Below are 56509 nucleotides of genomic sequence, written 5' to 3' on the forward strand. Positions count from 1 at the left end.
GTCAATGACACCGGAACCGGCAATACGCTCGCCTGCGAACATCCGGTCGTCCGGGAAATGGTCCTCGACACGCTTCGCCACTTTGTCCAGCGCGCCGGTGTCGACGGATTCCGCTTCGACCTGGCGCCGATCCTCGGCCGCGTCGACGGCGTTTTCGACGCCGATGCGCCGCTGCTGAACGCCATTCGCAAAGATCCTGTTCTTGGCGACCGGGTGCTGATCGCCGAGCCTTGGGATATCGGACCGGATGGCTATCAGCTCGGCAATTTTCCGCCACCCTTCCTCGAATGGAACGACAAATGCCGTGACGATATCCGCCGTTTCTGGCGCGGCGACGGCGGCATTATCGGTGCCTTGGCGACGCGGCTTGCCGGTTCGTCCGATGTCTTTGCCAAACCAGGCCAGACAACGAGCCGCAGCATCAACTTCATCGCCGCGCATGACGGCATGACGCTGGCCGATATCGTTGCCTATGAGCACAAGCACAATGAGGCCAATGGCGAACAGAACCGCGATGGCCACGACGACAACCTGTCCTGGAACAATGGCCTCGAGGGCGAGACCGGCGACCAGTCAATCGTTACGGCCCGTTTCGATGACCAGTGCGCGCTGCTGGCGACGCTCTTTGCCTCGCGCGGCACGATCATGCTGACGGCCGGCGACGAGTTCGGCCGCACGCAGCGCGGCAACAACAACGCCTACGCGCAGGACAATGACATCACCTGGCTCGACTGGGCCGGGCGCGACCGGGCGCTGGAGCTGTACACGGTTCTGCTCGCCAAGATGCGTCGTGCCGTGCCGGCGCTTTTGGACACAACATTCCTGACCGGAGAACCGCCTGCGGGCTCGGAAATCCCAGACGTAGCCTGGCTGACGGAAACCGGCATGCCGCTCGACGAGGCCGCCTGGCACGATGCCAGGCGGCACCGGCTGGTCATGGTTCTCGGGAGCGGTGAGAACAGTCGCCTTGCGGTGGTCATCAATGGCGACCGCCGGGCCTGCATGTTCACGCTGCCGGAACGGGCGGGTTTTCATTGGCGCCCTGCCATCGAAACGGATACTGGCGACATCTCACGGCCGGTGCCTGGGCGAACGGTCATGTTCATGATCGAACGCGGGGCCGCGCGGGTGGGCGCAGGGGAGAGCCACGATGGCTGACAATGCCGAATGGTGGCGCGGCTGCGTCATCTACCAGATCTACCCGCGCTCCTACCAGGACACGACAGGCGACGGCAGCGGCGATCTCAGCGGCGTCACCTCGAGGCTGGCCCATGTCGCATCGCTGGGTGTCGACGCGGTTTGGCTGTCGCCTTTCTTCAAGTCGCCAATGGCGGATATGGGTTACGACGTTTCGGATTACTGCGCCGTCGATCCGATGTTCGGCACATCAGAGGATTTCGACGCGCTGGTTGCCGAGGCACACCGGCTCGGCCTGAAGGTGATCATCGATCAGGTCTTGTCGCATTCGTCGGATCGGCACGAATGGTTCGTCGAAAGCCGCACGAGCCGCGACAACCCCAAGGCCGACTGGTACGTCTGGGCCGATGCGAATCCCAACGGCACCGCCCCCAACAACTGGCTGTCGCTTTTCGGCGGCCCGGCCTGGGAATGGGACGCAACGCGCAGGCAATATTACCTGCACAATTTCCTTGGCTCGCAGCCGGACCTGAATTTCCACAACCCGCAGGTGCAGGACGCCTTGCTGGAAACGGTGCGGTTCTGGCTCGAGCGTGGCGTCGACGGTTTCCGGCTGGATACGGTCAACTATTATGTCCACGACCGCTGGCTGCGCAGCAACCCGCCTTTGGCGGAAAGCGTCGCCGGCACCAATACGGCAACCAGCCCCTATCTCTATCAGGAGCATCTGTTCGACAAGAGCCAGCCGGAAAACCTTGCTTTCCTCAGGCGCTTCCGGGCCTTGCTTGACGAATATGAAGGCCGCGTCGCTGTCGGCGAGATTGGCGACGAAACGCGTTCCTTGCAGACACTCGCCGCCTATACCGGCGGTGGCGACAAGCTCCAAATGTCCTACACGTTCGACCTGCTCGGCCCGCAATTCTCGGCGTCGCATGTGCGTGGCTGTGTTGAGGCCTTCGAGAGTACGGTGTTCGACGGCTGGGTTTGCTGGGCGTTCTCCAACCACGATGTCGTGCGCCATGTCAGTCGATGGACAAGGCCGGGCGGCGATCCGGACAGGGTGGCGAAATTCTCGATCGTGCTGCTTTCCTGCCTGCGCGGATCGATCTGCCTCTACCAGGGCGAAGAACTCGGGCTGGAGGAGGCCGAACTGGCGTTCGAGGATTTGCGCGATCCCTTCGGCATCCGCTTCTGGCCGGCAATCAAGGGACGGGATGGGTGCCGAACGCCGATGGTCTGGGAGGCTGGCGCCGACAATGCCGGCTTTTCGACCGGCAAGCCGTGGCTTCCGGTCCCGGCAAGCCATCGCGCCCAGGCGGTCGACGTCCAGGACGGCGAGCAAACCTCCGTCCTGGCGAGCTACCGGGCGATGCTGGCCTTGCGCAAGCAGCATCCGGCGCTGGTTCGAGGCTCGATCCGGTTCCTCGATGCCGAAGGCGACGTCCTTGCTTTCATTCGCGAAGGCGGTGACGAAAAGCTGCTCTGTGTCTTCAATTTCGCCGACGAGCCGGCCGGCTGGCAATTGCCACCGGATCTGGAAGCGATAGAGCCGATAGACCTTGGCGGTGCTGCCGGCGTCTTGCAGGAAAGAACTCTGTCGCTGCCGCCGCTGGGCTGCTTCCTCGGCCGGATCGGCTGAGCTCTATTTCATTATCTCATTGAACGAGCACGGAGCGCCCGCAAGTCGCGCCGACAACCCGCACATCGGCCTCGCCGACATGCACGCCGACAGCTGCAAGCACGTTATAGACCAGTTCGTCGACCGGCGCCGTCACGCCGTTCAGAACCGTTACCACCGCCGGCTTAACCGTTCCGAGCAGGGCCGTCACGTCCAGCCCGAGGCCCAGTGCATTGACCGAGAGCGAGAGGCCGCTGACCAGCGATGTCGTGAGTGATTGCGTCAGGTTTTTTGTGGCGACAGTTTTTATCGTCTTGTTGGCGATATCGGTGCTGTCGAACGTCAATGCGGTCGGATCGTTGTTGGTGATGGCAAGTGATGACGAACCCTTCACATCGAGCAGATTGAGGGTGAGTAGCAGAAGCTTTACGCTTACCTGTGCAATCGTGGCATCGGAGAACGATTGCGGATTGCTGAAATCGGCGAAGGCCGATGGGTTGTTGTCGGCGTCGCTGGTGGCAAGGTGCAGCGAGGCCACGCCAGGCTGCGCGGCGATCGAGACCTTGATGCTATCCGGCCGGCCCGTCGGGCAGCTGATGTCGGTTAGCTTGGCTTCCGCATAGGCGACTTCGACATGCAGAGGCAGGTTGACGGACAGCAGACTGATGCCGCCGCCGAGATTGGAATTGCCGATGCCAACTGTGGTGACCAGCTTGATGCGCGTCTGCGCGGTGCGCACCACGGTGCCTTTTTCCCCGACGGCCAGCCAGGGTGAATATTGCATTGGCTCACCGATGGCGATGGCGAGCGTGGTGGCGGTAAGTCCCGGAATAGTGGCGCCGAGATCGACCTGGACCTGGTTTGAGCCATTGGCCAGCGAGGCGGCGGCACCCAGCATGCCCATCGCGCTTGCGTCGACGGAAAAGCCGGGAGACTTTTGTCCGAGGCCGAGCTTACCGATCGAGCCAAGATCGATAAGATGACTGAGGGGTATCTTGACTGTGTTGGTGGCCCTCGACGCGATCGTCTGCAGCACAAGTTTGCTGGCGCTGCCCGACCCGGACGCATTGGCCATGGCGGTCGCGATCTGGCCTACCGTCGCTTTTGACGCCAGCACGTCGGAATAGCTGACACCTGTCAGTTGCAACTGTACGGCAAGGGCATCGACGAACGAAAGCACGTTTACATCGGCCGAGATCAGCGCGTTGTAGTCCATGACGCTGAGCGAAATGTTGGCGCCCAGCAACTTGCTGAGAAGCGCGTTGAGGATGCCGCCATTGACGCTGAGGAGCCTGGACCCGACCGAGAACATCGCTTGCGGGGTCACACTGGCAATGGCTTCGGTGCCGACAACCGGAGTAGGGATGAGCGAACTGGCGAAATACCGGGCGGGGATTTTTTGCAGAGTGACGCGAACGGCGTTGTAAGGCGCTTTACCGGCTTCGAAGCGCTTGTCGACGCCAATGGAGGACGCCGCTGAGTATCGGCCGCCGGTCACCGACACGACGGTTTTGCCAACCGTGGGAACGATTGTCTGACCTGGCTTTTGAACAATGATGCCGGGCATTCGGTTGTCACTGAGCGTGGTTACCGCCGCGGCTTCCATATCTTTGATGTTCGACGCCGCGGTGATCGCCGCCAGGTCGGTCATCGCCTGGGCCTCCCTGCGCTCCGTGTAGATCGAACCTTCGTCGACAGCGAAGGCCGCCAGCCCCAGCGCGAATGGCGCTGTCAGCGCCGTCATGACGGCAAAGTTCGCCTTCTTGTCGCCAACCATCGAGCGAGCGATCCGCCCGATGCTCCTCAGCAAGAACTGCGACATTTCAAATGCCTCCAATCCTGATGGTAGATCTGCGCGAGATCGTGGTTTGCGGCATCGCAAGGCTTGGTAACAGGTTCCAGATCGGCAGGTTGCTGGCATCGTACTGGATTGACACGACAAACTGATTTCCGTCGGCCGTGCTGTCCGTCGCCTGGTAGGTCAGCTTGCCGGAATCGACGAACGGGTATCCAGTGGCATTGTTTTTGACGAAACTCGCCACCAGCGCCTGGCGCTCGGTTTGATTCAATCCGGCAATTGCGGTGCGGGCGGCATCGGCGGCGATTTGCTGCAAGGAGTTGCTTGCACCAAAATAGATACCATATGCAACCATTCCGAGCACGAGCAGGATAAAGATCGGCGAAAGCAGGGCAAATTCGACCGCGGAAGTTCCGGACTCATCTCCAATTTTGCGTAGATTCGCCCGTATTTGGCGCAATATTTTACGCTTTAATGCGACAGTGTTACTGTCTATCTTGTTCATTGCCCTTGCCCGTTGGAACTCAAGGTCGATGTGCCGATCCCATTGAAATTTGTAACCCTTGGTTGCTAAGAACCAATTAATACATTCCGGTAAACTGAAATGATCGGCCAGATTATTTCCCAGATCGGCGTTCTGGCCAGGAAACCCAGTCAAACTCATGGCTTTGACCATTGATTGGCCGCTCGCAAGGCGACTGTCCCGGCCCCTTACTTTGCGTGACCCCGAGAGTCTGTTGAAATAAAAAATCTCCACGTTACTGTTTGGCCACCAGCTGCCGGAAAGGGAACCGGCTGCGCGCTCGAAAGGAACCAACCAATCGGTTTCGGGGGCGTCAACACTTAGAGACGTGGCCGAAGGGCGACGTCATTAGGGAGAACTCCATGCTGAAACATGTGCTGAAGGCGACGGTACTCGCCACGACCATGGTCTTGGCCGCCGGTACGTTCTACACGCCGGCTTTCGCCGAGACCGTCTACAACCGCGGAGCCGCCGCCGAAGCGGAGACGCTCGACCCGCACAAGACCTCGACGGTCTACGAAGCCGATATCATACGCGACCTGTTCCAGGGCCTCGTCATGCATGACCAGAAGACGAATCTCATTCCGGGCGCCGCCGAAAGCTGGACGGTGTCCGACGACGGCACTGTCTACACCTTCAAGCTGCGCAAGGACGGCCTCTGGTCGGATGGCAGCCCGGTGACGGCGGACGACTTCGTTTATTCGTTCCGTCGGCTGGAAGATCCGGCCACCGCTGCCGAATACGCTTCCATGCTCTATCCAGTGAAGGGTGCCGAGGAAGTCAACACCAAGAAGGGCAAGCCGGAGGATATGGGGGTCAAGGCGATTGACGCAAATACCCTGGAAGTCACGCTCAAGGCGCCAACGCCTTACTTCCTGGAGATGCTGACCCATCAGGCGACCTATCCGGTCAACAAGGCGTCGATCGAAAAGCTTGGCGCCGACTGGATCAAGGCAGGCAAGCTGGTCTCCAACGGGGCCTTTACAGCGGCAGAGTGGGTTCCCAACGACCATCTGAAGCTGGTCAAGAATCCGAAATTCTGGGATGCCGCGAGCGTCAAGTTCGACGTGGTCAACTACATCCCGACCGAGGATCGTTCGTCGGCGATGAAGCGCTTCGAGGCTGGCGAACTCGACAGCTACGGTGACCTGCCGACGGAACAGCTCGGCGACCTCAAGGCCAAATTCGGCGACCAGGTCCGTGTCGGGCCATATCTCGGCACCTACTATTATGCGATCAAGACCGATAAGGCGCCGTGGGACAATGTCGAACTGCGCAACGCCATCTCGATGGCGATCGATCGCGACTTCCTCGCCGAAAAAGTCTGGCAGAATTCGATGCTGCCCGGCTATTCGATGGTGCCTCCGGGGATCGAGGGCTACACGCCGGCACTGGCCAAATACGCCGACATGCCGCAGATCGACCGGGAAGATGAAGCCAAGAAAATCCTGGAGAAGCTCGGCTATACGCCCGAGCATCCGTTGAAGATGGAAATCCGCTACAACACCTCGGAAAACCACAAGAACACCGCTGTCGCCATCCAGGAACAGCTGAAGCCGCTTGGCGTCGAGGTCACGTTGCTCAACACCGATACCAAGACTCACTACTCTTTCCTCGAGCAGAAGGGCGACTATGATGTCGCGCGTGCCGCCTGGATTGCGGATTACAAGGATCCGGAAACTTTCCTTGGGATCTCCCGCAAGGCTAGTGGCAATAACTATTCGAACTACAACAGCCCGAAATACGAAGAGGCCATGGACAAGGCCGCCGCCGCCGGCGGCAAGCCCGAAGAGCGCATGAAGGAACTCGCCAAGGCCGAGCGCATCCTCGTCGATGAGGTCGGCAACATTCCGATCCTCTACTATAGCTACCACGACATCGTTTCCTCGAAGCTGCATGGCTTCGACGACAATGTGATGGATATCCATCCGTCCCGCTTCATCAGCAAGGACTGATCCCTTAGCCAGGCCGCGGCGCAACTCAATGCGCGGCGGCTCTGGTTTGCCATCGCATCGGCCCGGGAACCGGATTCGATTTTCGACAATGTCGGTGCGAAGATTTGAAGGCTAGAGCGCAATCGTCCAGCCGGACGCGCGCTGCTCTGGATCAAGCGGGGCATCGATGCTGCGTTACGTATTCCGGCGGCTGTTGACCGCCATCCCGACGCTGTTCGTCATCGTGACCATGGCGTTCTTCCTGATACGCGTCGCACCGGGCGGACCGTTCAACCAGGAGCGGGGCCTGAGCCCCGAGATCAGAGCCAATCTCGAAACCCAGTTCGGCCTCAACGACCCGCTCTGGCTGCAGTACCTCCATTATCTAGGCAATCTTCTGCGCGGCAACTTCGGTCCCAGCTACAACATGCCGGATTTCACCGTCGGCGAGCTGTTCAGGGAAGGCCTGCCGATCTCGATCCAACTCGGCGCTTCGGCGCTCGTTCTGGCGCTGCTCCTGGGCACCGTGCTCGGCACTGTTGGCGCGCTCAACCAGAACAAGCTTGCCGACTATTCGGTGATCGCGCTGGCGACCGCCGGCAGCACCATACCGACCTTTGTCATCGCCCCAGTAATCCAGCTTGTATTCGGATTGACCTGGAAGCTGCTGCCGATCGGTGGCTGGGGCGATGGAGCCCTCATCAATAAGGTCGGCCCGGTGCTGACGCTCGCTCTGCCGCAGATCGCCATCGTTGCCCGCCTGATGCGCGGCTCGATGATCGAATCGCTGCACTCGCATCACATCCGCACCGCGCGCGCTCTCGGCCTGTCCGACTGGTCAGTCGTCGTCAAGCATGCACTGCGCGGCGCCATCCTGCCGATCGTCTCCTTCACCGGTCCGGCAGCTGCAGCCCTTCTCACCGGCTCGATCATCGTCGAGACCATCTTCTCTATCCCGGGCATCGGCCGCCATTTTGTCGTTGCCGCGCTCAACCGCGACTACACACTGGTGATGGGGACGGTGGTGGTCATCGCGCTCTTCACCATCGTTTTCAACCTGATCGTCGACGTCCTCTATGGGGTCGTCGATCCGAGGGTGCGCTATGACTGATATCGCAGTTGCCGCACCGGTCGTCGGCCGGTCCCTGTGGGGTGACGCCTGGGCGCGCCTCAAGGCCAATCGCGCGGCCATGTTCAGCCTCTATTATCTTGCCTTCATCGCCGTCATCAGCGTGTTTGGGCCCTATTTCGTGCCGCACCAATACACCACCATCTATGCCGACTATGTCCGTACGCCGCCGAGCTTCTCGGCCTATCCGAAGGCCGACATGATCGAAGGCGCCCTCGATGAGGCGATCAGGCGTATGCGCGTCGACATCAAGGAGTGGCGGCAGGAGGACAGCCGTGTGTTCGTTACCGTCAAATCGTCCAAGCCGATCGATGACCGCAACATTCGCTACCTTGATCGTTCCGATACTTTTGATGACACAAAGATCGAGAGCAAATCGCCGGACGGTCTCGAAATGGTGATGAGTGCCTCGATCAAGCAGCAATATTTCCTGTTCGGCACCGACAATACCGGCCGCGATCTCCTGTCCAGAACGCTGATGGCCGGGCGCATATCGCTAGCCATCGGCCTGCTTGCCGGCATTGTGGCCGTGCTCATCGGCGTGCTCTACGGCGCCACCGCCGGCCTTGCCGGCGGCAGGGTCGACGAGGTGATGATGCGTGTCGTCGACGTGCTTTATTCTTTGCCGTTCATCTTCTTCGTTATCATGCTGGTGGTGTTCTTCGGCAGGAACTTCGTGCTGATGTTCCTGGCGGTCGGAGCGGTGCTGTGGCTCGACATGGCGCGCATCGTGCGCGGACAAGCGCTGTCGATCCGCCGGCAGGAATATGTCCAGGCGGCGGAGGCGATGGGCGTCGGCCAGCGCGGCATTCTGCTGCGCCATGTGATCCCCAATTTGCTCGGGCCGGTTGTGATCTACATGACGCTGCTGGTGCCGCAGGTCATTATCCTGGAGAGTTTTTTGTCGTTCCTCGGGCTCGGTGTCCAGGAGCCGATGACCAGCTGGGGCGTGCTGATCTCGGTCGGCGCCCAGAACATCGGCTCGGCCAACTGGCTGCTTCTGTTCCCGGCCTTCTTTCTCGTCTCCACGCTGTTCGCGCTGAATTTCGTCGGCGATGGGCTGCGCGATGCGCTCGACCCGAAGGATCGTTGAGATGGCCGCTTCCGAAACCATCCTCAGCGTCAAGGACCTTCGGGTCCGCTTCCGCACCCTCGACGGTGTGGTGGAGGCGGTGAAGGGCATCAATATCCACGTCAAATCAGGCGAGACCGTCGCCGTCGTCGGCGAATCCGGTTCCGGCAAGAGCCAGACGATGATGGCGGCGATGAGCCTGCTCGCCTCGAACGGCGAAGCCACCGGCACAGTCGATTATCGCGGCCGCAATCTTTTGACCTTGAGCAAACCCGAGCTCAACAAGATCCGCGGCCGCAAGATCAGCATGATCTTCCAGGAGCCGATGACGTCGCTAGACCCGCTCTATTCGATCGGCAACCAGCTGATCGAGCCGATCCGCAAGCATCGCGGACTTGGCGCCGCCGCGGCGCGCGAGGAGGCGCTCAAGCTGCTGCGGCTGGTCCATATTCCCGATCCGGAGCGGCGGATGAAATCCTATCCGCACGAGTTGTCGGGCGGTCAGCGCCAGCGCGTCATGATCGCCATGGCGCTGGCCAACGACCCCGACATACTGATCGCCGACGAGCCGACGACCGCGCTCGACGTCACCATCCAGGCGCAGATTCTCATGCTGCTCGCCGAATTGCAGCGCAAGCTCGGCATGGCGATCGTCTTCATCACCCACGATCTCGGCATCGTCCGGCGCTTTGCCGACCGGGTCTATGTGATGCGCTACGGCGAGGTGGTGGAGGAGGGCGAGGCGGAAGCGATCTTCGCCAACCCGCAGCACGGCTACACCAAGATGCTACTTGCCGCCGAACCGACCGGCACCAAGGCGCCGCCGCCTCCGAATGCCCCTGTCCTGCTTGAAGGCAGGAACGTCGAGGTGACCTTCAAGATCGGCGGCGGATTTCTTGGCGGCGAGCCGCTGCTGCTGCGCGCCGTCGATCGCATTTCGATACGGCTGAAGCGCAACCAGACGATCGGCATCGTCGGCGAATCCGGCTCGGGAAAATCGACGCTCGGCCGCGCCTTGCTGCGGCTCCTGCCCAGCGACGGTATCATCCGGCTTGGTGACCGCGACATTTCCCACGCTGACCGCCAGGCGATGCGGCCGCTGCGGCGCGAATTACAGCTGGTCTTCCAGGATCCATTCGGCTCGCTGTCGCCACGCATGACCGTCGGCCAGATAATCACCGAGGGGCTTCTGGTCCACGAGCCCAATCTGTCGGGCAGGCAGCGCGATCTCCGCGCGGTCGATGCCTTGCTCGAAGTCGGGCTCGATCCGAACACGCGCAACCGCTATCCGCACGAATTCTCCGGCGGCCAGCGGCAGCGCATCGCCATTGCGCGCGCCATGATCCTCAAGCCGAAAGTGGTGGTGCTGGACGAGCCGACCTCGGCGCTGGACCGCTCGGTGCAGAAGCAGATCGTCGAATTGCTGCGCAAGCTGCAGGCCGACCACGAACTGTCCTATCTGTTCATCAGCCACGATCTCACCGTTGTGCGCGCCATGGCCGACTACATCATCGTCATGAAACAGGGCAAGATCGTCGAGGAGGGGCCGGCCGAGGCGATCTTCAGCAACCCGCAGGCAACCTACACACAGACACTGATGGCCGCGGCCATCGATGTCACGCGATTTCGCCTGAGCGCATAGCCTTGCTGGCGATCCGCCACATGTCGACGTCGCACAGCACAGGCCACATGGCGCGGGTGTAGCGAAGCACATTCGGGGTGACATCGTCGCCGAGCCCGGCTTCCACGCGGCAGGTGCGGAACGCCTTCTCGATGCGCTTTGTCGGTTCGCCCAGGCTGTCATGGACGACCGGCCCGCAGTCGCAATCGATACGCTTCCAGCGGCGCATATGGGCGATCAGCCGTGACGGCAGTCGCGCCGGCGGACGCCATTTCTTGCTTTTTTTCGCGTGCTGATCTTTGCAATAGAGCACGCCGCGGCCTAGGTCCGGCCAAGCTTGTGCGGCCTCGCCATCCCAATTGAGTTGCAGGATTGAACGATGTCGGCAGCCAGTGTAGAGCCCCACAATGATAAAGCGGCAGAGATGAGCGTACTGACCGTGCTTCCGGCGCAGCCGCAATGCCGCGCGCAGCAGTCCCGCTGCTTCCTCGCGCGTCAGCCAGCGCTCGCGCGCTGCTGGTTTGTCTGGCAAGGTGACGGACGGCTTCGGATCGAGACCGTATTCCTTGGCCCAAAAGTTGATCGCCGAGCGGAGGTCCTCAAGATCGCGACGCGGGCCTGATGTAAAGTCCTTGTCTCGCCACGCCGGGAGTAACGCACGGCGGGTCTCCATCGCCGCGGCGTTGAGCTTGGCGATTCGCTCACGCTCTACCCGATTGCGCTCGCGCGAACGGTGCTCGACATAGGCGCGGCAGCGATCTCCATTGATGCTGGCGACCGGCTCGGTGCCGAAGAATTCGTTCAGAAAACGCATCCTGGCGAGAAATTCCTTGCGACCGGCAATCTTGGCCTGGCGTCCTTCGGTATAGGCGGCGAGGATGTCACCGACAGTCAGGCGGCGGGCATCTGCCCTGGAGATCGGGGGCTGATATTTGCCGGCGGCGGCAGGCCCGAGTTGAGGGCGCAGCATACCTGAAGCGCTAGACACCGCTGCCGTGCGGGCATGATGATGGGTCGTCACAATGGTCCCCTTTTTTTTGCTCCGAAGTTGTTCGTCCTGCGGACGGGGATCACTAGAAGAGGCAACAAGACCGGCTCTGCAACAAGCAAAATGGGCGATAGTGCCGTGAGATGCAAAGACTTGCGAAAGGCGGCGCAGAATCGCGCCGGCTTGGCTTTCCCGCCGGACGACGAGTCTTGGTGCATTCCCGGAGGGTAGCTGACAGCCGCATCAAAATGGTGGCTCGGGCTATCCCATGTTGCGGTTACAACTGAGGTGTAAATCTCACGCCGGCCTTCACGGGACGATTTGGCATTCCGAAGCGGGGGAGGTTTCGGGTGCCTTGGAAAGTCGCTTTTTGTCGGTGACGAACATCCGCTCGCGTCGGCATTAGCCGCGATCCGATGCCCCTGCGGGCACCGCTTAGCCTCTCCTCGGCCAGACCTGCCTTCTTGTCCGAATGTATCAGGGCAATTTGGAAAGAGCGCCTACGGGCTCTGAACCGGGATGGACGTATTTTTTCTGGTCGGAGTGGCAGGATTTGAACCTGCGACCCCATCGTCCCGAACGATGTGCGCTACCAGGCTGCGCTACACTCCGTGACCAGACCGCGGGCTTATAGCCGCCGCATTTGGTTACTGCAAGCGCCAATGGCAGCGCTTCTGTCGCATTTCTTTCGCTTTCGCCGCCACGTCATACAGGTTTCAGTTTCCTGTCGCACAAACACGGCTTAAAGGGCTTCTGGATAACCGTCCACTTGCCTCGAAGCACCTGATTCAGCCACCTGGAGTTTGCAGCTTTGTCGATGAAGATCGTTAGCGATGTCAGACCAAACACATTCGAGTTTGAAACCTCTGCGTTGATCAAGCCGTCCGGGTTTCGCGAATATGATGCGCGCTGGTGGTTCGGCCATCCCGGCTCGAACGAAACGCCGGAACTCAATCTGATCGGCGTCCAGGCGCTCGGCATGGGGCTCGGCACGCTTATCCGCCGTCTGGGTGCCGGACCCGACATCGTCACCGGTCACGATTTCCGCTCCTATTCGCTTGCCATAAAGCTGGCGCTGGTTTCCGGGCTGATGGCGGCCGGCGCACGGGTCAAGGATGTCGGGCTGGCCCTGTCGCCGATGGCTTATTTCGCCCAGTTCGCGCTCAACACGCCGTCCGTTGCCATGGTCACTGCCTCGCACAACGAGAATGGCTGGACCGGCGTCAAGATGGGCGCGGCGCGCCCGCTGACTTTTGGTCCGGAGGAGATGAGTGCGTTGAAGGCGATCGTGCTGTCCGGCGATTTCGATCTTGTCGGTGGCGGCTCCTATGACTTCGTTGCGGACTTCCGCAAAACCTACCTTGACGATCTGACAGCGGGAAAGCGTATCTCGAGGAAGCTCAAGGTGGTGGCCGCCTGCGGCAACGGCACCGCCGGGGCTTTCGCTCCCGAAGCACTGGAAAGGATCGGCTGCGAGGTGATCCCGCTCGACGTCGAGCTCGATCATACGTTTCCCAATTACAATCCCAACCCCGAAGACATGCAGATGCTGCACGCCATTCGCGACAAGGTGCTGGAAACGGGCGCCGATGTCGGGCTTGGCTTCGACGGCGACGGCGATCGCTGCGGCGTGGTCGACAATGAAGGCAGCGAGATTTTCGCCGACAAGGTCGGCGTCATGCTGGCGCGCGACATTTCGCACCTTTATCCCGGCTCGACTTTCGTTGTCGACGTCAAGTCGACCGGATTGTTCATGACTGACAAGGTGTTGCGGGAAAATGGCGCGGTCACCGACTATTGGAAAACCGGACACTCCCATATCAAGCGGCGGGTGGCCGAACTCGGCGCCGTTGCCGGTTTTGAGAAATCGGGCCATTTCTTCTTCAATCCTCCGATCGGCCGCGGCTATGACGATGGCCTGGTCACGGCAATCGCCATCTGCCAGATGCTGGATCGCAGCCCGCAAAGCAGCATGGCCGACCTCTATCGCGATCTGCCGCTGACCTTCGGCACGCCGACCATGTCGCCACACTGCGCCGACGAGCTCAAATACGGCGTCGTCGAGCGCGTCGTAGGCGACTTTCGCAAGATGAAGGACGAGGGCACGGTCTTCGCCGGCCAGAGGATTGCCGAACTGATCACCGTCAACGGCGTCAGGGTCGTGGCGGAGGATGGTACCTGGGGGTTGGTGCGCGCATCATCGAACAAGCCGGAGCTTGTGGTGGTGGTGGAGAGCCCGGTATCGTCCGAGCGGCGCCGGCAGATGTTCGAAGCCGTCGATGCGGTGCTGCGCCGCAGCCCCGAAGTCGGCGCCTACAATCAGACCTTTTGAGCACGAGGCTTGTTTTCATGACCGAACGGATCGTCAGTTTTGTGATGAGCGGCGGCGTCGGCTCGCGGCTGTGGCCGTTGTCGCGCGAGGACAATCCCAAGCAGTTCCATGATTTCTCCGGCGACGGCTCAATGCTGGCCAAGACGCTGCGCCGGCTCACTGCGCGGCCGGAAGGCGAAACGCCGGTTTTCCTGATTGCCTCGGAAAGGCATGCCGACCGCGTCCATGCCGACATTGCCGGTCACGAGCTTTCCGGCGGCGGCCCGCTGTTCGAGCCGACCGGACGCAACACCGCCGCGGCCGTCGCCTTGGCAAGCCTGCGCACGCTGTCGGAATTCGGCGACAGCCTGGTGCTGGTGGTGCCGTCCGATCATGAGATCGCGACCCCACAGCAATTCTGGCGGAGCATCGAGGCCGGCACGGCGGCCGCGCGCCAAGGCAGGCTGGTGGTGTTCGGCATCAAGCCCGCCCAACCCGAGACCGGTTACGGCTACATCGAGGTGGCCGGCGAGCGCGATGGCATCTGCGATGTCTCGCGTTTCGTCGAAAAACCCGATCTCGCCACGGCGCAGAGCTATCTCGAGGCCGGCAATTTCTACTGGAACACCGGCATCTTCCTGTTTCGCGCCAGTGCCATGCGCGACGCGTTCATGGCCTTCCAGCCCGACATCTGGAGCGCCACAGAGGCTGCCTACCAGGCTGCGACATCGGATCTTTCCGGCCTCTACATGCCTCTGGAGCTCTATGCCGCCATCCCATCGACATCGATCGACTATGCGATCATGGAGCGCGCCAGCGGCATCGCCATGGTGCCGGCCAGCTTTCGCTGGAACGATCTCGGCTCCTGGCAATCGCTGCTCGACGTCGGCCCCTCCGACACGCAGGGCAATGTCATCGTCGGCGATGTCGTCGCCATCGATTGCGAGAACTCCTATATCCGCAGCGACGGCCGCCTGCTGTCGGCTATAGGCCTGAAGGACGTCGCCATCGTGTCGACCGCCGACGCCACTTTCGTCGCCCCGGTCAGCCACAGCCAGAACGTCAAGAAGATCGTCGAGCAGCTCGAAAAAAGCGGCCGCCTTGAGACCAGGTTCACGCCTGCCGACGACCGCGTCATCGAAAGCGGCGCCTGGCAGCGCCGCGTGCACCATTGGCTGTTCGAGGAGACGGTGCCGTTGTGGTCGACGGTCGGCGTCGATGAGCGCCACGGCGGGTTCCACGAGGCGCTCGGCTTCGATGCCGCCCCGCTGATGAAACCCAAGCGCATGCGCACGCAGGCCAGGCAGATCTACGCCTTCGCCGTCGCCAAGGCGCGCGGCTGGAACGGCCCGGCCGATCGGCTGATCAGCCACGGCCTCGAATTCATGGCCAGGCACGGACGTACCGACAATGGCGGCTGGGTACGCACGCTCAACGTCGACGGCACCGTCGCCGACGCTGCCGAGGATGCCTATGACCATTCCTGCGTGCTCCTGGCGCTGGCGCATGCCCATATGTGCGGCAATCCCGATGCGTTGCGGCTTGGCCAGGAGACCTTTGCGTTCATCGACGCGCATCTCGAGGACGAACGCCTGACCGGCTTCCGCGAGACCTCGAGCGGCGAGGGCGAGCGCCGCTCCAACCCGCACATGCATCTGCTCGAGGCATTCCTGGCCTGGCATCAGGCGACCGGCGAGCGCGCCTATCTTCGCCGCGCCGCGCGCATCGTCGATCTGTTTCGCAGCCATTTCTTCGACCCGGAAAGCTGGACGCTGGGTGAGTATTTCGACCATGAATGGCGGCCGGCCCCTGGCGAGAAGGGCACGTGGACCGAACCCGGCCATCATTTCGAATGGGCCTCGCTGCTGGTCGACTTCGCCGGCCGCAGCGGCCAGAGCGGCTTGACCGGCCTTGCCCGGAAGCTTTACGCGTCGGCGATTGCCAATGGCCTGAACCGCGCCACGGGCCTCGCCTACGGCGCCGTCTCGCGGCAAGGACTGCCGCTCGACCGCGTCTCGCGCAGCTGGCCGCAGGCCGAAGCGATCAAGGCGGCGATCGCGCTGGACGGTTCGGGCGGTCCCGACCTGAAGCCGGAGATCGAAGCACGGGTCGGCCGGCTGTTCCGCTGGCACATCAATCCGGCACCGCTCGGCCTGTGGATCGACCGCATCGACGAGCGTGGCCGCTCCTTGGCGAGCGAGGTGCCGGCCAGCATCTTCTATCATCTCGTCTGCGCGCTGACGCAGTATCTGGACGGCACGGCGCCCAAGGATCAGTACGGGCTGGCGACATCCCCGGTCTCGACATAGACCGACTTCAGCTGCGAATAGAGCGCCAGTGCCGCGAGCGAATTCTCGCGTCCGATGCCGGACTGCTTGAAGCCGCCGAAGGGGATTTCGACCGGCGTCAGATTGTAGGCGTTGATCCAGCAGGTGCCGGCCTGCAGTTCGGCGATGACACGATGGGCGCGCGCCAGGTCGCGGGTGAACACGCCGGCGGCGAGGCCGAATTCGGTGTCGTTGGCGCGCTCGATCACCTCGTCCTCGCTGTCGAATTTCAGCACGCTCATGACCGGCCCGAAAATCTCCTCGCGGGCGATGCGCATCGTGTCGACGACACCGGTGAACACCGTCGGCTCGACGAAGAAGCCGCCCTGAAAACCCTGCAGCGAAGGCACGTTGCCGCCGCAGGCGAGCACCGCGCCATCCTGCTTGCCGGCCTCGATGTAAGAGACCACCTTGTCGTGCTGCGCCTTTGAGACCAGCGGCCCCATCTGCGTGTCCGGATCGAGTGGATCGCCGATGCGGATTTTCTTCGTCCGTTCGGTCAGCCTCTCGACGAAATGGTCATGGATGCCGCTCTGCACGAAGACCCGCGTGCCGTTGGAGCAGATCTGGCCGGTCGAATAGAAATTGCCGAGCATCGCGCCGCCGATGGCATTTTCGAGGTTGGCGTCTTCGAAGACGATCAGCGGCGACTTGCCGCCGAGCTCCATCGTTGCGTGCTTCATCTTCGAGCCGGCGAGCGACAGCACTTTGCGGCCTGTCGGCACCGAGCCGGTCACCGAGACCTTTGCGACAACATCATGGCCGACAAGGCCGGCGCCGACATCGCCAAAACCCTGCACGACGTTGAACAGCCCGTCGGGCAGCCCGGCCTCGGTGTAGATTTCGGCGAGCGCCAGCGCTGAAAGCGGCGTGTTTTCCGATGGTTTGAAAACCATCGCATTGCCCATGGCGAGGGCGGGTGCGGATTTCCAGCCGGCGATCTGGATCGGATAGTTCCAGGCGCCGATGCCGACGCACACGCCGAGCGCCTCGCGCCTGGTATAGGCAAAGGGTCCGCCGAGATCGACGGCCTCGCCATTAAAGGTGGTGACGGCACCGCCGAAATATTCGAGGCAGTCGGCCGCCGACGGGGCGTCCGCAACCAGCGTCTCCTGGATCGGCTTACCGGTATCCAGCGTCTCGATGCGCGCCAGATCGGCATTGCGCGCGCGCAAAATGTCGGCGGCACGGCGCAGGATGCGGCCGCGCTCGACCGGCTTCAGCCGAGCCCAGGCCGGCTGTGCCGCACGCGCGGCCTCGATCGCGAGTTCCAGCACGTTCGGCGTCGCCGAGCGCAGCATGGCGATGGTCTCGCCGGTTGCCGGATAGATAACCGGCAGCGCTGCGCCGCGCTCGTCGTCGATATAGCGGCCGTTGACATAATGCGATGCCGTTGGCTGGGCGCGCATGACTGTTCTCCAAATCGTCTTGTCGCGGCATGCGGAATATGCGTCCGCCGGATCATGGCCTATCTGTCCGACACCTGCCAGCGCGGATTGATCCATGGTTCCTGGTTGGACGGTGGCAGCGGCGTACGCCCGAGAATGTGGTCGGCGGCCTTCTCGCCGGTCATGATCGACGGCGCGTTGAGATTGCCGTTGGTGACGCGTGGAAAGATCGAGGAATCGGCGACCCGAAGCCCTTCGACGCCAATGACGCGGCATTCCGGATCGACGACGCTCATCGCATCATCGGCACGGCCCAACTTGCAGGTGCCGCAAGGGTGGTAGGCGCTTTCGGCGTGGTCGCGAATGAAGGCGTCGAGCTCTTCATCCGATTGTACATGCGAGCCCGGCGACAGTTCCTTGCCTCGGTACGGATCGAAGGCCGCTTGCCCGAAGATCTCGCGGGTCAGCCGGATGCAGTGGCGGAACTCCGTCCAGTCGTCCGGATGCGACATGTAGTTGAAGCGGATCACCGGCTTCGATTTGGGATCGGGCGAGCGCAGCGTGACCGAACCGCGCGACTTCGACCGCATCGGCCCGACATGCGCCTGGAAACCATGCGCCTTGGCCGCCGCCTTGCCGTCATAGCGGACCGCGGCCGGGATGAAGTGATACTGGATATCCGGATAGTCGACGCCGGCGCGCGAGCGTACGAAGGCGGCCGCCTCGAAATGATTGGTGGCGCCGAGGCCGGACTTGAAGAACAGCCATTGTGCCCCGATCAGCGCCTTCGAGAACGGGTTCAGCACCGAGTTCAGCGTGATCTGCTTCGTCGATTCCTGCTGGATGTAGAGTTCCATATGGTCCTGCAGATTGCGACCGACGCCGGGCCGGTCGACAATCACCGGAATGCCGTTCTCCCTAAGGTGCTGGCCGGGGCCGATGCCGGACAGCATCAGGATCTTGGGTGAGTTGATCGAGGACGCGGCAACGATCACCTCGCGCCGCGCTCTGATCACCTGAATTCGTTTGCGCACTTCGATCTCGACGCCGGTGGCGCGTTGATTCTCGATGATTACCCGCCGGGCGAAACCCTTGACCAGGCTGACATTTTTCCGCCTCAGCGCCGGCCTCAGATAGGCGCTCGCTGCGGACCAGCGACGGCCGCCGCGGATGGTCTGCTCCATCGGCCCAAAGCCTTCCTGCTTCGCGCCGTTATAGTCGTCGGTCAGCTCGAAACCGGCCTGACGGCCTGCCTTGACGAAGGCGCCGTAGAGTGGGTTCGTCCTCGAGCCGCGCTGCACAGTCAGCGGGCCGCCGTGGCCGCGCCAGCCATTCTCGCCGCCATTGCTGTCCTCCATGCGCTTGAAGTACGGGAGCACATCGGCAAAGCCCCAGCCGGTCGCGCCCTGTTCGGCCCAATGGTCGAAGTCGCGGGCATGGCCGCGCACATAGACCATGCCGTTGATCGACGACGAGCCGCCGATGACCTTGCCGCGCGGCGTCGCCAGCACGCGGCCGCCGAGGTGCGGCTCCGGCTCGCTGGCAAAGCCCCAGTCATAGAGGCTCATATTGAGCGGGATCGACAGTGCCGACGGCATCTGGATCAGCGGGCCGATATCGCTGCCGCCATATTCGATGACGATCACCGAATGCTTGCCGTCCTCCGACAGCCGGTAGGCCATGGCCGAACCGGCCGAGCCGGAGCCGATGATGACGAAATCCGCTTCAAGCATGGTTCATGCGCGCCCGTGGTTCATATGCGCAATGAAATCGGCCAGCGAGACGTTGCCGCCGGTTGCCATTACGAGAACGGTCTTGCCGGTGACGTCGACCTTGCCGCCGAGCAACGCCGCCAGCGAAGCAGCGCCGGATGGCTCGAGCACCAGCTTCAGCCGCTCGAAGGCGAGGCGCATGGCGCGCCGCACCGAAGCATCGTCGACGGTGACGCCGCGAACGCCGGCGGCCTTCACCGCTGCGAACGGCGCGTCGCCGGGCCGCCGCGACATCAGCCCGTCGCAAATCGATTTCGGCCCGATCGGCATGGTTTCGATGGCGCCATGCGCCAGCGACGAGCCCATGCCGTCAAAACCTTCCGGCTCGACACCGATGATCTTCGTGGCTGGCGACAGGTAGTGAAAGGCCAGTGAAACACCGCCGATCAGGCCGCCGCCGCCGACCGAGCAGAACAAGAGATCGGCCTCCGCTTGCCTGGCGGCGATCTGGTCGAGTGCCTCCAGCCCGGCACCGGCTTGGCCGGCGACGATCTCCGGATCGTCGAACGGGTGTAGCAGCGCCAGGCCTTCGCTCGCAGCGATCTCGCGCGCCTTGGCGGCGGCGACTTCCTCACGCGCGCGCTCGCCATGGTCAGTCAGCACCACGCGCGCGCCGTAACCCAATGTGGCGTCGCGCTTGGCGGCCGGCGCGTCGATCGGCATGACGATGGTGACGGGAATGCCAAGCGCTTGGCCAGCCGCCGCTAGCCCCTGCGCAAAATTGCCGGAGGAGTAGGCGACGACGCCCTTTTTGGCTTCGTCAGGCGAGAGCTTCTTCAGCCGCCAGTAGGCGCCGCGCACCTTGAACGATCCTGCCCATTGCAGCGATTCGGCCTTGACGAAGACGCGGGCGGCGCCGGTCTCGCGCGCGAGTGCCGCCGATTCCAGCAGCGGCGTGACCTGCGTCGCCTTGGAGGTGACGGCATAGGCCTGCCTGAGATGGTCGAGCGAGGGGACGAGACTATCTGCCATCATTCGCCTCGCGGAAAGCGCTTCTGCTCTTCGAGCAGGTCGAGGTTCATGTGGTTGCGCATGTAGCGCTCCGATGCCTTCTGCAGCGGCTGGAATTCCCAGGGATAATGGGTGCCGTTGCGCAGCGCCGGGTAGACCACCCAGCGGCGTGCCTGGCTGGCACGCACCGCCGCGTCGAAGGCCGCCATGTCCCAGCGCGCCCGCACCTTGTCGGTGAAAGCGGCCACCAATGCCGCATTGGCCGGATCGGCGGCGAGATTGGTCAATTCCTGCGAATCCGATTCAAGATCAAACAGTTGCGGCGGATCGATCTCGCAATGGATGAATTTGTAGCGGCCCTCGCGCATCGCCACCATCGGCGCGTTGGAGCCTTCGGCGGCATATTCCATCAGCACCGGCGCGGAGCGTTTCTTTCCGTTCAGCAACGGCAGCAGCGACTGGCCGTCAGTCCACGGCGCAATCGCGCTGATGTTGATGCCGGCGAGGTCGCAAAGCGTCGGCGTCACGTCGAGATTGGAGACCGGCGTCTCGATCAGGCTGGCGGCGATGCTCTTGCCGGCGATCATCAGCGGCACCCGCGCCGAACCTTCGAAAAAGCACATCTTGAACCACAGGCCGCGCTCGCCCAGCATGTCGCCATGGTCCGAGCAGAACAGGATGATCGTGTCGTCGAGCATGTGTGTGTGCTCGAGCACCGACATCAATTCGCCGAGCTTGTCGTCGAGATAGGAGATGTTGGCGAAATAGCCGCGCCGTGCGCGGCGTATCTGCTCAGCGGTGATGTCGAACCTGTCATAGTCGCTGGCGCGGTAGAGCCGCTGCGAATGCGGGTCCTGCCTGTCGTAAGGAATGAAGCCGACCTCAGGCTCGAGCGCCGGGCAATCCTCGTAGAAGTCCCAATATTGCCGCCGTGCGACGTAAGGATCGTGCGGATGGGTGAAGGAAACCGTCAAGCACCAGGGCCGACGTGCGGCATCGTCGGAGACGCGGGCAAAATCATAAAGCTTCTGCACCGCATGGAAGGCGACCTCGTCGTCATATTCCAGCTGGTTGGTGATCTCGGCAGTACCGGCGCCGCTGACGGAGCCGAGATTGTGATACCACCAGTCGATGCGCTCGCCGGGTTTGCGATAGTCGGGCGTCCAGCCGAAATCGGCCGGATAGATGTCGGTGGTCAGCCGCTCCTCGAAACCGTGCAATTGGTCCGGCCCGACGAAATGCATCTTGCCGGAGAGGCAGGTGTGATAACCGGCGGCGCGCAGATGATGGGCAAAGGTCGGGATCGAAGACGCGAATTCGGCGGCGTTGTCATAGACCCCGGTGCGTGACGGCAACTGGCCGCTCATGAATGCGGCGCGGCCCGGCGCGCAGAGCGGCGAGGCCGTGTAATTGTTGCAAAAACGCGCCGAACGCGCGGCCAGCGCCTTCAGATGCGGCGCGTGCAGGAAGTCCGCCGGCCCATCCGGAAACAGCGTTCCGTTGAGCTGATCGACCATGACGATCAGGATGTTGGGTCGCTTGGATGTCACTGCTTCTGCCGTCCGCTGAGCTTCGTTTCGAGATAGTCCTCGACCAGTGCAATCGCGGTCGCGGCATCAGGAACACCGTCCTTCAGCGCGCGCCTGATATAGAGCCCGTCGATCAGCGCCGCGGTCGCTTCGGCGACCCGGTCGGCCTCGCTTCTCGGCAGGATGCCGGCCAGCCCGCTGAGCAGATTGGAATGCAGCCGGCGCGCATAGACCTTGAGCAGCCGGCGGAGTGCTGCCGATTTCTGCGCCTCGACATAGAAGGCGAGCCAGGCGGCGATCGTTTCGGGCTGGAACTGGATGTCGGAGAAATTGACCGCGACCACCGCCGAGACGCGCTGGCGCGCCGTGCCGGCCGCGCGAAGTGCACGGCGCGTATCGGCGGTGAGCTCGCTCAGGATGTGCCGCATCGTCGCCAACAGCAATTCGTCCTTGACGCCGAAATAATGGTGGGCAAGCGCCGAGGACACGCCGGCGCGCCCGGCGATTTCCGACATCGTCACATCAAGCGAACCGCGCTCGCCGATCGCCGAGATCGTTGCGTCGATGAGCGCCCTGCGGCGCAACGGCTCCATTCCGAGTTTCGGCATTCCTGCTCCGGCCTGTTGGGACAAGATTATTTTTTATTGACGCATCAATCAACAAAAATCCAGCCTGATTTGCTGGCAAAAGCCAGGCACTATGACCAGATGATCAAGATCAAGCGATTGTGCGGTTCTGGCCCCTTCACGAAGCCGGCTGAACGGTTCATGCTTGAACAATGCTGAGGCGGGCCGCGACATACGTTGCCCGGCCCGCAGGATGGAGGTTGCCATGACAGCATGCATCGTCGGCTGGGCGCATTCGCGCTTCGGCAAGCTCGAAGGCGAGACGCTGGAGGGCCTGATCACCAAGGTGGCAGTCGAGGCGCTCGATCATGCCGGCATCGGTCCAGATGACGTCGACGAGATCGTGCTCGGCCACTTCAACGCCGGGTTTTCCGCCCAGGATTTCACCGCGAGCCTGGTCCTCCAGGCCGATGACCGGCTGCGCTTCAAGCCGGCGACCCGCGTCGAGAACGCCTGCGCCACCGGCTCGGCGGCGGTCAGGCAAGGCATCCGCGCCATCGACGCCAATGCCGCCCGTATCGTGCTGGTGGTCGGCGCCGAGCAGATGACGACGACGCCCGGTCCCGAGATCGGCAAGAACCTGCTCAAGGCCTCGTATCTGCCGGAGGACGGTGACACGCCGGCAGGCTTCGCCGGCGTCTTCGGCAAGATCGCCCAAGCCTATTTCCAGCGCTACGGCGACCAGTCGGATGCGCTGGCGATGATCGCCGCCAAGAACCACAAGAACGGCGTCGACAATCCCTACGCGCAGATGCGCAAGGATTTCGGCTACGAGTTCTGCCGGCAGGAAAGCGAAAAAAACCCCTTCGTCGCCGGTCCGCTGAAGCGCACAGACTGCTCGCTGGTGTCGGACGGTGCCGCCGCGCTTGTCCTTGCCGACACGGCCACGGCGCTGAAGATGCGCCGCGCCGTCGCCTTCCGCGCCAATGAGCATGTTCAGGATTTCCTGCCGATGTCGAAGCGCGACATTCTCGCATTCGAAGGCTGCGAGCAGGCCTGGAACCAGGCGCTGAAGAAGGCGGGCGTGACGCTCGGCGACCTGTCCTTCGTCGAGACGCATGACTGTTTCACCATCGCCGAACTGATCGAGTATGAGGCGATGGGCTTGGCCAAGCCGGGCGAGGGCGCCAAGCTGGCCCTGGATGGCGAGACGGCGAAAGATGGAAGGCTGCCGGTCAATCCGTCTGGCGGGCTGAAGGCCAAGGGCCACCCGATCGGTGCCACCGGTGTATCGATGCATGTGCTGGGCGCGATGCAACTCGTCGGTGAGGCGGGCGGCATCCAGGTGCCGGGAGCAAAGCTCGGCGGCATCTTCAACATGGGTGGTGCCGCGGTCGCCAACTACGTTTCCATTCTCGACCGGATCAGATAAACCCGCCCGCATTTGCGGGAGGTGACATGACAAATCCGGTTCTGGTCGAAGTCTTGCGCGGCGCTATCGTCGAGAGCGCCCATCGCGGCGCTGTTGCCGTCTTCGACGCCGACGGCAAGCCCGTCTGGGAGATCGGCGACACGGCACAGCCTGTGTTCCCGCGCTCGGCGGTCAAGGCGATCCAGGCGTTGCCGCTGGTCGAGAGCGGCGCTGCCGATGCCTACGACTTCGGTGACCGGGAGCTGGCGCTGGCCTGCGCCTCCCATTCCGGCGAGCCGCCGCATGTCGAGCTGGCGCGCGCCATGCTGGCGAAAGCCGGCCTCGACGAGACGGCACTCGAATGCGGCGCGCATTGGCCGTCGAGCCACGGGGCGACGCTGGCGCTCGCGCGCGCCGGCCGTGCGCCGAACACCTTGCACAACAATTGTTCCGGCAAGCACTCAGGCTTCCTATGCACCTGCGTTCACAGCGGCATCGCCCATCGTGGTTACGTCAAGGCTGGCCATGCTTCGCAGGAGATGGTGCGCGAAGCGATGCAGGCGGTGACCGGTGCTGCCCATGACGCCGATCACCGCGGCACCGACGGCTGCTCGATTCCGACCTATGCCGTGCCGTTGCGCAGCTTTGCCCTTGGCTTTGCCCGCATGGCGACAGGTGCCGGCTTCGAGCCGGTGCGCGCCCGGGCGGCGAAGCGGCTGCTTTCTGCCTGCATGGCCGAGCCGTTTTTCGTCGCCGGCACGGGCAGGTCCGACGTCGCGATGATGGAGGCCGCCCCGAGTCGGATTTTCGTCAAGGGAGGCGCCGAAGGTGTTTTTTGTGCAGCCCTTCCGGAGCTTGGCCTTGGCATCGCGCTGAAATGCGACGATGGCGCCGGCCGCGCCGCTGAAGTGATGGTCGCGGCCGTGCTGGCTAAGCTGCTGCACGCCGACCACGCGCTCGCTGTGAAATTGATCGAACAGGCAAATCCGCCCATCGAAAGCCGGATCGGCGCCAAAGTCGGCGCGCTCCGGCCGACGGCCACCCTCAACTGACGTGGTTGCGCTCGACGGTCAAATGCGCGTAGCCGGCATTGCCTGATGCGGCGAGGTCACCGGTCACTCGCTCGGCCCAGCGTTGGCCGACGATCGCGCCGTTCTGGACCCCGTCGATGACGTTGTCGGAGATGATTGCCGTTCCGGCACCTTCGACCACGCTGACGACGATGCCGGTTCCGGCCTTGCGGACGATGTTTCCCGTGGCGACCACATTGCGCATGAACGGTCCCCAGCCGATCTGCATGCCGTAGAGCGGCGCATTCTCGACGACATTGCCGGAAACGGTGGTGTCGGCCTCGACGCTGATGCCGACGCCGAAGCCGGGCGCGTCCGCAGGGTAGGGACCGCTGGTCGACAGATTGCGGACGATGTTGCCGGAGCACACGCCCATGCGGCCGCCTTCGTTGAAGTTGACGATCGAAATACCGTTCGCAGCACCATCGACGATGTTGTTGCCGATGACGGCGCCTTCGAACGAGAATTCGGAATACACGGCCGTCTCGCCCGAACGCGAGCAGGTGTTGCCGGTGATCTGCAAATTGCTGGAACTGTTGGCGCGGATCGCCGAGAACGCGCAATCCGAGACAATATTGCCGGAGATGATGACGTTGCCGGCGCGGAACGCATTGATGCCGTTGCCGTTCTGGCCGGTTCCGCCGCTGCGCGCCTGGATGCGCTCGATCCGGTTGCCGCTGACGATGGTGCCGTCTTCCGCCGCCTGCCAGCGGTGCACGAGAATGCCGCCATTGGCGCAGTCGGAGACGCTATTGCCTGATATTTCCAGGCCATCGGCCTCGACCGAATAGATGCCGGCATCGGCCGCACCGGATATCGCCGAGCGCTCGATTCGGCCCGAGGCATGTTCGAGCGCCAGACCGTTCTTGCCGCTGCCGGTCATCTGGCAGTTGTCGACGACCAGATGGGCGATGCGGCGCAGATCGAGCAGGCCTTGCGTGTAGTCGCCCATCCAGCGGTTGCTGCCATCGAACACCAGCCCGCTGAGTTCGATATGCTCGGCCCGTTCGGCCATAATGAGATGGCCATTGCCGCCATAGACGATCCGCGATGCGCCCGGCACGCCGGACAGGCGCACGCGGCCGGGCAGCGACAGGTTGGAAACGATATAGATCCCCGGCGGCAGGAACACCGGCATGTCGCGGTCGTGCGCGTCGCGCAGCAGCTTGGTGAAAGCCTTGCTCTGATCGTCTAGCGCGCCGGGCCGGACGCCGAGCTCGGTCGCGTTGATCGCGCCACGCGTCGCGGCTTTCTCAATGCCGGGCAGGTTCTTCGCCGCTGCCTTGCCAAGCGAAAGCCTCATGATGGCAAAGCCGGTGGTCTGCGCAAGCAGCGTTCTTCTGTTCAACATCGGCACAGATCCCTTGCGGCCAACGCTCACGCCGCAGGATTCGTGCCAGACTAGCCCGGTCGAACTCGTGGTGAAAATCTGAAGCTTGCCAGCCAGGACGGAATATCGCTTTCGGCCCTTCTGTGGGCGATCAAACGAAGCCCCTCTTGAGCCTCTCTTCGATCCTCGTTGGCTCGGCGAACACCGCATTTACCCCGTTGAAGGCAAGTTGCACGAATGTCTGGTCGATCTCCGCGGGGGACAGCTTCGTATCCCTCTCAAGCCACCAGTGCATCACTTCAAAGAACGCGCCAACGATGAAGCGTGTGGCGATCTCAAGTCTGACTCCGCCTTCATCACCTTGGATATTCGCCAACTCATGGCGAACCTGCCTGCTTATCCAGCCGCGGATCTCTTCTGGCATTTCGCGCTTTTTCCCGCCCATCAGCGCACGGTGCATCTCCCGCGTGACAAGAGCATGCTCGAACACCGGACCGCTGAAGGAAAAGCCCTTGGCATTTCTCTGCGAATGGCGTTCGGCACCACGTGCCTGCAAGCCCTTCATATGCTCGTCGATCGTTGCTTTCCTCAAGTAGTCCTTGTCGGGATAGTGCGTGTAGAAAGTCGAGCGGCCGACATCGGCTTCCCTGCAGATGTCCTCGACCGTGATCGCCGTATATCCCTTCTCGGCGGTCAGTCTGAAAAGCGCCTGCTGCAGTCGGCTGCGGGTCCTGGCGACCCGACGGTCGATCGGTCCGGCTGGCATCGGCAACATCCTTTTCCGGCCAAAGGACACCAAATCGTCCAGTATTGGGCGCGTCGGTGCGATGTGGCCAGTAAAACTGATACTGGACACACTGTCCAGTATCCTATGCTCTTGCGGAAGGCCCGGCGCGATGCCCGGCTGGCCGGAGATAAAGCAATGCACCAACGTATTTTCGGAACAATAGTTGGAGGGCATGCGCTAGTCGCGCTCGTCAAAATGGCCGTGGTGCTCGCGGCATTTTTCTCGTTGGGACAGGCAAATGCGGTCTTTTCCTTGGGAGTTCCCGTCCTCCTGCTTCATGCTGGTGCACTCGTCGTAGTCGCGAGCTTATTGATATGGCAAAGCGCTCACCGGCGGCTGTCCGCCAAGGACCGCAGACCGGCCGCCGGCGAGGAGAAGGCGCCGCATGTCGGCATCACGCTTCATTCCGCCGCCCTGTACGATATGCTGGCGTGGCTTCTGACCTTCGGTCGCGAACGTGCTTTTCGCGAAAGGATATTAAGCTTTGCGGAGCTGAAACCGGGAGAAGTGGTCCTGGATGTCGGGTGCGGCACCGGCACCACCGCGCTCCTTGCCAGACAGAAGGTGGGGCCGGAGGGGCGTGTGCACGGCGTCGACGTCTCCGTCGAAATGGTTGCGCGCGCGACGGCAAAGGCCCGGCGAGCCGGGCTACAAGTCGGGTTCTCGACCGCCACCGCTCAGGAACTGCCTTTCAAGGATGGGGAATTTGATGTCGTCCTCAGCACGCTGATGTTCCACCATCTGCCAAAGAAGGGCCGCGAGGAATTCGGCAGAGAGGCCTTCCGCGTCCTGAGGCCGGGCGGTCGTGTGCTTATCGTCGATTTTGCGAAACCGCCGCGCCAGAAGAGCACCTTTCGGCTCCACCGGCATGGTTACGTCGATTTGGACAAAGTTGCAGCGGATCTCGGCCGGCACGGCTTCAATATCGTTGAGCAAGGCGACGTCGGAACCAAGGGGCTCCGCTACCTAGTTGCGCAACCGGACCTTAGCCTTGCGGCCCTCGAAGCGCGATAGTGCGCCAAGTTGAGGCATTCGCATGGTCAGCTTTACACCCCAAGCAGCTGTCTAATCTCGGGTACTGAACCCAGATCTTCACCATTAGCCTCTTCATCAGCAATGGCTTGTGGAGTCGCCATTCCAAGCCTAAGTTCGTCAGATGAGCAGGGCCTTCACCCGCGAGGAAGACAGCGAAAACGCCATTGCCGGCATCGGCGAGCGGCCGATCAGCCATCACCGCAATCTGGTCACGGAACGCGGCATGGCGCTGATCGATGCCGAGGTGGCCGCTCTGCGCGACGAACTGGGCAGAGCCGAAAAGAGGGCCGACCGCGAGCGCATCGCGCTGGTCTCGCGCGATCTCCGCTATTGGACGGCGCGGCGTGAAAGCGCCGAGCTTTCGGTGCCGGAACCGGGCAGCGACCTGGTTCGTTTCGGCATGGGTGTCACCCTGGAAAGCGACGACGGCAAGAAGGTGCACTGGAAGATCGTCGGCGAGGACGAAGCCAATCCGGGCAAAGGGACAATTTCCCATATGTCGCCGATGGCGATGGCGCTGTTCGGCAAGAAGGTCGGCGAAGTTGCCGTGGTCAACGGCAAGGAATGGGAGATCGTCAAGCTCTCCGACAGTTAGTCTTCGAGCTTGACGACATGATCGCGGAAGAACGCCGCGGCACCAGCCTCGTCGATTTCGCCGGCGGCGACGCCCATGACGAATTCGTAAAGCATGCCGTCATTGGCCGACAGGGCATAACCATTCACAATCAGAAATGCGCCGGCCGCGACAATGGCCGTGCGTTTGTTGCCGTCGACAAAGGCATGATTTCTGGCAATGCCGAAGACATAGGTGGCTGCGAGTTCCTCAACCGACGGGTCTCCGCAGTTGGCCTTGTTTTCGGCGCGAGCGAGCGCCGATTCGAGGGCATTTTCATCCCTCAAGCCTTGTGCTCCGCCGTGTCGGCGCAACTGCTCCGCGTGCATGGCTTCGACTGCACGCCGCGTCAGAAGCTCCCAGCTCATTCGGCGAGCTTCTGAAGCGCGACCTTGTATTTGTCCATGACCTCGCGGGCAGCTTTCATTTGCCGCTCGAAGCTGTCGTCCACCGGCTTCAGCGCAAGACCGTCACCTGTTTCAACGATTTGAAGCTGGTCGCCGGCCTTCAGGTTCAGACGATCGAGAAGCTCCCTCGGCAGGATCACGCCTTCGGAATTGCCGATCTTGCGAATGGTCGTGTTCATGGTGAGGCATCCTGTTGCAACGCTGATTATAACTCAGCGTGTTTCTCGTTACAACGGATATTATAACAAAGCGTCAGCCGGCCTCCAGCAGCCTATCCATCAGTCGGTCCGCCGCTTCCGGAATGACCGTGCCGGGCGGGAAGATTTCAGTGGCGCCTGCCTGCCGGACTGCGTCGTAATCCTGCGGCGGGATGACGCCGCCGGCGACGATCAGCATGTCGTCGCGGCCGAGCTTCTTCAGTGCAAGCCTGAGTTCGGGAATGAGCGTCAAATGGCCTGCTGCCAGCGACGAGGCGCCGACGATGTGCACGTCATGCTCGACGGCCAGCCTGGCGATCTCGTCCGGCGTCTGGAACATCGGCCCGACGGTGACGTCGAAGCCTAGGTCGGCAAAGGCGGTGGCGATCACTTTCTGGCCGCGATCATGGCCGTCTTGCCCCATCTTGGCGACCAGAATGCGCGGCTTGCCGCCGGACTTCTCCTCGAACGCGACGATCTTGTCCTGCAGCCGGTCGACCACCGGATTGTCGCCGAGCGCGTTGCGATAGACGCCGGAGATCGTCTGCACCGAGGCGACATGGCGGCCGAAAACCTTTTCCAGCGCCAGCGAAATCTCGCCGACCGTGGCGTTGGCGCGTGCGGCCCGGATGGCGAATTCCAGCAGGTTTGCGTTACTCCCGGCAGCACGGGTAAGCGCATCGAGCGCGCTCTCGACGGCGGCGACGTCACGCGTGCCTTTCAGCCGCTGCAGCTTCGACAATTGCCGCGCCCTGACTTCGGCATTGTCGATCTTCAGCACGTCGACTTCGATGTCCGTGCCGGGACGGTGAGCATTGACACCGACCACGATCTGTTCGCCTGAATCGATGCGCGCCTGGGTGCGCGCGGCAGCCTCTTCGATGCGCAGCTTCGGTAGGCCCTTTTCGATCGCCGCGGCCATGCCGCCGAGGCTCTCGACCTCCTCGATATGCGCAAGCGCACGCGCCGCCAGATCATGCGTCAACCGTTCGACATAGGCGGAGCCGCCCCACGGGTCGATGATGCGCGTCGTGCCGGATTCCTTCTGCAGGATGAGCTGTGTGTTGCGGGCGATGCGGGCCGAATGGTCGGTCGGCAGCGCCATTGCCTCGTCGAAGGAATTGGTGTGCAGCGACTGCGTATGCCCTTGAGTCGCCGCCATCGCCTCGATCATGGTTCGGATGATGTTGTTGTAGGGATCCTGCGCCGTCAGCGACCAGCCCGAAGTCTGGCAATGGGTGCGCAGCGACAGCGAGCGCTCGTCTTTCGGCGAAAAGTTCTTCAGCATCAGGCTGGCCCACAAAAGGCGCGCTGCTCTCAGCTTCGCGACTTCCATGAAGAAATTCATGCCGATCGCCCAGAAGAAGGAAAGGCGCGGCGCGAAACGGTCGATGTCGAGGCCGGCCGCGACGCCGGCGCGGGCATATTCGATACCGTCGGCAATCGTGTAGGCGAGCTCGAGGTCCGCCGTCGCACCTGCCTCCTGCATGTGGTAGCCGGAGATCGAAATCGAATTGAATTTCGGCATATGCTTCGACGTGTAGGAAAAAATGTCCGACACGATCCGCATCGAAGGTTTTGGCGGATAGATGTAGGTGTTGCGCACCATGAACTCTTTCAGGATGTCGTTCTGAATGGTCCCGGTGAGATCCTTCTGCGCGACGCCCTGTTCCTCCGCCGCGACGATATAGAGCGCCATGATCGGCAGCACCGCGCCGTTCATCGTCATCGATACCGTCATCTCGTTAAGCGGGATGCCGTCGAACAGCTGGCGCATGTCGAGAATGGAATCGATGGCGACGCCGGCCATGCCGACATCGCCGGCGACGCGCGGATGGTCGCTGTCGTAGCCGCGGTGCGTGGCGAGATCGAAGGCGACCGACAGGCCTTTCTGGCCGGCGGCAAGGTTGCGCCGGTAGAAGGCGTTGGACTCTTCGGCGGTCGAGAAGCCGGCATATTGCCGGATCGTCCACGGTTGCTGGACATACATCGTCGGATAGGGGCCGCGCACGAAAGGCGGCAGGCCCGGATAGGTATCGAGGTGCGGCAAGCCCTTGAGATCGCCTTGGTTGTAGAGATGCTTGACGGCGATGCCTTCCGGCGTCATCCGCTGGCCTTTGACCTCGACCGGCACCCGCCGTGGCGGCGACCAGGCGATCTGGCTGAAATCCGGGATCATGGCACGGCTCCGATCGACTGATCGATGCGGATCGGAAATAGCGGCTCGCACACCGCAACGCCTTCGGTGAAGGCAGGCCGCCGCTCCGCCGCCAGCGTCTCGACCGGACGCTCGGTCTTCGACGGGTGCAGCGTCGTGCCGACGATCGCCCGTTCGCCCGCCTGGTAGGCGGTGTTGCGGCGGGCGGAAGCTGCCTGGACGCGCCTCTGGATGTGGCCTTGCTCAAGGCTGGTCAGCACGCCGCCTTCCGCCTCGATCTGCTGGAACTCCTGCCAGGCCGCCGCGCAGAGCTCCGCAGTCAGCGCTTCGACGGCGCCCGAACCGCAAACCGGATCGGCGACGTGGTCGATGTGGCTTTCATTGGCCATGATCAGTTGCGCGTTGCGGGCAACGCGGCGAGCAAAATCCGCGGGTAGGCCGTGCGCGATCGTGTGCGGCAGGATGGCGATCGAATCCGCGCCGCCGGCGGCAGCCGCGAAAGCGGCGATGGTGGTGCGCAGGATGTTGGTTTCCGGGTCGGCCGCCGTCATCATCCGGAAGGAGGTTTCGGCATGGATGCTGGCGGTGGAGGGCGGTATCGAGCAGGCCTCCTGGACACGCGCCCACAGCCTGCGCAACGCCCTGACCTTGGCCGTCGAAACGAACTGGTCCTGGTCGACGCTGAGCGCAAAACCGATATGCGGCGCCGCGTAGACGAGCGGCTGGCGCGCCTTCTCGAACAGCCTCAGATAGGAGACGGCCGAGGCGAGCATGGTGCCAAGCTCCTGCGCCTCGGTGGCGCCGGCATTGTGGAATACCCGCCCGTCGGCCTCCAGCAGCACGCCGGGCACACCCATCGAAAAGAAATGCGCCAGCGATTGCGGCATCGAAGCCTGCAAAGCCTCGATCGACATGCGCAGCCTGCCGGTCCCGGCAAAGATCGCCGCCGGATCGATGCCGAAGGAGAGGTTGAGCTTTGCCGGGTCGGAGCGGCGCTTGGTCAAAAACGCCACCAGCCAGTCGGCCACGGCACGGCTCCAGGGATGGGCGTCGATGCGGATCTGGATGCGGTTGAGCGGCACGCCGTCGAGCACGCCCTCCAGCGCCTCCGCCGTCCTCGGCAAGCCATAGCCGAAGGCGTTCGGCGCACCCTCGAAGACAAGCGACAGTCCGGTGGCACCCTGCGCGACGTCTTCCAGCGCCTGCGCACTGGCGCGGCCTATGTCCGGATTGTCGATGCGCTGGCTGACGATCCACGGTGATCCCGGGTTGGCGCGCACGACAGGCTCCGCCGTGACCGAACGCTCGTAGAGCGGCTCGATGCGGATGGCGTCGTCCGTATGCGAGACGAGCTTTTCCTCGAAGGACCCGCCGGCCAGCGCCTTCTCCGCCAGCGCCAGCCATCGTTGCCGGTCGACGTTTGGAAGTTCGGCATCCTGGGTCAAGGCACCGGCGCCCATCGGTTCTCCTCGTTCTAGCGGCCGCAGCGGCCGACTATGTCAGTCTACGGTCCCCGGCCCGATATCACAATGCAGCACACATGCCGTGCAACGCGCCTTCCGTGACGGTGACCGTCAACCGATTGCCAAACATGGGCAGGTTCTGCAAGCTCCAAAAGCCATTTTCGACAACGCCCATTGTCGCTGCGCAATGGCCTCACTATACCTGCGGCGGGGCTCCCTTTTCTTCAAGGGATCAGGGCATTCAACCCTATAGGTTTGCGGAGACCGGACACATGGCCGACGATACCAGTATCTTCATAGGGGCCAGCCGCAAGCCGGACGACAGCTATCAGCGGCCCGAACAGCTTTTGCTGCAATATGGCAATCGTCACGGCCTGGTCACCGGCGCGACCGGCACCGGCAAGACGGTGACCCTGCAGATATTGGCCGAGGGTTTCTCCAATGCCGGCGTGCCGGTATTCTGCGCCGACATCAAGGGCGACCTGTCGGGTATCGCCATGATGGGCACAGCGCAGGATTTCCTGGTCAAGCGGGCCGAGCAGGTCAAGCTCGATCCCTATGAATTCCAGGAATTCCCGGTCATCTTCTGGGATCTGTTCGGCGAGCAGGGCCACCCGATCCGCGCCACCATCTCGGAGATGGGCCCACTGCTTCTGTCGCGGTTGATGAACCTTTCCGAGGCGCAGGAAGGCATCATGAACATCGCCTTCCGCATCGCCGACGAGGAAGGCCTTCTGCTGCTCGACTTGAAGGACCTGCAGTCACTGCTGGCCAATATCGCCGACCGCGCCGAAGAGATCGGCTCCCGCTACGGCAATGTGACGAAACCTTCGGTCGGCGCCATCCAGCGCACGCTGCTGGTCCTGGAGCAGCAGGGCGCTGCCAATTTCTTCGGCGAGCCGGCATTGCGGATCGCCGACATCATGCGCACCACGCGCGATGGACGCGGCGCCATCAGCGTGCTCGCCGCCGACAAGCTGATGATGAATCCCCGGCTTTATGCGACGTTCCTTCTGTGGCTGATGTCGGAGCTGTTCGAGGAACTGCCCGAGGTCGGCGACCCGGACAAGCCGAAGCTGGTCTTCTTCTTCGATGAGGCGCACCTTCTGTTCGACGATGCGCCGAAGGTGCTGATCGACCGCGTCGAGCAGGTGGTCCGGCTGATCCGTTCGAAGGGCGTCGGCGTCTATTTCGTCACGCAGAATCCGTTGGATATCCCTGAAACGGTCCTGGCCCAGCTGGGCAACCGGGTGCAGCACGCACTTCGTGCCTATACGCCGCGCGAACAGAAGGCCGTCAGGACGGCGGCCGAGACGTTCAGACCCAATCCCGATTTCGACTGCGCAACCGTGATCACGCAGCTCGGCACGGGCGAGGCGCTGGTCTCGACGCTGGAAGCCAAGGGCGTGCCGTCCATGGTGCAGCGGACGCTGATCCGCCCGCCGTCCTCGCGCCTTGGCCCGATCACGCCCGACGAGCGCCGCAAGCAGATCACCGAGAGCCCGGTTGCGGGACAATACGATCAGACCATCGACCGCGAATCGGCCTTCGAGATGCTGCAGAAGAAGGCCAAGGACGCCCAGGAGGCACAGGCGCAGCAACAGGACGCAGGCCGTTCGCGCTGGACCATTCCCGGTTTCGGCAATGACGAGCCCGCTCCTCAGCCCAGCGGTGGCCGGCGGGCGCCGCGGCCCTCCAACCGTCAGACGGTGGCGGAGGCGGCAATCAAGTCGGTGGTGCGCTCGGTCGGTTCGTCGGTCGGACGAGCGATCGTCCGCGGCATTTTGGGGAGCTTGTCGAGGGGCAGGTGAGGGGCATCGGACCCGAAGGCGGCATCGGTGTGGGCAAATTCTGTCCTGGCATCAAGCGCCAGTAGCCAGATCTGGAGGACAGCGGACGGCGGCTATGCGCCATTTCGAGACCTTTCTGACTGTCGCCGACAATGTCGCGCTTCGGACCCGAAGCCGCTGTCCGGCCAATGGGACTCCGGGCTACAAAGCGACACCCAACAACCTGCAACCGCCGGCTCGAGGCAGAACGACCGCTTGAGCCTCGAAACTGAAGTTTGATTGCCACGCGCCGAATGTCCTTTTGGGGTCATGAGCTGTCACTGGTGGCGTCTGCACACGGCGCCGCAAAATCCGCTGCTCAACGTAAGCATCAAATCCAAAGGCGGGCGCCGGTACGGGCAAGCCGACGCTCGGCAACACCAGCAGGAGCGAGGAAGATCCCGCCCCTGTGCTTTCGACCAGCTCAGAAGATAGAGTTTGTGATCGATTTTATAGGGCCGAGGAGGATCGATCCTTCCGGCACGCCGGCTTGATCGGAATGGCTTTGCGGTTTGCTGTCGACACCATCGGCTGGCCGATGTCGGCTGTCACCACTACCGAGGTCTTGTTCGGCAGGCGATCATAGAGATCGATAATGTCCTGGTTCATCAGGCGCACACAGCCCGACGACACCGACTTGCCGATCGACCGCCAAGAGCGGCCGGACTTCCTGAATGGCAGGAGCGACAAAATACGCGTTTGCCCTGACCGCTTTCTATCCGGCGGGGAGTTCCAGAGCCTTGTCATAAGCTGAAGGCTGAACGTGCCGACCCGCCAAGGTGTGCAAATTCCTGACGTTGGCGCTCGGCGCAGCCAGGTGGCAAGTTGCTTGAAATTCTAATCAACAACATGTATACATGATGTCTATGAGCGAGCGGCATCAATCAGAACGCACTGCGATAGGTCAACGAAGCGATGCTGCGCAGGACGTGGTCTACCGCTGGCTGAAGCAGCATGTGCTCACCTTGCCCAGCCGCGAGGGCAAGTTCCTTACCGAGGCGGAAGTCTGTCGCGAGACGGGAACGTCGCGGACGCCGGTGCGCGAAGCTCTGTTGCGGCTCGAAGCCGACGGCTTCCTGCAGATCGTGCCGAAGAAGGGCGCCTATGTTCCGCCGATTACCGAGGCGGAGATCGAAGCGGTCATGCAGGCCCGGAGCCTGGTGGAGGAGTGGTGCGCGCGACAGGCCGCCGGCTTCGGCAACATGCTTGCCGTGGAACTCGACAGGTTGGTCGCCCTCCAGATGGAGGTGCAGCACGACCCTGTTGCGTTCATTGAGCGCGACCGGGAATTTCATCGCACGATCGTGCGCGCCGCTGGCAATCCGGTGCTCGCCGAATTCTATGAGGGCCTGCGGGATCGTCAGTTGCGGATGGGCGTGCACGCCGTCACAATCTCCGGTGGGCGCGGCGACAGGGTGCTTGCCGAACATGCAGCGATCGTCGAGGGCATACGCCGCGGACAGCCCGAACAGGCGGCCGCAGCCGTTGCCCAGCATCTGGCGCGGACGCTGGTCGCCCTACGGCTGCCGAGGGCGGCAGGCTGGGGCGCGGTTGCAACCGCGCGCGGGCCGGCGGTGGTGACGCAGTGAAAAAGGGGCCGCGGCGCTCGCATCGGCAATGCGGCCGAACGGTCGGAACACACAGTGGCGGCGGGCAGTTGGCCAGCGGAATTGGTGAATTGATTTTTGTGACCTAACAAATCGATGCCGAAAGGGCCGGGCATGATCATCGAAGGAGAAACGGCTTTCGACGTGCGCGCGTTCCGGCAGGCGCTTGGACAATTTCCGACCGGCGTCTGCGTCGTCACCTGTCTGGCTGACGGCGAGCAACTTGGCATGACGATAAGCTCGTTCAACTCGCTGTCTCTCGACCCGCCCCTCGTCCTTTTTAGCATTGACCGTCGTTCAGCCAGCCTGCCGCTCTGGGGGAAGGCTGCCAGTTACACGGTCAACGTTCTCTCGGAAAACCAGAAGGACATTTCCAACCGCTTCGCCAAGCCGCTTTCCAACAAGTGGGAAGGAGTGCGGTTCGAGCAGGGCCGCTCCGGCGCCCCGGTGCTACCCGGCGTGGCGGCGCTGTTCGATTGCGAGCCGTGGGCCAGGCACGAAGCCGGGGACCACGTGCTGTTCATCGCCAGGGTGAAGCATTTCCGGTCCTTCGCCGACCGGCAGGCGCTGGTTTTCAGCAAGGGGCGCTACGCATCACTGCAGCCAACGGAGTTCACGGCGCCGCTTTGGCCGCTCGACATCCATTATTGATTTCTTGGGCACTACTGATCGCGGAGGGTAAGATGATCAAGACCGGGGCGCAGCATATCGAGATGCTGAGGGATGGAAGGCAAGTCTACATCAATGGCCAGGGCGCCGGCGACGTCACCGCGCATCCAGCCTTCCGCCAGACCATCCGGTCGGTCGGCGCGCTCTACGATTTCCAGGCGCGACCGGACAACCGGGAGCTGATGACCTTCGAGGTTCCCGAAAGTGGCGGACAGCGGGCCAACCGCATCTGGCAGTTGCCGCGCAGCCATGCCGACCTTGTCGAGCGGCGCAAGGCGCTGGAAGCCTGGACGGAGCTTCATTATGGCTTTCTCGGCCGCGCGCCGGACCATGTCGCTTCTTGCATTTCCGGCATGTTCATGGGAATCGAGGTCTTCGAGGCTTACGACAAGCCGCGCGCCGCGGCGCTTGCTGACTATTACCGTTACGCCCGGGACAATGAGCTCTATCTCACCTATGTCATAATCAATCCGCAGGCCGACCGCTCGAAGCCGACGGGCGAGCAGCAGGACCGTTTTCTCACCGCCGGCATCGTCGACCAGGACGCCGCAGGCCTGACGATCCGCGGCGCCAAGATGCTGGCGACCGGCGGCATCATGGCAAACGAGGTGTTCGTCACCTGCATCCAGCCACTGCGCGAGGGCGACGAACCTTATGCGGTGTCCTTCGCCGTGCCGATGAATGCCGGCGGGCTGAAGATCCTGTCGCGCAAATCCTACGAGGAGAGCGCCGTCAGTGTCTTCGACAATCCACTCGCCAGCCGCTTCGACGAGAACGATGCCGTGCTCTACTTCGACGATGTGAAAGTTCCCTGGGACCGCGTCTTCATCAACCAGGACATCGCCATGTGCCAGCGGCAGTTCCATGCCACCCCGGCGCATGTGTTCCAGAATTATCAGGCACAGATCCGCCTGATGGTGAAGATGCGCTTTCTCGTCGGCATCGCCCGGCGCATCGCCGAGACCAATGGCGTCATCAACTTTCCGCAGGTGCGCGAGACGCTGGGAGCGCTGGCGGCGCAGAACACCATGGTCGACGCGCTGGTGCACGCCATGGAGGTGAAGGGCAGCATGCTTGGCGGCTATTTCGTGCCCGACGCACATACGCTCTATTCGGCTCAGGTGCTGACACAGCAGCTCTATGCCGGGGTGATTTTGGCCTTGCGCGAGTTGGCGGGCGGCGGACTGATCATGCTGCCGTCCTCCGTCCAGGATTTCGCCGATCCGGAGCTGCGCAGTCTGATTGAAAGGACGCAGCAATCGCCGGTCCTCTCGTCGGAGGGCCGGGTAAAATTCTTCAAGCTGGCCTGGGATGCGGTCGGGTCGGAGTTCGCCTCGCGCCACTTGCAATACGAGATGTTCTATGCAGGCGCCACCTTCGTGACCAAGGGGCACAGCTTCCGCACCTTCGACTGGGACCGCTGCACGCAGCTCGTCGATCAGATGCTGGACAGCTATTCGCTGGAAGACGAGGTCGACCGTGCCGCTCTGGCTGCCGCTTGAGGTTTGCGATGCCCATCCGAAAGGAACATAAGGAATTTCACACCATCGACATGACCGGGGATGGCTGGCATTCGCCGCCTGGTTACCCGTCCGGCATCGAGCAGAAGATTCTTGCCGGCCGGCTCGACGAGGCAGGCAAGACCGGGAATCGGACGCGGCTGCTTCGGTTTGCACCAGGCGCCTATACGACGATGCCGTTCGTGCATGAATACTGGGAAGAAGTCTATCTCGTATCGGGAGATCTCATCGTTGGCGGAACTTCGGTCGAAGAGGCGTCTCCGAGTTTTGCCCCGAACACCTACGCCTGCCGGCCGCCTGGCGTCTATCACGGTCCCTTCCGGTCGCAGACCGGGTGCCTGCTGCTCGAACTACACTACTATGAGGCTTAACTTTTTCGAATGATGTCTCGCGAGTGCGCCAGCGAGCCATGCAACGTCTGGCAATATGACGTCTCTGACGGTCCAAATGTCCGTTGCGGATCACGACCGCCGGCTCCGCTAGAGGTCAGCTTTTGGGCTACCAAATCGCCTTGGGAGGGGCGGTTCGGGTCATGAGCTGTCTACCGGCGGCGTCTGCACAGAGCGCGGCAAAATCCGCTGCTCTGCGTAACCATCGGACCTAAAAGCGGGCCACGCCGACGCTCAGCAAAACTAGCAGGAGCGAGGAAGATCCCGCCCGCGCTTTCGCCCAATTCAGAAGATAGAGTTTGTGATCGATTTTATCGGGCCGAGCAGGATCGATCCTTCCGGCACGCCGGCGTCGATCGGAATGGCTTTGCGGTTTGCTGTCGCCACCATCGGCTGACCGATGTCGGCCGTCACCACGACCGGGGTCTTGTTCGGCACACGATCATAGAGATCGATGATGTCCTGGTTCATCAGGCGAACACAGCCCGACGACACCGATTTGCCGATCGACCGCCATTCCGGCGAACCGTGCAAGCGGTAGAGCGTGTCCTGGTTGCCCTGGAAGAGATAAAGCGCCCGCGCGCCAAGCGGGTTCTTGAGCCCACCGGGCATGCCGCCATTCTCGGCGCTGTAGGGTCTCAACTCCGGCTGCCGCGCTATCATGTCGTCCGGCGGCGTCCATTTCGGCCATTTCTGCTTCCATTGGACCACGGCATCGCCCGACCATTCGAAGCCGGCGCGGCCGAGGCCGACGCCATAGCGGATCGCCTGGCCGCCCGGGCGCACCAGGTAGAGGAAGTGATTGGTCGTGTCGACGACGATGGTGCCCGGCTGCTGCCCGGTCGGATCGTCCACGATCTGGCGCAGGAACTGCGGGTCGATCTTGTCGACCGGTATGGCCGGCAGCTCGAAGCCGCCATCCGACATCGGCCCATACATCGTCACATAGTCGCCGAGCGCCGGCTCGACATAGGTCGGCGGCGGTGGCTCGACCGGTTGTTGCGACAGCGTGGTGCAACTGGAGACCGCGACCGAGGCGGCGCCGAGGGCTGCTGCGTTGAGAAAACCGCGACGGCTCAGGCGAAAAGAGGACGATGGGGGTGTGAACATGATTGCCTTTTTTAAGTCTCAAATCGCAACAAAGCATAAATGCGTCCGGTTGCGCGCGGTTGCCCGAGCAATGCCCGGCGCGATAGGCGGTTCCAATTCTGGCCGCAGGGTGGACAAACAAAGGCAAAGCTGTGACTGGATCGTCACTGTTGCGCCGAGGCAACATGTCCGGTGTCACCCCCCGGCGACCAGACCTTCAAGGGACGGCAGGATCAGGGCCGGTGGAAAATCCCGGTATTCCTCTGGCTGATTGGCGCGGTTGATCCACACCGTCCTGAAGCCGAATTTGGTGGCGCCGGCGACGTCCCAGCGGTTGGATGACTGGAAAGAGACAGCGCCCGGATAGAGGCGCCAGCCCGTGGTGACCATGTCGTAGACCGACGGATCGGTCTTGAAGCGCCTGACGCTGTCGACGGAATAGACGTCGTCCAGGACCTGGTCGAGCGCGGCGGACTTGACGGCCGCTTGCAGCATTTCAGGCGAACCGTTGGACAGGATCGCCAGCCTTGCTCCCGATGCCTTGAGCGCCTTGAGCACGGCCGGCACCTCCGGATAGCAGTCCAGCCGCCAATAAGCCTCGAGCAGCTTCGCCTTCAGCCCGGCATCGGCGGACGGAACCTTGCTCAGGGCGAAATCGAGCGCCTGCTCGGTGAGCTGCCAGAAATCGGCATAGGCCCCCATCAGCGTCCTGACCCAGGAATATTCCAGCTGCTTGGCGCGCCAGATCTCGGACAGCAACTGGCCGTCCGGCCCGATCTGGTCGGCGTGACGGCGCACGGCCGCATGCACGTCGAACAGCGTGCCATAGGCGTCGAAAACGTAAGCCGCGAACTGCATTCGATAGTTTTGAGGCCGCGTAAGGCAAGGCGCAAGCGCTGATTGCAGTCCGCCAGCCCGCTGGCCTCAACAAATCTCAGCCAAGCCGGTTGACGGCGGCCGCCAAAGCATCTTCCAATGCGCCGCAACAAGCATCGAACGGAACCTGGCAATGACACTGGCGACTGCGGCGCAATCCGCGACATGGACCTTCGTCGACGGCGACTGGTACGAGGGCAATGTTGCCATTCTAGGGCCGCGCAGCCACGCCATGTGGCTCGGCACCAGCGTGTTCGACGGCGCCCGCTGGTTCGAGGGCGTCGCTCCCGATCTCGATCGCCATGCAGCGAGGGTGAACGCCTCGGCGATCGCGCTCGGCCTGAAGCCGACGATGAGCACCGACAAGATCGTCGGCCTGACCTGGGACGGGCTGAAGAAGTTCGACGGCAAGACGGCGGTCTATATCAGGCCGATGTATTGGGCCGAGCATGGCGGCTATATGGGCGTCCCGGCCGACCCGGCCTCGACGCGTTTCTGCCTTTGCCTCTACGAATCGCCGATGATCTCGCCGGCGGGGTTTTCGGTGACGGTGTCGCCGTTCCGGCGCCCGACCATCGAAACCATGCCGACCAACGCCAAGGCCGGCTGCCTTTATCCCAACAACGGCCGGGCCATCCTAGAAGCCAAGATGCGCGGCTTCGACAATGCGCTCGTGCTCGACATGCTGGGCAATGTCGCCGAGACCGGGACCTCGAATATTTTCCTGGTCAAGGACGGCCATGTCCTGACGCCGGCGCCGAACGGCACCTTCCTGTCCGGCATTACCCGCGCGCGCACCATGGCCCTGCTAGGCGAATACGGCTTCACGACGACGGAAAAGACGCTGTCGATCCGCGACTTCCTGGAGGCGGACGAAATCTTCTCGACGGGAAACCACTCGAAAGTCGTGCCGGTCACCCGTATCGAGGATCGCAATCTGCAGCCGGGACCGGTGGCCAAGAAGGCGCGCGAACTCTATTGGGAATGGGCGCATTCGACTTCGCCCGGCTGACCCGCTAAAAAGCGGCCGGCGCTTCGTTTCCGGAGTTGTTCCAGACCAATCCAGTCCTATGTTAGTCCGGTATCGACACCGGATTTTTCCACGAGGGAGTACGACCGATGGCTTTTGAATTGCCCGCCTTGCCCTATGATTACGAGGCTTTGCAGCCTTATATGTCCAAGGAAACGCTGGAATATCATCACGACAAGCACCACAAGGCCTATGTCGACAACGGCAACAAGCTGGCCGCCGAGGCGGGCATGGGCGATTTGTCGGTCGAAGAGGCCGTCAAACAGTCCTTCGGCAAGAATGCGGGCCTCTTCAACAATGCCGCCCAGCACTACAATCATATCCATTTCTGGAAATGGATGAAGAAGGGCGGCGGCGGCAACAAGCTGCCGGGCGCATTGCAAAAGGCGGTCGACAGCGACCTTGGCGGCTATGACAAGTTCAAGGCCGACTTCATCGCCGCCGGCACCACCCAGTTCGGTTCGGGCTGGGCCTGGGTCTCGGTCAAGGACGGCAAGCTGGCGATCTCGAAGACGCCGAATGGCGAGAACCCGCTCGTCCATGGCGCGACGCCGATCCTCGGCGTCGATGTCTGGGAACATTCCTATTACATCGATTATCGCAACGCCCGGCCGAAATATCTCGAAGCCTTCGTCGACAGTCTCATCAACTGGGACTATGTGCTCGAACTCTACGAAAAGGCCTGATCCGTTCCAGAAAGCCCCGGCAGAACCGGGGCTTTTCTTTTTCAGCATCAGAACGACAGCTGCAAAAATTTCACGCAAGCGTGAGGCGAAGCGTCGGAATTTTTAAGCCATCCTTGCCGTTTGTCATCGGGGTGGGGCCGCATCCTGAATTGCCTTCAACATGGAGCCAAGTGAATGAGAAAGCTTATCCTCGCCATCTCGATGCTCGCCTTCGCCGGTTCGGCGGCATTTGCCGACCCGGTAGCCGACCGGCAGGCCCTGATGAAGGAACGTGGCAAGATCGCCGCCGGCTTGTCGAAAGTGGTCAAGGGCGAGACGCCCTACGACGCCGCTTCGGTGCTGACGGCGTTGCAGGCACTGCAGGTCAATGCCGAGAAATTCCATGCCGGCGTCGACACGCTTTTCCCGGCGGGCAGCGACACCGGCGACACGACGGCGTCCCCAAAAATCTGGCAGGACATGGCCGGCTTCAAGACGGCTGAAGGCAAGTACCTCGCCGACGTCAAGGCGGCGGTCGCCGCAGCACCTGCGGATCCCGACGCGTTGAAGGCGCAGTTCAACACCATCGGCGGCGGCTGCGGCAACTGTCATCAAAACTACAGGGTGAAAAAAGGCTGATAGCGGGCAATGCGCTTGCTGAAGAAACTTGTCGGCGCCGCCCTCGTTCTGGGCGGCGCGGCCGCGATTGCCAGCTGGTTCCTGTCGGCTCCGGTCAGGCTCGATGCCGCAACGCTGGCTGAGCTTGGTCCTGGCGACGCGGCCAGGGGCAAGCGCATCTTCTACGCCGGCGGCTGCACATCCTGTCATGCCAAGCCTGGCTCGCAAGGCGACGCCCGTCTTCAGCTGGCGGGCGGCCTTGAACTCAAGACGCCATTCGGCACCTTCGTGCCGCCGAACATCTCGCAGGATACCAGGGACGGCATCGGCGCCTGGTCGGTCGAGGATCTTGCCAACGCCATGCTGAAGGGCGTGTCGCCGTCGGGCGAGCATCTCTATCCGGCATTTCCCTATACTTCCTACGCGCGCATGAAGCCGGCCGACATTGCCGATCTCTATGCATTCCTGAAGACGTTACCCGCGGTCGCCGGCAAGGCGCCCGCCAATTCGCTGGCATTTCCCTTCAACGTCCGACGCGGCCTTGGTCTGTGGAAATTGCTCTATTTGAGTGACCAGCCGGTCGTTTCCTTTCCCGACGGCACACCGGATCCGGTGTTGACAGGCCGCTATCTGGTCGAAGGCCCCGGCCATTGCGGCGAATGCCACACGCCGCGGGATCTTGCCGGCGGCACCAGGAAGAGCCAATGGCTTGCAGGTGCGGCCGCCGCCGAAGGCAGCGGCATCGTGCCGAACATCACGTCGGGCGAGGGCGGCATCGCGGACTGGTCCGAGGCCGACATCGCCAACTATCTCGAAACCGGCTTCACGCCGGATTTCGATACGGTCGGCGGCGCTATGGTCGACGTGCAGCGGAACATGGCCGTGCTGACCCCGGAGGACCGCGCGGCGATCGCCGCCTACCTGAAAGCCGTGCCGCCGCATCCCAACGGCTATCCGGCTCGCAAGAAGCCGGCGAGCTGACAGCTGTTGCGTCAGCGGTCGCCGAGAAAGTCGAAGCCGGTTTCGAAGAAGTGATTGTAGTCGCAGGTCATTTCCTCGCCGGGCGCAATGTCGCGCAAGGCATAGGTCTCCTCCGGCTGCGAGACGTCGCAATTCGGGCTGTCGGCATGGTTCATGTAGCGCGCATCGTCGGCTTCGAAGACGATGTAATTCGGGTCGCGCCGGTCCGGATAGGCGTAGCGGTCGAGATAGGTTCTGACCGGCCCGGTTTCCCGCTCGTAGGCCGCTACCTCGATGCGCCGGTCGTATTTCGGGTCGAGCTTCCAGACCAGCGTGCCGCGGGCAATGTGGTTCTTGGCAAAGACGCCGATGCCCTGGATGGGCGATTTGTCGAGATAGACATCGACGAGCAACATGGCAGATCCCTGGGTGATTGTGTGTTGGCGCGGCTGTGAAAAGGCCGCGCACTGGGTAGCGCGCGGCCTTTGCAATTGCGAGCGGAAAATCAGCTGTGCCTGCCCATTATCCGAAGCCTCGTACGGCTCGTCGCCTGTCGAGACCCTAGCGCTGTTGCAGCGCCAGCCGGACGCCTAAGGCGCAATAGATACCGCCGACAGCCTTGCCTTGCCATCTCAGCACCGTCGGGTTTCGGCGCAGGAATGCACCGAGGCCGCCCGCACCCACGGCGAAAACCACCGTGCTGACGAGGCCCAACAGAACAAAGATGACGCCCAATATCGCCAGTTGAAGCATCACCGATCCGTTTTCAGGCCGCACGAACTGCGGAAGAAATGCGAGGAAGAAAAGCGCGGTCTTGGGATTGAGAACCTCGGTCAAAACAGCCTGCCGAAATGCTTTGGCAGCGGGGATCGCAAGTGCGCCGGCGGCCGGATAGGCCGGCGTTTTCTCGATGATCGCGCGAATGCCGAGATAAAATGAGGTAGGCTGCGCCGATGTACTTCACGATGCTGAAAAGCGCCGCCGACGTGGCAATGATCGCCGAAATGCCGACGATCGCCATGAAGGTGTGAACCACGTCGCCGGCCGCGATCCCGGCGCCGGTCGCAATGCCCACCCTGGTTCCGGAACTGGTTGCCCGCGCCACCGTCAGAAGAGTGGCGGGACCCGGGATAAAGACAAAGCCAAGCACAACCGCGACATAAGCTATCAACGTGGCGAGATCGATCATTGGTGGGCTCCGCAACTCTCACCGCCAATGAAGCCACGTCGCGGAACGGAAGGCAATGACCGCTCATCCGCCGATGTTCACGCCGCAAGCTCGGCCTTGCCCGTCACCTTGAGCGCGAAGGCGTAGGTGAAGGCGATTTCCTCCAGTCTTGAAAACCGGCCGGAGGCGCCGGCATGGCCTGAATCCAGGTTGATCTTGAACAGCACCGGATTCCCACCTGTCTTGCGGTCGCGCAGCCGCGTCACCCATTTGGCCGGCTCCCAATAAGTGACGCGCGGGTCGGTCAGGCCGGCCAGCGCCAGGATCGGCGGATAGTCGAGTGCGGCGACATTGTCGTAGGGCGAGTAGGCGGCGATGGTCCGGTAATCCTCCGCTGACGCGATCGGATTGCCCCATTCCGGCCATTCCGGCGGCGTCAGCGGCAAGCTGGCGTCGAGCATGGTGGTGAGCACGTCGACGAAGGGAACCTCGGCGACGATGCCGCCGAAGCATTGCGGCGCCATGTTGGCGACCGCGCCCATCAGCATGCCGCCGGCCGAACCGCCTTGCGCAACGATGCGGTCATGCTGTGTATAGCGTTCGGCGACAAGGTGGTGGGCGGCAGCGACAAAATCGGTGAACGTGTTCATCTTGTTCGCCCGCTTGCCGTCGTCGTACCAGCCATAGCCCTTGTCCTTGCCGCCGCGAACATGGGCTGTCGCGTAGACAAAGCCGCGGTCGACCAGCGAAAACAGATTGGTGTTGAACGCGGCGGGTACGGCTATGCCGTAAGATCCGTAGCCGTAAAGCAGGCAAGGGGCGGACCCGTCGAGCGGTGTGTCGCGGTGATGGAGGAGCGAGATCGGCACCAGTTCGCCGTCGGCGGCAGGCGCCATCAGCCGGCGCGTGACGTAGTGCTCCGGGTCGTGGCCGGACGGCACTTCCTGGGTCTTGAGCAGCACCCGCTCGCGGGTGCGCATGTTGTAATCGAAGACCTGCGCCGGGGTCGTCATCGACGAATAGGAAAAGCGCATGATCTCGGTGTCGTATTCGTAGGAGCCGGACAGGCCGAGCGAGAAGGCTTCCTCGTCGAAGGAGATCAGGTGCTCCTCGCCGCTCTTGCGGTCGCGCACGACGATGCGCGGCAGGCCTTCCTTGCGCTCGAGCCGGACCATGTGGTCCTTGAAGCCGATCACCGAAAGGATCAGCCGGCCCGCTTCGTGCGGCACCAGTTCCTGCCAGTTGGCGCGCACCGGATCATGGGCCGGCGCCGTCATGATCTTGAAGTCCTTGGCGCCGTCGGCATTGGTGAGGATGAAGAAGATGTCGCCGCCTTCCTCGAGTTCGTACTGCAGGCCCGTCTGGCGCGCCGCAACCAGCTTCGGCTCTGCGAACGGATCGTCGGCGCTCATGATGCGGTATTCCGAGGTCTCATGATCGTTGATGCCGATCATGATCCACTCGTTGGAGCGCGTGCCACCGACATCCATGAAGAAGCCGGGATCGGTCTCCTCGTAGATCAGCCGGTCGTTTTCAGGACCGTCGCCAAGCGCATGGAACAGCACTTTGGAAGGACGGTGGTTGGGGTCGAGGCGGGTGTAGAAAAAACCGTCATTGCCGGCATCCCACACACCGCCGCCGCCGGTGTCCGGGACCCTGTCCGCCAGATCGTTGCCGCCGGCCAGATCGCGGACGCGCAGCGTGTAGAATTCGGAACCCTTGTCGTCGAAGGCCCAGAGCAGCTTGCTGTGGTCGTCCGAATGATCGACGCCGCCCAGGCGGAAATAGGGCTTGCCCTCGGCCTCGGCATCGCCGTCGAGCAATATCTGCTTGTCGCCGCCGTCACGCGCCGTGCGGAAATAACGCGGCTGCTGGCCGCCAAGCTTGAAGGAGGAGCCGTAGGCGTAAGGTCCGTCCTTCATCGGCACGGAAGAATCGTCTTCCTTGATGCGTCCCTTCATTTCCGCGAAAAGCTGCTTCTGCAGTTGGACCGTATCGGCCATCAGCGCCGCCTGGTAAGCATTCTCGGCTTCGAGGTGGGCGCGGATTTGGCCGTCGAGCAGGGACGGATCCCTGAACATCTCTTGCCAATTGGCGGCCCTCAGCCAGGCATAATCGTCCGTCCGCGTTATGCCGTGATGCGTGTCGAAGATCGGCCGCTTCTCCGGCTGCGGCGGCGTGGCGGTCGGAAACACTGGGGTTCTGGTCATTGCGTCTCGCTGTGGAAGCTACTTGAATGGCGAATGAACACGCCGAGCAGCGCGGGTTCAAGGGCTATGATCTATTGTCGTGGTGGCTCGAGAGGACGGGCTGGAGGAGCGGATAACGAATATTTCTTCTCGGACTGCCGCGGTTCTCGCCGTCGCTGCGATGACCCTGCCAGTGCCGGTCAATCTCATGCAACTGCCTTCGCGGCTTGGCAAGTGGCCGATATGGCTGGGTCTACGGAAATACATTACCCCATTTCAATGACACAGCGCACCGCTCCGGCGACGGCTCGCGAGCAACAGTAACGCTTCGCAACCTATGATTTTACTGAATCCGCCGATCATCCAGGCTGTAATGCCGCCGGCAGGGTCAAGCATCGAACTCTATTTACCTGCTGCCGTTTGTGTAATGGCTGCTTGCCGCGGCGTCAGTCGATGCTGGTCTGACCAGAAAAAACGGCAAAGTTACGCTTTGCACGAAAGAGTGAAGCTGAATATGGAAGATTTGACTTGTATCGCTGAATAGACCGAAAGAAGCGAATTGACTTACTTGGCGGCCCGGCCCATTAAGATGCCGCGACGCGAATCGCGGAGGCTTTTTCCTGCACAAGTTCGCGCGATGCCCAACTATCGAAACGGGCGCAAACAGAAACAATTCTCGTTGGGGCCTGAACGCCATGGATATTACCGAAACACCTTCCAGAAACAGTGACGCGCTGATCGAGCTCACCGCCGACGTGGTGGCTGCCTATGTCAGCAACAATCCCGTACCGGTCGGCGAACTGCCGAACCTTATCGCCGATGTCCATGCCGCTCTCGGGCGCGTCGGCGGGGCCGCCGAGCAGCCGCCTGCCGACAAGCAGAAGCCGGCGGTAAATCCGAAGCGGTCGGTGCATGACGACTACATCATCTGTCTCGAAGACGGCAAGAAGTTCAAGTCGCTCAAGCGTCACTTGATGACCCACTATGATCTGACGCCCGACCAGTATCGTGAAAAGTGGAACCTGGACCCGAGCTATCCGATGGTTGCGCCCAATTACGCGGCCGCCCGTTCGCAGCTCGCCAAGAAGATGGGTCTCGGCCGCAAGCGCAAGGGACGCTGACAAGCGGCTCTTCCGGTTTGATACTCAAACGGCGCCTACAGGCGCCGTTTTCGCATTGTGGGGAGACCAAGCTCAGGCCGCCAGTTCTTCATGCCGCCGGCAATTGCCGTCCGGTCAGGCGGTCTGCTTCAGCGCTGCCTCGGCGTCACGCTTGATGCGCTTGACCATCGAGCGAAGACCATTGGCGCGCTGCGGCGACAGGTGCTCGTCAAGTCCGAGTGCCTTCAATGTGGCCTCTGCGTCGGTCCTCTGGATTTCGCTGGCCGGCCGTCCCGAAAACAGCGCCAGCATGATGGCGACCAGGCCGCGCACGATATGCGCGTCGGAATCGCCCTTGAAGGTGATAACGGGGTCGACACCCCCGCCTTGCTCGGTGGTCAGCCAGACCTGGCTGACGCAGCCGGGCACCTTGTTGGCTTGTATGCGTTGCTCGTCGGGAAACGGCGACAGCGCTTCACCCAGTTCAATCACATAGCGATAGCGGTCTTCCCACTCGTCGAGCAGGGAAAAGTCGTCGCGGATGGTCTGGATCGTCGTCGTCATTCCCCCGGATATAGTCATCCGGCGCTGCCACGTCACGGAAAAAGAGGAGAAACGCCGCAGGTGCCGAGAGCGAGAGCCTTGCGGTTTAGCGATGAATTCGGCCGAAACAGTCTCAGTTCTTCGCCGGCAAGTGCACTTTCGCCGGCAAATCGACTTTCGCCGGCAACACGATTTCCTCGGACACGCTGCCGGTGGTCGTCACCGTATCGGGTTCAGCGGCCTTGTCGTCCAGCATGGCGGCCGCGATCTTGGCGGTCTCCCTGGCCCGGGCGGTGATGGTGTGCATTGCCGATTTGCCGGTCTCGCACACGTCCGGCTTGCGCTCGCAGATGCCGGCGATATCGCCGACGGCTTCGCGCGCCGCAAACAGCGCCTGGAGCGGCCCGACGCTTTCGCGGCCCGCATCATCGGCGCCGACACCCAGCGGCAGCGCCAGAAGCACCAGCGAAAACCAGAAAGCAGCTCTTATCAGAAAGCCCATCTGTCTGTCCTTTATGACGTCATGCATCCGAACCGCACGACCCTTGTACCGCGATACTGACACAGACGCGCAAAGGACGGCTTGTCCCGAAAGCAACAGTTTTCCTTAAATTTTAGGTAGATTCGAAACGAAGCGTTTTGAAGTTCATTTGCCTCGAACGGCTCAGATTTTATTCAGCAACTGATAACCATCCAACCTATTGTTTTTCATTATCATTTTCTTAATCGGCGACAGTTTGATGCCATCGGTCGTAGGTGCAGGCGCGGGCGGTGTGGATAACGCTCCGTTTACTATGGCGGCAATTGCCCCGGTTTTTCCCCGCCGGTATCCCGATATTTGCAGCCTGCCGGGGGACGATCGGCCCAGCCTTATCCATTCCTTAAACGCTGGATGCGAGTTTTGGATCGACAAAAGCCGCCTGCAAAGCAGGGCCGTTCACGACCGGGTGCGTTGAGTTGAGTGCGATCAAGGCCAGATACGCCGAGTTGCCGGGCGCGATAGCCGCCGGTTGCGAACGGATGGTTCATCCGTCCGTGCTCGGCCAGAGCGATCGTTGCCGCCACAGCCGGTTCATTGGCGCCATGCTGGCGGCTCCTTTCTTCAGCGCGGGTGCAGCGGTGACGCTGGTCACGTCGGGCATGGGCGCGGCCGTGACTGTGGCTGCCATCTTTGCGGCGTTCGGCCTTTGCTGGTTCGCCGCCCTGCTGGTGGCTGCCTCGGGCAAGATGACCCTGGCCGGCCAACTCGCCTTGGTCGTCGGCAGCGTTGCCCTGGGTGCCCTTATCGCTGCCGCCGGTGGTGTGGCCTCGCCGGTTGCCTTGCTCGCGGTAGCGCTGCCGTTTGAAGCGTGGTGGATCGGCCAGTCGCGCCGTGCCGTGATCTGGGGCGCCATATCGGCCTTTGTCGCAGTCTTGCTGCAGCCTTTAGCCGGTTCCGTCTTGCCGCTCGACCAGACCGAAATCGCCGCATGGCACTGGCTGGTACCACTGGCCTGGGCACTCACGCTCATTCCGCGTATCGCTCCGCTTCGCGGCGCCGCCAACGCACAGCTCGATCCGGCCGGCAGCCACCGGCTCGAAGACCTCATCGACGCCGTCGTGCTGCGAATCGCGGCGCATGGCGAGGTTCTGGACGTCTCGGCTAAGGCACGCACTATGCTGCGGCTGCCACCGGAGCTGCTTTTCGGCACCGGACTTTTCGATCGCATCCATCTGTCCGACCGCGTCCCGTATCTCAGTGCGCTGGCCGATATGCGCGATGGCGCCCTGTCGACCCGGCTCGACCTTCGCGTACGGTTGCCGCAGAGCAGCGGCGTGACGGCCGACAATTACCGGCCGTTCTCGCTCGAGATGATGCGCGCGCCGGGGCAGGAGACTGTCTTCACGCTTCTTCTGCGCGAAAACGACGAACTGGCCGGACTGCGCCAGGAGCTTGCCGCAGCCAATGAGGCGGCTGCCTCCGCCGAGGTGGCGAAAGGACGCTTCCTTGCCGTCGTCAGCCACGAGCTGCGCACTCCGCTCAATGCCATCATCGGCTTTTCCGACATGTTGCTGCACGAGATGTTCGGCAGCTTCAAGGATCCGCGCCAGAAGGAATATGTCGGGCTGGTCAGGGATTCGGGCCAGCACCTGCTTGCCGTCGTCACCTCGATACTCGACGTATCGCGGATCGAATCGGGCGCCTACGCGACCGAACCGGAACCGTTCCGCTTCCGCGAAGCGGTCGAGATGTGCCAATCGATGATGCGCCTGCAAGCCGAGGCAAAGGCCATCGATCTGCAGGCCCAGATCGCGCCGGACGCAGGCGAAATAAATGCCGACCGTCGCGCCGTGCAGCAGATCCTGATCAATCTCGTCTCCAACGCGATCAAGTTCACGCCCGAAGGCGGCAATGTCGTCATCGGCGCCAAGCGCATCGGCTCGCGGCTGCATTTCTGGGTCCGGGACACCGGCATCGGCATCGCCGAGGAAGACTTCGTCAATCTCGGCAAGCCGTTCATGCAGATCCAGAACGACTATACCCGCCGTTTCGAAGGCACAGGCCTCGGGCTCTCGCTGGTGAAGGGGCTGGTGGCGCTGCACGAGGGCACAATGTCGATCGAAAGCATGCCGGGCGAGGGCACTACGGTGACGATCAGCCTTCCCGTGAACGGGCCGACAGGCCGTTCGAAGGAGAAGACCGGCGTGGTGCCGATGTCCGCAGTCAAAGCCAAGGCGGACGGTGGCAAAGGGGAGAGCAATGGGTCGCTCCGCAAAACAGCCTAGGGCGGTCAAACGCCGCGGCAATGCCTTCGAGCACGGAGCGATGGCGCTGGGCAGCCTGATCTCGCGCAATCCTGTTGTGGTCGGCGGCTCCACCGCGTTCCTGGTGACGCTGTTCTACGTCTCGGCGAACGCGCTTTGGTACCAGCCTTTTCCGCATGCCGGCGCGTTTTTCGCCACCAGGAGTATCGAGCGCTTTCCGCGGGCGGACAGCGACGAGCCCGAAACTACCATCAATATCGTGCGTCCGGCCGCTGCGCCGATCAAGAGCGACCCGGTCGTCGAGCAGGTCCAGGGCATATTGAAGGATCTCGATTTCTATGCCGGCACCGTTGACGGGATTCCCGGACCGAATACGCGCAAGGCCATCCAGGCCTATCAGCAGAAGGTCGGATTGAATGCCTCCGGCGAGATCGACAGCGTCCTGCTGGATCAACTGGGCGCCACGCCAAAGACCGCGGCCGTGGTGCCGCATCCGGTGCCGCGGCCGGTCGAAACGGCCGCTGTTCCAGCCGCCATTCCGGTGTCCGCACCGGCAAATGCGACGGCGCCGGATCCCCGCATCGTCAAGATCCAGGCCGGACTGAAGGCGTTCGGCAATGACGACATGCAATTGGACGGCGTCGTCGGCGCACGCACCAAGGCCGCGATCAAGGAATTCCAGGCGCTGTTCGGCCTGCCCGAGACCGGCGAGCCCGACGAGATCGTCTACGTCAAGATGCGCGAGATCGGCCTGACCAACTAAGGGTCGAAACGGCCGCTCGCCGATCGCCTGGCAAAGACCGGTTACGGTCTTCCGGCCAATGCTGTAAGGACCGCCGCATGTCCAGGACTTCTCCATGCGGGTAACCACCGATCTGTGGGTGTCGGCGCTGTTGCGCCGGGTTTTCAGCGCCGGCGGCTTTGCCGCCGTGGTCAAGCGCGGCGCGACGGAAGCCGGCGCGGTTTTCGTGCTGGCGCGGGGCAGGCTGGGGGGGATAGCGCTATTCGGGCCGGCGCCGCAGACGAGTTACGATTCAGCCAGGCCGGACGACCGTTTTTTCAGCCTGCTTGGCGAAGGCGACGATGCCGCCATCTTCGACGCGCGGCTGGAGCGCGAGAAGAGATTCGATCCGGATATCTGGGTGGTCGAGATCGAGGCGGGCGCCATTCCCGTCGAGGAGCTTATCTCGGTCAAGGCGTCGTAACGGCAAGCCTCAGATGCGACGCGCCTTTGGGCTGGCGGTCATATCGGCGCTGTTCGGCTTGCGCAGGTCGGCGTTTGCGGCGACGCGCCCGGGCTTGCGAACGATTTTCGACACGGTGTCGGCCTTCCAGCCGCGGAGCCTGTCCAACGCCGCGTCGCGGTGCAGCAGGCGGTAGCGGTCGAGGAAGATGCGGATCGCCTGCGGGTGCGGAAACTCGGTCGGATAGATGGCGGCCGTGATCAGGAACGCCTTGTCTTCGCTGAGGTCGAGCGCGCGCAAGGCGGCCAGAAGCGGTGTGTAATTGTGGCTCGCGGTGAGCGTCCGCGCCGTTGAAAAATCGACTTCGAGCGCATCGGCGAGCGCTGTCTGGAAGAATGCCGCATTGCCGGTCAGCGCGGTCTCGCGCAGCTTGACGTAGGTTTGCGGCGCGACGAACGGACCGATGGCGGTGCAGCTCTCGCGCATCATGGATCGCAACCGCCGCCGTACAGTTTCGGCGACATCGGAAGCCTCTTGCCTGTTGACCTCGCCCGCAACCACTTCGGCGTTTTCGGACGCGGCTTTGGCGGTTGTTTCCGGCTGCTGCTGCGACCGCACCAGCGTCGGCCTTTCGAGCACTTTGATGAGATCCGCGATCGTTTGATTGAGATCCTTGCGGCGGGCAATGGCACGGGCATGCGGCAGGCCGTGACGTCCGATCAGCGCGATCAGGTCGACGTCGCTGAGGGCGCGCGAGCGGATGAGCAGCGGCGCGGCGATATCGACCCGCTCCTGGCAAAGCCGCCGCACCAGCGCGGCGGGCGCATATTCGCATTCGGAAAGGGCTGCCGCGACGTAGCGGCGCGATTCGACCGAGACATTCTCGAACAGCGGCAGCGTCAGGTCTTCGAGCTGCGCGATTTCCCGGCGCGAAGGGCGGGTGAGCGAGCAGAACGCCGATACCGCGGCGCGAAACAGCCTTTCGGCCTTTCCCGATTCAGCTCCTGCTGCGATTTGCCTGAAATCCGAAGCTGACACGAAGGATACGCCCGACACTCGACACGATCTGGACAGCGCTCTGCCGGGCTGTACCGGTTTCGCGTTTCCCAAGAACAAAGATCAATTTAGCGGCGATCCGTTAGCGCTCCGTTAACCTACTGCCTTCTTAATCGACTATGGAGGCGTTGCGTTGTGCTCCGGGGCAACCGAGAGGAATACGCGAACCATGGGCATGGTACTGTCTTTCGTGCCGCGAACGGCGGCAACCAATCGAGCACAACAAGCCGCGCCGGCGGCAGTGATCATCTTTCCCGGGGTGCGCTACGAGCAGCGGCCGCTGACGGGCGAAACGCGGCCGGCCGGCCCCGACAAGCCGGGACCTTCGGGAACATTGCCGGTACCGCATCACTGAGCATCGGAACCGGCTTAAAAATCCTGCAGTTCGCAGGAACTCTGTTCGAGAAACCGCGAGACGATCGGCTTCCAGCTGTCGTCGGGCACGAACGAACGGATGACGAATACGCCTTCCTCTATCGGCGCCTCGACGAAGATGGCCCCTTGCAGTTCCTCGGGAAGATCCTTGCGGACCTCGATCATCTGGGCCGGCGTCAGCACAACGGTGTCGAGCATGCCTGCGGTCGCGCTGTGGTCGTTGAACGAGTAGATGTTGTGGCCGCCGCGGTCATAGACCGATATCGACCAGAATGGCACCTTGCCCGGCGCCTTGACCCGCACCATCCCCTCGGCAAGGTCGAAGCGGCATGCCGCCGCATAAAACAGCGGATCGACCGATTTCACCACCGGCGCGCCGCCGGCTTCCGCGTCGAGCCTGGTCATCTTGTAGAGATCCGAAGCCATGGCCAATCGCGACCAGGCGTCGCGTTCGGAGAACTCGGGGACGAGCAGCAGCACGATGATGTGCACGATGCCGGCGCCGAGCAGGCCGAGCAGCACGGCATGCAGCAGGCTACGCATTGCAGCCGACCTTCTGGATCTGCGGCAGCATGACGTCCGAGAGACCGGTGCTGCTGGCGATCGGCGTGTCGTAGAACGTGAGCACCAAGTACATCTTGCCGGCGCCGCTGGTCAGCAGCCAGTTGCCGGGCGCAGGGCGGCTGCCGACGGAAATGACCACCGAATTGTCGGCCTGGCGCAGCACTTGATAGGACTGCAGCGCAGCCGGCCTCGGCTTGCCGGTCTCGACCACGCCAAGCGACTGGTCGGCGGCATAAAGCGTCCAGAACCGGGCGGTGGGAAAGCCGCCCGCAATCTTGTAGGCACATTGCCGCTTGAGCTGTTCGCCGCCGGAATCGCGCTCGGCGATGAAGGACAGTCCTTCCGCCTGTCCGAGCGCCAGCACGCCTTCGCGAGCCACGCGGGCCTTCGAATAGGGATCTGCCGTCGGCGTGCCGATATCGGGGAAGGCGGTCCATTGGCCGATCCTGATGGCGCCGACGCCATCCTGCAGCTTCAGTGCATACCAGACGCTGCCGCCACCGCCGACGACGGCGATGGCAAGCGAAAGCAGTGTCAGGAAGGCGTTCTTGAGCATGAGGAGGCAGGGAACCGAAGGCCGGGAATGAAAGATTGCCGCTCGGGGATATCGCGGCGCAGGGCCTTGTGGCAAGCGGCCCCGCGCAATTGGCCGTCACAGCGCCGACAGGGTCTCCGGCGCAGCGGGCGCGTCGAGCACGGGTGCCGCCTGGAACAGCCTGGTCAGTTCCTTCAGGGTCTGGGTGGTCCGGCTGGACAGCACCGGCGGACGCTCGGCGGCGGCATCGGCAGCTGCCTGTTCGGCGTTCTTCTTTTCCGCTTCCTTGGCCTTGGCGGCGATTTCGGCATCGACGAAGGGGTGATCGAGGCCGGGGATCGGTCTGAGGTCGATATTCTGGTGCGCATAGAGCATCAGGCGCTGCCACACCATGGCCGGCAGCGTGCCGCCGGTCATCTTGTTGGTCGCGGTGAAGTCGTCATTACCGAGCCAGACGGCGGCCGTGTAGTTGCCGGTAAAGCCGACAAACCAGGCATCGCGGTAGGACTGGGTCGTGCCGGTCTTGCCGGCGACGACGATGTTTGGAAGGGCTGCGCGCCGGGCCGTGCCGATCACCGGCACCGCCGCCAGCATGGTGTTCATGTATTTGAGCGCCAGCTCCGACAGCACCCGATGCGGCGGCGGCGCATCCTTGGCGAAGTC

General features: G+C 62.6%; 50 protein-coding genes, 1 tRNA gene and 2 pseudogenes (2 of these 53 only partly in view). 26 read left to right on the forward strand and 27 right to left on the reverse strand.

Going from position 1 to position 56509, the window contains the following annotated elements; genetic code table 11:
- Positions 1–1158, forward strand: the 3' portion of a protein-coding gene (glgX, locus tag NKI47_RS16195; RefSeq protein WP_352591544.1) for a glycogen debranching protein GlgX. 876 nt of this gene lie to the left of the window's left edge; 1158 of the gene's 2034 nt are visible here — the last part of the coding sequence; its start codon lies beyond the left edge, outside the window; the stop codon is at positions 1156–1158.
- Positions 1151–2776 (forward strand): beta-galactosidase BglA, encoded by a 1626-nt coding sequence (gene bglA, locus NKI47_RS16200; protein ID WP_352591547.1) that lies wholly within the window; start codon positions 1151–1153, stop codon positions 2774–2776. Before glgX ends, bglA begins: the two co-directional genes overlap by 8 nt.
- Before the next feature lie 16 nt (positions 2777–2792).
- Here the strand turns inward: bglA and NKI47_RS16205 are convergent, their stop codons facing one another.
- A complete protein-coding gene (locus NKI47_RS16205) occupies positions 2793–4577 on the reverse strand; it encodes a pilus assembly protein TadG-related protein (protein WP_352591550.1) in 1785 nt (594 codons plus the stop codon).
- A 1-nt stretch (position 4578) separates the two neighbouring features.
- On the reverse strand, positions 4579–5013 hold the full coding sequence (locus NKI47_RS16210; RefSeq protein WP_352591659.1) for a TadE/TadG family type IV pilus assembly protein: 435 nt from the start codon (positions 5011–5013) through the stop codon (positions 4579–4581).
- A 425-nt stretch (positions 5014–5438) separates the two neighbouring features.
- Between NKI47_RS16210 and NKI47_RS16215 the strand changes: the two genes are divergently transcribed.
- The 4 genes from NKI47_RS16215 to NKI47_RS16230 all read left to right on the forward strand — a co-directional run bounded on the left by NKI47_RS16215 (position 5439) and on the right by NKI47_RS16230 (position 10853).
- A complete protein-coding gene (locus NKI47_RS16215) occupies positions 5439–7031 on the forward strand; it encodes a peptide ABC transporter substrate-binding protein (RefSeq protein WP_352591553.1) in 1593 nt (530 codons plus the stop codon).
- A 166-nt stretch (positions 7032–7197) separates the two neighbouring features.
- A complete protein-coding gene (locus tag NKI47_RS16220; RefSeq protein WP_352591556.1) occupies positions 7198–8121 on the forward strand; it encodes an ABC transporter permease subunit in 924 nt (307 codons plus the stop codon).
- Positions 8114–9232: an ABC transporter permease gene (locus NKI47_RS16225; RefSeq protein ID WP_352591559.1), complete on the forward strand. Its 1119-nt coding sequence runs from the start codon at positions 8114–8116 to the stop codon at positions 9230–9232. The genes NKI47_RS16220 and NKI47_RS16225 overlap by 8 nt, the downstream gene beginning before the upstream one ends.
- 1 nt (position 9233) lies before the next feature.
- On the forward strand, positions 9234–10853 hold the full coding sequence (locus NKI47_RS16230; protein ID WP_352591562.1) for an ABC transporter ATP-binding protein: 1620 nt from the start codon (positions 9234–9236) through the stop codon (positions 10851–10853).
- Here NKI47_RS16230 and NKI47_RS16235 read toward each other — a convergent pair.
- On the reverse strand, positions 10828–11853 hold the full coding sequence (locus NKI47_RS16235) for a site-specific integrase (RefSeq protein ID WP_352591565.1): 1026 nt from the start codon (positions 11851–11853) through the stop codon (positions 10828–10830). The two genes, NKI47_RS16230 and NKI47_RS16235, sit on opposite strands and share 26 nt — an antisense overlap.
- Positions 11854–12355: 502 nt before the next feature.
- Positions 12356–12432: transfer RNA gene (locus tag NKI47_RS16240), tRNA-Pro, on the reverse strand.
- A 205-nt stretch (positions 12433–12637) separates the two neighbouring features.
- Here NKI47_RS16240 and NKI47_RS16245 point away from each other — a divergent pair.
- A complete protein-coding gene (locus tag NKI47_RS16245) occupies positions 12638–14152 on the forward strand; it encodes a phosphomannomutase/phosphoglucomutase (protein ID WP_502897383.1) in 1515 nt (504 codons plus the stop codon).
- A 17-nt stretch (positions 14153–14169) separates the two neighbouring features.
- The gene (locus NKI47_RS16250; RefSeq protein WP_352591571.1) at positions 14170–16440 is read left to right on the forward strand and encodes an AGE family epimerase/isomerase; all 2271 of its coding nucleotides are present in this window, start codon (positions 14170–14172) and stop codon (positions 16438–16440) included.
- Here NKI47_RS16250 and betB read toward each other — a convergent pair.
- The 5 genes from betB to betI are packed head-to-tail and all read right to left on the reverse strand — an operon-like array spanning position 16404 to position 22706.
- Complete coding sequence (betB, locus tag NKI47_RS16255; RefSeq protein WP_352591574.1) at positions 16404–17867, reverse strand: betaine-aldehyde dehydrogenase; 1464 nt, start codon at positions 17865–17867, stop codon at positions 16404–16406. The genes NKI47_RS16250 and betB overlap by 37 nt on opposite strands.
- Positions 17868–17926: 59 nt before the next feature.
- Positions 17927–19579 (reverse strand): choline dehydrogenase, encoded by a 1653-nt coding sequence (gene betA / locus NKI47_RS16260; RefSeq protein ID WP_352591577.1) that lies wholly within the window; start codon positions 19577–19579, stop codon positions 17927–17929.
- A 3-nt stretch (positions 19580–19582) separates the two neighbouring features.
- Positions 19583–20590, reverse strand: a complete 1008-nt coding sequence (locus NKI47_RS16265) for a threonine/serine dehydratase family protein (protein WP_502897384.1) — start codon at positions 20588–20590, stop codon at positions 19583–19585.
- Positions 20590–22119 carry a choline-sulfatase gene (gene betC / locus NKI47_RS16270; protein WP_352591580.1) on the reverse strand — a complete coding sequence of 510 codons (1530 nt, stop codon included), beginning with the start codon at positions 22117–22119 and terminating at the stop codon, positions 20590–20592. Before betC ends, NKI47_RS16265 begins: the two co-directional genes overlap by 1 nt.
- The gene (betI, locus tag NKI47_RS16275) at positions 22116–22706 is read right to left on the reverse strand and encodes a transcriptional regulator BetI (protein WP_352454288.1); all 591 of its coding nucleotides are present in this window, start codon (positions 22704–22706) and stop codon (positions 22116–22118) included. The genes betC and betI overlap by 4 nt, the downstream gene beginning before the upstream one ends.
- A gap of 223 nt (positions 22707–22929) precedes the next feature.
- Between betI and NKI47_RS16280 the strand changes: the two genes are divergently transcribed.
- A complete protein-coding gene (locus NKI47_RS16280; protein WP_352591583.1) occupies positions 22930–24096 on the forward strand; it encodes an acetyl-CoA acetyltransferase in 1167 nt (388 codons plus the stop codon).
- 26 nt (positions 24097–24122) lie between these two features.
- Positions 24123–25127 (forward strand): asparaginase, encoded by a 1005-nt coding sequence (locus NKI47_RS16285; protein ID WP_352591586.1) that lies wholly within the window; start codon positions 24123–24125, stop codon positions 25125–25127.
- Here NKI47_RS16285 and NKI47_RS16290 read toward each other — a convergent pair.
- Positions 25120–26496, reverse strand: a complete 1377-nt coding sequence (locus NKI47_RS16290) for a TIGR03808 family TAT-translocated repetitive protein (protein WP_352591589.1) — start codon at positions 26494–26496, stop codon at positions 25120–25122. The genes NKI47_RS16285 and NKI47_RS16290 overlap by 8 nt on opposite strands.
- Positions 26497–26626: 130 nt before the next feature.
- Positions 26627–27436, reverse strand: coding sequence for a TetR/AcrR family transcriptional regulator (locus NKI47_RS16295; protein ID WP_352591592.1), 810 nt, complete (start codon positions 27434–27436; stop codon positions 26627–26629).
- Between the two features lie 21 nt (positions 27437–27457).
- Here NKI47_RS16295 and NKI47_RS16300 point away from each other — a divergent pair, with 21 nt between their 5' ends.
- Positions 27458–28276 carry a class I SAM-dependent methyltransferase gene (locus NKI47_RS16300; RefSeq protein ID WP_352591595.1) on the forward strand — a complete coding sequence of 273 codons (819 nt, stop codon included), beginning with the start codon at positions 27458–27460 and terminating at the stop codon, positions 28274–28276.
- Positions 28277–28418: 142 nt separating this feature from the next.
- Positions 28419–28892 carry a GreA/GreB family elongation factor gene (locus NKI47_RS16305; protein WP_352507466.1) on the forward strand — a complete coding sequence of 158 codons (474 nt, stop codon included), beginning with the start codon at positions 28419–28421 and terminating at the stop codon, positions 28890–28892.
- On the opposite strand, the gene NKI47_RS16310 is transcribed toward NKI47_RS16305, so the two are convergent.
- The 4 genes from NKI47_RS16310 to NKI47_RS16325 all read right to left on the reverse strand — a co-directional run bounded on the left by NKI47_RS16310 (position 28889) and on the right by NKI47_RS16325 (position 33132).
- A complete protein-coding gene (locus NKI47_RS16310; protein WP_352454295.1) occupies positions 28889–29278 on the reverse strand; it encodes a type II toxin-antitoxin system death-on-curing family toxin in 390 nt (129 codons plus the stop codon). The genes NKI47_RS16305 and NKI47_RS16310 overlap by 4 nt on opposite strands.
- The gene (locus NKI47_RS16315; protein WP_095496758.1) at positions 29275–29496 is read right to left on the reverse strand and encodes an AbrB/MazE/SpoVT family DNA-binding domain-containing protein; all 222 of its coding nucleotides are present in this window, start codon (positions 29494–29496) and stop codon (positions 29275–29277) included. Before NKI47_RS16315 ends, NKI47_RS16310 begins: the two co-directional genes overlap by 4 nt.
- A 73-nt stretch (positions 29497–29569) precedes the next feature.
- Positions 29570–31693 carry a methylmalonyl-CoA mutase gene (scpA, locus tag NKI47_RS16320; protein WP_352591599.1) on the reverse strand — a complete coding sequence of 708 codons (2124 nt, stop codon included), beginning with the start codon at positions 31691–31693 and terminating at the stop codon, positions 29570–29572.
- Complete coding sequence (locus NKI47_RS16325; protein ID WP_352591602.1) at positions 31690–33132, reverse strand: methylmalonyl-CoA mutase subunit beta; 1443 nt, start codon at positions 33130–33132, stop codon at positions 31690–31692. Before NKI47_RS16325 ends, scpA begins: the two co-directional genes overlap by 4 nt.
- A gap of 275 nt (positions 33133–33407) precedes the next feature.
- On the opposite strand from NKI47_RS16325, the gene NKI47_RS16330 reads away from it, so the two are divergent.
- Positions 33408–34946, forward strand: coding sequence for a helicase HerA-like C-terminal domain-containing protein (locus NKI47_RS16330; RefSeq protein WP_352591605.1), 1539 nt, complete (start codon positions 33408–33410; stop codon positions 34944–34946).
- 442 nt (positions 34947–35388) lie between these two features.
- Here NKI47_RS16330 and NKI47_RS16335 read toward each other — a convergent pair.
- Positions 35389–35618 (reverse strand): annotated as a pseudogene (locus NKI47_RS16335) (L,D-transpeptidase); the annotation flags it as partial.
- A gap of 275 nt (positions 35619–35893) precedes the next feature.
- On the opposite strand from NKI47_RS16335, the gene NKI47_RS16340 reads away from it, so the two are divergent.
- The 4 genes from NKI47_RS16340 (at position 35894) to NKI47_RS16355 (ending at position 39131) form a co-directional block, all read left to right on the forward strand.
- Positions 35894–36553 carry a GntR family transcriptional regulator gene (locus tag NKI47_RS16340; protein ID WP_352591608.1) on the forward strand — a complete coding sequence of 220 codons (660 nt, stop codon included), beginning with the start codon at positions 35894–35896 and terminating at the stop codon, positions 36551–36553.
- A 132-nt stretch (positions 36554–36685) separates the two neighbouring features.
- Positions 36686–37222, forward strand: coding sequence for a flavin reductase family protein (locus tag NKI47_RS16345; RefSeq protein ID WP_352591611.1), 537 nt, complete (start codon positions 36686–36688; stop codon positions 37220–37222).
- Between the two features lie 32 nt (positions 37223–37254).
- Positions 37255–38742, forward strand: a complete 1488-nt coding sequence (locus tag NKI47_RS16350; protein WP_352591614.1) for a 4-hydroxyphenylacetate 3-hydroxylase family protein — start codon at positions 37255–37257, stop codon at positions 38740–38742.
- Between the two features lie 8 nt (positions 38743–38750).
- On the forward strand, positions 38751–39131 hold the full coding sequence (locus NKI47_RS16355) for a cupin (protein WP_352591617.1): 381 nt from the start codon (positions 38751–38753) through the stop codon (positions 39129–39131).
- 303 nt (positions 39132–39434) lie between these two features.
- Here the strand turns inward: NKI47_RS16355 and NKI47_RS16360 are convergent, their stop codons facing one another.
- Positions 39435–40259 carry a L,D-transpeptidase gene (locus NKI47_RS16360; RefSeq protein ID WP_352578407.1) on the reverse strand — a complete coding sequence of 275 codons (825 nt, stop codon included), beginning with the start codon at positions 40257–40259 and terminating at the stop codon, positions 39435–39437.
- A gap of 174 nt (positions 40260–40433) precedes the next feature.
- Positions 40434–41096 carry a haloacid dehalogenase type II gene (locus tag NKI47_RS16365; protein WP_352591620.1) on the reverse strand — a complete coding sequence of 221 codons (663 nt, stop codon included), beginning with the start codon at positions 41094–41096 and terminating at the stop codon, positions 40434–40436.
- Between the two features lie 151 nt (positions 41097–41247).
- On the opposite strand from NKI47_RS16365, the gene NKI47_RS16370 reads away from it, so the two are divergent.
- From NKI47_RS16370 to NKI47_RS16385, 4 genes are all read left to right on the forward strand, one after another.
- Positions 41248–42126, forward strand: coding sequence for a branched-chain amino acid aminotransferase (locus tag NKI47_RS16370; protein ID WP_292658468.1), 879 nt, complete (start codon positions 41248–41250; stop codon positions 42124–42126).
- Between the two features lie 107 nt (positions 42127–42233).
- On the forward strand, positions 42234–42830 hold the full coding sequence (locus NKI47_RS16375; protein ID WP_023677850.1) for a superoxide dismutase: 597 nt from the start codon (positions 42234–42236) through the stop codon (positions 42828–42830).
- Positions 42831–43004: 174 nt separating this feature from the next.
- Entirely contained in the window at positions 43005–43448 is a 444-nt protein-coding gene (locus NKI47_RS16380; RefSeq protein WP_352591623.1) for a c-type cytochrome, read from the forward strand.
- A 9-nt stretch (positions 43449–43457) separates the two neighbouring features.
- Positions 43458–44408: a cytochrome c gene (locus NKI47_RS16385; protein WP_352591626.1), complete on the forward strand. Its 951-nt coding sequence runs from the start codon at positions 43458–43460 to the stop codon at positions 44406–44408.
- An 11-nt stretch (positions 44409–44419) separates the two neighbouring features.
- Here NKI47_RS16385 and NKI47_RS16390 read toward each other — a convergent pair whose 3' ends face one another.
- The 3 genes and pseudogenes from NKI47_RS16390 to NKI47_RS16400 all read right to left on the reverse strand — a co-directional run bounded on the left by NKI47_RS16390 (position 44420) and on the right by NKI47_RS16400 (position 47765).
- A complete protein-coding gene (locus NKI47_RS16390) occupies positions 44420–44803 on the reverse strand; it encodes an SET domain-containing protein (protein WP_352449057.1) in 384 nt (127 codons plus the stop codon).
- Positions 44804–44948: 145 nt separating this feature from the next.
- Positions 44949–45576, reverse strand: a pseudogene (locus NKI47_RS16395) (LysE family translocator).
- A gap of 77 nt (positions 45577–45653) precedes the next feature.
- Positions 45654–47765, reverse strand: a complete 2112-nt coding sequence (locus NKI47_RS16400; protein ID WP_352591630.1) for a S9 family peptidase — start codon at positions 47763–47765, stop codon at positions 45654–45656.
- Between the two features lie 674 nt (positions 47766–48439).
- Between NKI47_RS16400 and NKI47_RS16405 the strand changes: the two genes are divergently transcribed.
- Positions 48440–48865, forward strand: a complete 426-nt coding sequence (locus NKI47_RS16405; protein ID WP_023677844.1) for a Ros/MucR family transcriptional regulator — start codon at positions 48440–48442, stop codon at positions 48863–48865.
- A 114-nt stretch (positions 48866–48979) separates the two neighbouring features.
- Here the strand turns inward: NKI47_RS16405 and NKI47_RS16410 are convergent, their stop codons facing one another.
- Together NKI47_RS16410 and NKI47_RS16415 are read right to left on the reverse strand one after the other, a co-directional pair.
- Positions 48980–49408, reverse strand: a complete 429-nt coding sequence (locus tag NKI47_RS16410) for a SufE family protein (protein ID WP_352591662.1) — start codon at positions 49406–49408, stop codon at positions 48980–48982.
- A gap of 112 nt (positions 49409–49520) precedes the next feature.
- Positions 49521–49889: a DUF5330 domain-containing protein gene (locus NKI47_RS16415; protein ID WP_023677842.1), complete on the reverse strand. Its 369-nt coding sequence runs from the start codon at positions 49887–49889 to the stop codon at positions 49521–49523.
- 518 nt (positions 49890–50407) lie between these two features.
- Between NKI47_RS16415 and NKI47_RS16420 the strand changes: the two genes are divergently transcribed.
- From NKI47_RS16420 to NKI47_RS16430, 3 genes are all read left to right on the forward strand, one after another.
- On the forward strand, positions 50408–52153 hold the full coding sequence (locus NKI47_RS16420) for an ATP-binding protein (RefSeq protein WP_352591665.1): 1746 nt from the start codon (positions 50408–50410) through the stop codon (positions 52151–52153).
- The gene (locus NKI47_RS16425) at positions 52128–52895 is read left to right on the forward strand and encodes a peptidoglycan-binding domain-containing protein (RefSeq protein WP_352591633.1); all 768 of its coding nucleotides are present in this window, start codon (positions 52128–52130) and stop codon (positions 52893–52895) included. Before NKI47_RS16420 ends, NKI47_RS16425 begins: the two co-directional genes overlap by 26 nt.
- 94 nt (positions 52896–52989) lie before the next feature.
- Positions 52990–53337, forward strand: coding sequence for a DUF1491 family protein (locus NKI47_RS16430; protein ID WP_352591636.1), 348 nt, complete (start codon positions 52990–52992; stop codon positions 53335–53337).
- A 9-nt stretch (positions 53338–53346) separates the two neighbouring features.
- On the opposite strand, the gene NKI47_RS16435 is transcribed toward NKI47_RS16430, so the two are convergent.
- The gene (locus tag NKI47_RS16435) at positions 53347–54354 is read right to left on the reverse strand and encodes a DUF2336 domain-containing protein (protein WP_352591639.1); all 1008 of its coding nucleotides are present in this window, start codon (positions 54352–54354) and stop codon (positions 53347–53349) included.
- 187 nt (positions 54355–54541) lie between these two features.
- Between NKI47_RS16435 and NKI47_RS16440 the strand changes: the two genes are divergently transcribed.
- Positions 54542–54727: a hypothetical protein gene (locus NKI47_RS16440; RefSeq protein WP_023677835.1), complete on the forward strand. Its 186-nt coding sequence runs from the start codon at positions 54542–54544 to the stop codon at positions 54725–54727.
- Between the two features lie 14 nt (positions 54728–54741).
- On the opposite strand, the gene NKI47_RS16445 is transcribed toward NKI47_RS16440, so the two are convergent.
- The 3 genes from NKI47_RS16445 to NKI47_RS16455 all read right to left on the reverse strand — a co-directional run.
- On the reverse strand, positions 54742–55290 hold the full coding sequence (locus NKI47_RS16445) for a DUF1254 domain-containing protein (RefSeq protein ID WP_352471000.1): 549 nt from the start codon (positions 55288–55290) through the stop codon (positions 54742–54744).
- The gene (locus NKI47_RS16450) at positions 55283–55867 is read right to left on the reverse strand and encodes a DUF1214 domain-containing protein (RefSeq protein WP_352591642.1); all 585 of its coding nucleotides are present in this window, start codon (positions 55865–55867) and stop codon (positions 55283–55285) included. The genes NKI47_RS16445 and NKI47_RS16450 overlap by 8 nt, the downstream gene beginning before the upstream one ends.
- A gap of 96 nt (positions 55868–55963) precedes the next feature.
- Positions 55964–56509: the 3' end of a transglycosylase domain-containing protein gene (locus tag NKI47_RS16455; protein WP_352591645.1), read on the reverse strand. Its footprint extends 1614 nt past the window's final position; 546 of the gene's 2160 nt are visible here — the last part of the coding sequence; its start codon lies off the right edge, out of view; it ends in the stop codon at positions 55964–55966.

Origin of the sequence: Mesorhizobium sp. M0633, assembly GCF_040320645.1 — a bacterium.
Taxonomy (GTDB): domain Bacteria; phylum Pseudomonadota; class Alphaproteobacteria; order Rhizobiales; family Rhizobiaceae; genus Mesorhizobium.

What these genes read in the sequence shown, in the direction of transcription:
- bglA (WP_352591547.1), top strand. Translation starts at nt 1,151, where the DNA reads ATGGCTGACAATGCCGAATGGTGGCGCGGCTGCGTCATCTACCAGATC.
- NKI47_RS16205 (WP_352591550.1), bottom strand. Translation starts at nt 4,577, where the DNA reads ATGTCGCAGTTCTTGCTGAGGAGCATCGGGCGGATCGCTCGCTCGATG.
- NKI47_RS16215 (WP_352591553.1), top strand. Translation starts at nt 5,439, where the DNA reads ATGCTGAAACATGTGCTGAAGGCGACGGTACTCGCCACGACCATGGTC.
- NKI47_RS16220 (WP_352591556.1), top strand. Translation starts at nt 7,198, where the DNA reads ATGCTGCGTTACGTATTCCGGCGGCTGTTGACCGCCATCCCGACGCTG.
- NKI47_RS16225 (WP_352591559.1), top strand. Translation starts at nt 8,114, where the DNA reads ATGACTGATATCGCAGTTGCCGCACCGGTCGTCGGCCGGTCCCTGTGG.
- NKI47_RS16230 (WP_352591562.1), top strand. Translation starts at nt 9,234, where the DNA reads ATGGCCGCTTCCGAAACCATCCTCAGCGTCAAGGACCTTCGGGTCCGC.
- NKI47_RS16245 (WP_502897383.1), top strand. Translation starts at nt 12,638, where the DNA reads ATGAAGATCGTTAGCGATGTCAGACCAAACACATTCGAGTTTGAAACC.
- NKI47_RS16250 (WP_352591571.1), top strand. Translation starts at nt 14,170, where the DNA reads ATGACCGAACGGATCGTCAGTTTTGTGATGAGCGGCGGCGTCGGCTCG.
- betB (WP_352591574.1), bottom strand. Translation starts at nt 17,867, where the DNA reads ATGCGCGCCCAGCCAACGGCATCGCATTATGTCAACGGCCGCTATATC.
- betA (WP_352591577.1), bottom strand. Translation starts at nt 19,579, where the DNA reads ATGCTTGAAGCGGATTTCGTCATCATCGGCTCCGGCTCGGCCGGTTCG.
- NKI47_RS16265 (WP_502897384.1), bottom strand. Translation starts at nt 20,590, where the DNA reads ATGGCAGATAGTCTCGTCCCCTCGCTCGACCATCTCAGGCAGGCCTAT.
- betI (WP_352454288.1), bottom strand. Translation starts at nt 22,706, where the DNA reads ATGCCGAAACTCGGAATGGAGCCGTTGCGCCGCAGGGCGCTCATCGAC.
- NKI47_RS16280 (WP_352591583.1), top strand. Translation starts at nt 22,930, where the DNA reads ATGACAGCATGCATCGTCGGCTGGGCGCATTCGCGCTTCGGCAAGCTC.
- NKI47_RS16285 (WP_352591586.1), top strand. Translation starts at nt 24,123, where the DNA reads ATGACAAATCCGGTTCTGGTCGAAGTCTTGCGCGGCGCTATCGTCGAG.
- NKI47_RS16290 (WP_352591589.1), bottom strand. Translation starts at nt 26,496, where the DNA reads ATGTTGAACAGAAGAACGCTGCTTGCGCAGACCACCGGCTTTGCCATC.
- NKI47_RS16295 (WP_352591592.1), bottom strand. Translation starts at nt 27,436, where the DNA reads ATGCCCTCCAACTATTGTTCCGAAAATACGTTGGTGCATTGCTTTATC.
- NKI47_RS16300 (WP_352591595.1), top strand. Translation starts at nt 27,458, where the DNA reads ATGGCCGTGGTGCTCGCGGCATTTTTCTCGTTGGGACAGGCAAATGCG.
- NKI47_RS16305 (WP_352507466.1), top strand. Translation starts at nt 28,419, where the DNA reads ATGAGCAGGGCCTTCACCCGCGAGGAAGACAGCGAAAACGCCATTGCC.
- NKI47_RS16310 (WP_352454295.1), bottom strand. Translation starts at nt 29,278, where the DNA reads ATGAGCTGGGAGCTTCTGACGCGGCGTGCAGTCGAAGCCATGCACGCG.
- NKI47_RS16315 (WP_095496758.1), bottom strand. Translation starts at nt 29,496, where the DNA reads ATGAACACGACCATTCGCAAGATCGGCAATTCCGAAGGCGTGATCCTG.
- scpA (WP_352591599.1), bottom strand. Translation starts at nt 31,693, where the DNA reads ATGATCCCGGATTTCAGCCAGATCGCCTGGTCGCCGCCACGGCGGGTG.
- NKI47_RS16325 (WP_352591602.1), bottom strand. Translation starts at nt 33,132, where the DNA reads ATGGGCGCCGGTGCCTTGACCCAGGATGCCGAACTTCCAAACGTCGAC.
- NKI47_RS16330 (WP_352591605.1), top strand. Translation starts at nt 33,408, where the DNA reads ATGGCCGACGATACCAGTATCTTCATAGGGGCCAGCCGCAAGCCGGAC.
- NKI47_RS16345 (WP_352591611.1), top strand. Translation starts at nt 36,686, where the DNA reads ATGATCATCGAAGGAGAAACGGCTTTCGACGTGCGCGCGTTCCGGCAG.
- NKI47_RS16350 (WP_352591614.1), top strand. Translation starts at nt 37,255, where the DNA reads ATGATCAAGACCGGGGCGCAGCATATCGAGATGCTGAGGGATGGAAGG.
- NKI47_RS16355 (WP_352591617.1), top strand. Translation starts at nt 38,751, where the DNA reads ATGCCCATCCGAAAGGAACATAAGGAATTTCACACCATCGACATGACC.
- NKI47_RS16360 (WP_352578407.1), bottom strand. Translation starts at nt 40,259, where the DNA reads ATGTTCACACCCCCATCGTCCTCTTTTCGCCTGAGCCGTCGCGGTTTT.
- NKI47_RS16365 (WP_352591620.1), bottom strand. Translation starts at nt 41,096, where the DNA reads ATGCAGTTCGCGGCTTACGTTTTCGACGCCTATGGCACGCTGTTCGAC.
- NKI47_RS16370 (WP_292658468.1), top strand. Translation starts at nt 41,248, where the DNA reads ATGACACTGGCGACTGCGGCGCAATCCGCGACATGGACCTTCGTCGAC.
- NKI47_RS16375 (WP_023677850.1), top strand. Translation starts at nt 42,234, where the DNA reads ATGGCTTTTGAATTGCCCGCCTTGCCCTATGATTACGAGGCTTTGCAG.
- NKI47_RS16380 (WP_352591623.1), top strand. Translation starts at nt 43,005, where the DNA reads ATGAGAAAGCTTATCCTCGCCATCTCGATGCTCGCCTTCGCCGGTTCG.
- NKI47_RS16385 (WP_352591626.1), top strand. Translation starts at nt 43,458, where the DNA reads ATGCGCTTGCTGAAGAAACTTGTCGGCGCCGCCCTCGTTCTGGGCGGC.
- NKI47_RS16390 (WP_352449057.1), bottom strand. Translation starts at nt 44,803, where the DNA reads ATGTTGCTCGTCGATGTCTATCTCGACAAATCGCCCATCCAGGGCATC.
- NKI47_RS16400 (WP_352591630.1), bottom strand. Translation starts at nt 47,765, where the DNA reads ATGACCAGAACCCCAGTGTTTCCGACCGCCACGCCGCCGCAGCCGGAG.
- NKI47_RS16405 (WP_023677844.1), top strand. Translation starts at nt 48,440, where the DNA reads ATGGATATTACCGAAACACCTTCCAGAAACAGTGACGCGCTGATCGAG.
- NKI47_RS16410 (WP_352591662.1), bottom strand. Translation starts at nt 49,408, where the DNA reads ATGACGACGACGATCCAGACCATCCGCGACGACTTTTCCCTGCTCGAC.
- NKI47_RS16415 (WP_023677842.1), bottom strand. Translation starts at nt 49,889, where the DNA reads ATGGGCTTTCTGATAAGAGCTGCTTTCTGGTTTTCGCTGGTGCTTCTG.
- NKI47_RS16420 (WP_352591665.1), top strand. Translation starts at nt 50,408, where the DNA reads ATGGTTCATCCGTCCGTGCTCGGCCAGAGCGATCGTTGCCGCCACAGC.
- NKI47_RS16425 (WP_352591633.1), top strand. Translation starts at nt 52,128, where the DNA reads ATGGGTCGCTCCGCAAAACAGCCTAGGGCGGTCAAACGCCGCGGCAAT.
- NKI47_RS16430 (WP_352591636.1), top strand. Translation starts at nt 52,990, where the DNA reads ATGCGGGTAACCACCGATCTGTGGGTGTCGGCGCTGTTGCGCCGGGTT.
- NKI47_RS16440 (WP_023677835.1), top strand. Translation starts at nt 54,542, where the DNA reads ATGGGCATGGTACTGTCTTTCGTGCCGCGAACGGCGGCAACCAATCGA.
- NKI47_RS16445 (WP_352471000.1), bottom strand. Translation starts at nt 55,290, where the DNA reads ATGCGTAGCCTGCTGCATGCCGTGCTGCTCGGCCTGCTCGGCGCCGGC.
- NKI47_RS16450 (WP_352591642.1), bottom strand. Translation starts at nt 55,867, where the DNA reads ATGCTCAAGAACGCCTTCCTGACACTGCTTTCGCTTGCCATCGCCGTC.